Source organism: Pseudomonas sp. UBA2684, assembly GCA_002354655.1.
Classification (GTDB): domain Bacteria; phylum Pseudomonadota; class Gammaproteobacteria; order Pseudomonadales; family Pseudomonadaceae; genus Aquipseudomonas.
The window spans coordinates 345-56,410 of the sequence record DELY01000055.1 but is presented as its reverse complement, the minus strand read 5'-3'; the positions used below and the strand labels follow the sequence as shown (position 1 = coordinate 56,410).

Sequence of the window (56,066 nt, the reverse complement as noted above, 5' to 3'; positions counted from 1 at the left end):
GTCGACGGGCACAAGGTCGGCGATGTGCAGAAAGACGAAATTTTCGGCGCAATGGCCGTGTTCACCCGCGAGAAACGCAGCGCCACCGTACTGGCCAGCGAGCCCTGCACGGTGATGGTGATTCCCAAGGAACAATTCCTCAGCCTGATGCAGAGCAACCCACGGATCGCCCACAGCTTGATCGAGAGCATGGCCCGCCGCATTGACCTGCTCAACAAGGAAGTCACCCAGCTGCGCTTGCCAGCCACGGCGTAACGCCTCAGGTACCCTCGCCGAACCCAGCCACGCGCCGGGTTCGGTGTTTTTGGGCGCTGCGGCGGCGGCCATGAAAATAGTTTGAAAAGCGCGTTGACATATAAATGAGAATTGTTATTATTATCACAACTGGTCGCGAGATCAGCCGATAAGCTTAAGAGACCTTCAGTCGGACTCTTCAGATTATCTCCTCATCAGGCTAATCACGGTTATTGACCCGGCTCTTGCCGGGTCTTTTTTTGCCTGTACGCCAACGACGTATTGCAGGCGAAACCGCGCTGTTGTGGCGGTGGTCTTGACCGCGGGCTGTTCAGGCAGCGTGCTCACGGCAAGCCAAAGCACTCGCGGCCAAGCATAGCGCCTGAGTACGGGTTCAAACCTGCCGCTCTTTCGCGATTAAAGCCGCTGGTATGTTGTACCTGCCGGGGTGAAAAACTCAGGTCGCATCTGACGCGAGAGAAATCATCCCACCCTGCATCATCGCGCCGATAAGCAATCCATCGGCTTGAGTTCCGCTCAAGGCCGGCACTCACGCCAGCCCGCGAAGCTCTTCTGCTTAGAATTAGAGGCTGCGCACTAGGGGCGCAGTTTTGCGCAGTGATCCTGCTCGGGCAGCGCGGCGGTATACCAGACGAAGTCCGCTTCAGCGGCACTCACGGGCACGCCGACTTCCGCGAGGATCAACACGCGGAAGTCGGCTTTATCGCCCACATCGCGCAGGTGCAGCGGTATGCCCAGGTCACGGCGCACATGATAGGCGCCAGCGAACAACAGGCTGGGCTCGGGCGCGGCCAGCAGGGCTTCGGCCATGCGTCGGTCGCGCTGTTGTTGCACCGCAAGCATGGCTGGCAACTGGCTGGCCGGCAGCAGGTCGCAGTGCGACTCGCGGATGTGCGCCAGCAGGGTCGTGCGCACGCCCTCCGCCGTCGAGGCCGCCCCGCTCAGCACGGGCGCAGCGCGGTAGATGTCGAGCACTTGCGCGCGGTCCAGGTTGGCGGCCAGCAACGGGGACGGTTGAGCCAGCAGATGCCGCACGATCGGCCCATACAAGGCCCACTCCCAGCCCTTTTCCCACGCCAGTGCAGCCGGCAGATCGGCAACCTGTTGCCCGCTGGCCAGAGACGCCCGCAACGCATCGACCTTGCCTTGCTGAGCCGGCGTCAGCATTTCCAGCAACACGCTGCCCTGTTCGCGATGCGCCGCCAGCGCCCGCAGCAGCCAGAGCTGCAAGGCATGATGATCCGGGTTGTCGTGGCGTTCACCGACCAATAGCCGGGGCGCCATGGCCAGTTGCTCGACCAGTTGCGCCGGGGTCAATCGCGCGCCGCTACGCAGATCGTGAATCTGCCCCAACTCGGCATGCTCGCGACCTTGCGGACTTTGCCAGGCCGGCAGCGGCGGCAGGACGGCCTGACAGCCGCCCAGGAGTAACAACAGCGATAAAGCGATACGGCGCATGAGCGCTCCTCAGCGGGCAACGATCAGCGGATGACCACGCTCCGGATGCCGCTGCACCAGCACCTCCAGACCGAATACCGCCTGCAACGGCGCGACGCGCAACACCTCATCCGGGCTGCCGAGGGCATGCGGGCGACCGCGGTCGAGCAACAGCAGGCGGTCGCAGTAACGCGCCGCCAGGTTCAGATCATGCAGGATCACCATCACCGCCGCGCCTTGCTCGGCAAAGGCACGGGTGGCTTGCAGGGTGGTGTGCTGGTGTAACGGGTCGAGCATCGAGGTTGGCTCATCGAGCAACAGAATCTGCCCCTCGCCGCCCGGCCAGAGCTGCGCCAAGACCCGCGCCAAATGCACGCGCTGGCGCTCGCCACCGGATAACGCCAGATAGCTGCGGCCAGCCAGGTGCACGGCATCCGCCGCTTGCAACGCCTGCATGACGATCTGCGCATCGCGTAAACGGCCGCTGGCATGCGGTAGTCGCCCCATGGCCACCACGTCTTCGACCCGGAAGGCGAAACTCAGGGTCGAGGTTTGCGGCAATACCGCCAAGCGCCGCGCCCGCTCGCTGCCCTGCCAGTCCGCAAGGCGGCGCTGATCCAGGTAGACCTGCCCCTGCGCCGGCGACAACTCGCCACAGAGCGCAGCCAACAAGGTGCTTTTGCCGGCGCCATTGGGGCCGAGCACGCCCAGCACTTCGCCCGGCCGCAGCTCCAGGTCGATCTCCGCCAATACGGTGCAAGGGCCACGCCGCACCGCCAGGTTTTCCGCGCGCAGCATCAGGTGCGTCCCCGCAACAACAAATAGAGAAAGAACGGCGCACCGATCAAGGCGGTGACGATGCCGATGGGTAACTCCGCCGGTGCCAGCGCCAGCCGTGCGACAAGATCCGCCAGCAGCAACAGGCTCGCGCCGGCCAGTGCCGAAGCCGGCAACAGCACGCGGTGATCGGGGCCGACCAGCAAGCGCATCAAATGCGGCACCACCAGGCCGATAAAGCCGATCATCCCCGCAGCCGCCACCGCTGCGCCCACGCCCAGCGCGGTGCAGAACACCAGTTCGCGCTTGATCCGCTCGACGGCAAACCCCAGGTGGCGTGCCTCCGATTCGCCCAGTAACAAGGCATTCAGTGCCTTGGCCCGGCGCGGCAACCACAGCGCCACCGCCAGGGTCACCAGCAACAAGGGCCACAAACGCGCGTAGCTGGCGCCGTTGAGGCTGCCGAGGTTCCAGAACGTCAGGGTGCGCAGGGTGGCGTCGTCGGCCAGGTAGGTGAAGAGACCAATCGCCGCGCCGGCCAGCGCGGTCAGGGCGATCCCGGCGAGCAACATGGTCGCCACGCTGGTCTCGCCGTCGCGCCGGCCCAGGCGGTAGACCAGCGCGGTTACGCCCAGGCCGCCGAGAAAGGCGCAGAGCGACAGCAGGTACGGCGCGAAGACTTCGGGCAGGCCGCCCATGGCCGCGCCGCCAACAATCGCAACTGCCGCCCCGAGCGCCGCACCGCTGGAGACCCCGACCAGACCGGGATCGGCCAGCGGATTGCGGAACAACCCCTGCATCGCCACGCCACACAGCGCAAGCACCGCGCCGACCGTAAGGCCGAGCAAGGTGCGCGGCATACGAATCTGCCCAAGGATCAACTCCGCCTGTTGCACCTCGGCGCTGCCCACCGGCAGCCCCAGCAGGCGCAACACCGCCTGTAGGGTATCCGCCAACGGCAGGCTGACCGGGCCCAGGGCCAGCGACAACCAGAGCGCAAGCGCGAGCAGAACGCTCAGTGCGATAAACAGTGAGCGCGGCTGAATGACAGGATTCATGGCGTGGGCTGGGCTTCGGCGGTCAAAGGTTGGCTGGCAGGATAAAAGGCTGCGGACAAGGCCGCCAGTCCATCCGGTATACGCGGGCCGAGCCCGCCGACCAACAAGGTTGGATCGAGCGCCAGCAACCGATCATGGCGGGCCGCGCGGGTCGCCGCCAGCGCCGGGTTGTTTTGCAGCAGCGCCTGCTTGGCTGCAACGCCCGACAAGCTGCGATCGGCGAACACCACCACCTCTGGATCGAGCGCCAGCAGGGCTTCCGTGGATAACGCCCGGTAGCCCGTGTGGCGGGTCAGATTGCGCCCACCGGCCTGCTCGATCAGCCACGCCGCGACGGTGTCCTGCCCCGCCGCCATTGGGCTGCTGCCGGCATGCCCGAGCAACAGCAGCACAGCCGGCGCGGCGTGCTGGCGTTGCGCCTGGGCGACCCACTGCGCTTGCGCATGCAGGCGTTGCCGATAGGCGGCGAACACGTCAATGGCCTGCTGCGGCGCGCCGAGCAATGCGCCAATGCGCTGCAAGTTGCGCTGCACGGTTGGCAGATCAGCCTCGGCCGACAACTGCTCGATGCGCACACCGGCGGCCTGCAGTTGCGCCAGCACCGGCGGCGGGCCCATTTCTGCGCTGCCCAACAGCACGTCCGGGCGCAAGGCGAGAATCCCCTCCGCCGCCAACTGACGCTGATAACCGATGCTCGGCAACGCCCCCAGCGTCGCCGGGTGCTGGCTGGTGGTATCGACACCGACCAGCTTGCTTTCCCCGCCCAACACCACCACCCACTCGCTCAGTGCACCGCCGGCACTCACCCAGCGCTGCGGCAAGGGCTCGGCATCCGCCAGCAACGGCTGACACAACAGACTCGCGGCCATCAGGCACGCAGAACGCAAACGCTTCATGGGGCAGGCTCCAACAAGATTCGGCTGTCCTGAATGCCCTGCTGCTGCAACAGGGCCATCAGGTCGAGAAAGGCGGACAGTGGCGCCTGGCGATCCAGCGCCAGGTCCAGCCCGAGTGTCTGATCGGCGGCGAACGCCGCGTGCAAGGCGCCACGCAACGCGGCGAAATCCGCTTGCGGGGCACCGTTCAAGCGCCATTGCTCGCGGGCATCCAGTTGCACCTGCACGCGCTCGCCACTGGCAGCTGCCGCACTCAACGCCTCCTGGCTGTGTGGCAATTGCAGCGGCAGCTCCAGCAACGGGGTCTGCGCGGTGAGCAGGAAAAACACCAGCACGATAAAGATCACATCGAGCAATGGCGTCAGGTCCGGCAGCAGGCTGGTCTGCTGCTCGGCCGCGGCGGGCAGGCGGATCACCGCAACACCCACTGCGCCGCACCCGGGCTATTCGGCAGTTCCAACTCCAGACCGTCGATAGCCAGGTGGCAGCGGTTGAGCAGCGCCTGCACGCCCTCCAGATAACGCTCGGCCCACAGGGCAAAACCCTGCCCGGCGGCCAACGCCGGGATGGCGATGCACAACCCCCAGACCGTGGTGTACAGCGCCTGCCACAGGCCGTCGGCGAGCAGCGCCGGGGTCACCGGACGATCCTGTCCGGCGATGTTGGCGAACATCTCCAGCATGCCCAGCACCGTGCCGAGCAAGCCGAGCATCGGCGCCAGCACGCCGAGCAACTGCAACAGCCGTAGCTGGCGATTGAGCCGGCGGCGCTCTTCCAGTAGCCAGCAGCCAAGCAGCTCTTCACGCTGACTGGCCGGCAGGCCGCTGTGCCTGAGCAGCAGCGCCAAGCCAAAACGCCAGCCGCGCGATGCCCCCTGGCAGTGATCGCGCTCGCAGGTGCGGCAGGCTCCTAACGCCGCCTTGGCTGCGGCAGCGCCCATCGGCTGCAAACGCAGGAACAGGCCGAAGCGTTCGAGAATCAGCGCCAGCGCCAACAGCGAGCACAGTGCTAACGGCCAGCCCAACGGACCCATTGCTCCCCACCATGCCGGCATCTCAGACCTCCAGTGCCGGGATGCTTTCGGCCAGCGCACGCCAGTCCTCGCGCTCAGGCACACCGGGCTTGCGCGCACCGAACAGCTGCACGATCAGCTCGCCATCGCGGTCGAACGCCTCCCAACTGGTGATCACCCCGTCACTGCTCGGCTTGCGCACGCGCCAGAGCTCGGCCACCGCCGAGGCTTTCAGGTGCAGGTTGAATTCGTCATCGAGGACGTTGAACCAGTCGTCGAACCAGCGCAGGTTGCGCACCGGGCCACTGTGGATCTGGATGCAATGACGGTTACCGACGAACACCATCAGCGGCACCTCATGGGCGGCGGCCTGCTCCAACAGGCTCGGCAAGGCGCCAGGCGCCAACGGCTCGGCCCACTCGCGGCCGGCCAGGCGCAGCGCCTGGGTACGCGTGGTGCCGTGCTTTTTCAATAACGCGAAGAAGTGGTGGGTGTCCTTGAGCGTCGACCAGCCGACGCGCAGCGCATTCACGTCGATCACCGCATCGCCCTGCGCTTGCTCGCGCGGCGGCAGTGGCTGCACGTCGAGCGCGGTCACCTGAGCCTCGGCGCGGAAACGCTCGACCAGCGCCGCCCAGGCCTCCAGCTGGCTGGCGGCGGTGAGAAACACCTTATGCACCGCCACACCCTGGCGATCGAACACCTGAATGCTGCGCTGCAGCGCCTTGCCATTGTCCTCCTCGATGGCAAACACGCTGACCCAACCACCGAGGAACAGGCGCAGGTCGATATCGGCCGACACCACCAAGCCCATCTGCGCGTTTGCGCTGACCGTCACCTCGCGGTAGAAGCCCTTGCGCTCGTGCACGCAATGCGCGTTGCGGGTCAATGCCATCACATAACCCAACTCGCCGAGCGCTGGCAGCAAGGCGCCCCACTCGGCGCGCAAGCGCACGGTGTCGATGCCCAAGCGGCTGGCGACCAGCTCCGCCTCGCTGACCGCCAGGCGCTCGGCGGCATCCCGGGCGCGCAGACGCGGCTGCTCGCGGCGTAACACCTGCCACGCCAGATAAAGATCGTTGGCCGCTGGGCTGGCCTGGGATTGAGTGTGCATGGTCGAACTCCTTGCGGGTAATCAGCGGCTCGCCGACAGGGCGAACTGAATAGGGATTTGCACGCGGCTGGGCACACCACGCCCGCCCAGTGTTTCCGGGCGGAAGCGCCAGGCGGCCACGGCGTCGAGCGCCGCCCGGTCGAGGCTGTCGATACCGGAAGAGCGCAGCACATTCAGGCTGCGCAACTCGCCACGCGCATCCAGACGCACCTCCACCAGCACCGTGCCCTGCTGGTTGCGCCGCCGCGCCTGGCTCGGGTAATGCGGTGGCTTGGGGTGTTCGCGAAAACTCGGCTCGCGGCTGAACACCTCGGGCGGCGGTAGCGCCTCAGGCGCCACTGCCGACGCAGCCCGCACGGGCGCTGCCGTGGCCACCGCCGCAGCGAGGGCCGGCGGTGATGCGGCTGGCGCTGACGCCTTGGCGGTCTCACGCGGCTTGTCCGCTTTCACCAACGGTTTGCTGATGCGTTGCGGTTGCGGTTGCGGTTGCGGGGCAAGAGTTGCCGGTGCCAGCGACGGCCGCTGGAGCTGCACCTGTGGCATGTGCAACACCGACGCCGCGGCGCTCGGCGGGGCAACGTCAGGTGCCGCTGCAGACGCAGGCAGCAGCCGACTGGCGGCGATGTGCACGGCCAGCGACAACAGCAGAAACACTGGAAAACGCGGCATGGGAAAACCGGATCGACTCGAATTAAATCTATTTGATAATTATTTGCATCTGCATGTCAATGTCGTTTAGGTTTGCCGCCGATGCCCACCCGGTGGTCGCAGAAACCACCCGCACGATCTAGGAGTTGCCATGCTGAAACGTCCCCCATTTGCCCGCCGACCCTGGCTGGCGCTGCTTCTGCTCAGCCCATCGCTGGCCCTCGCCGCCGAGAAACCCGCCACCCAGTTCGACACGGTGACCGTCTCGGCCACGCGTACCGAACAGACCCTGGATCAGATCCCGAGCACAGTGTCGGTGCAGACCGAGCGCGATCTTGAGCAGAAGAACGTGAAGAACATCCGAGACCTGGTGCGCTACGAGCCCGGCGTATCGGTCAGCGGCACCGGCAGCCGCTTCGGCCTCGCCGGTTTCACCATTCGCGGCATCGGCGGCAACCGCGTGCTGACGCAGGTCGATGGCGTGGCGATGCCCGACGCCTTCACCTTCGGCCCGTTCCTCGATGCGCGGCGCAACTACGTCGACACCGACACCCTCAAGCAGGTGGAAATCATCCGTGGCCCAGCCAGCTCGCTGTACGGCAGCGATGCGATCGGCGGCGCGGTGAGCTTCCTGACCAAGGACGCCGCCGACTACCTGGAGGACGGCGACGACGCCTATGCCCGCTTCAAGACCGGCTACGACGGCAGCGACGACAGCTGGCAACGCAGCGCCACCTTCGCCGCCCGCCAGGGTGCGCTCGACGGCCTGCTGCACCTGGGCCGCCGCGATGGCCAGGCGCTGGACAGCCACAGCGGCCAGGGCGGGATCGGCAGCGCGCGCGAGCAGGCCAACCCGCAGGATTACCGCGCCGACAACCTGCTGGCCAAGCTCGGCTGGAACTACCGCGGCAGCGACCGCCTGCAACTGACCTACGAACGCTACGCCGACGACGCCGACACCCAGGTGCTCAGCGAATACAGCAGCAGCGCCACCGTGCGCACCTCGGACGCCCGCGACAGCACCGACCGCGAACGCATCAGCCTGCAACACCAGTTCGCGCTGGGCAGCCCGTTCGCCGACAGCGCCGAATGGCAGCTGAGCTACCAGGACAGCCAGATTCGTCAGCAAACGCAGCAAACCCGCTTCAGCGGCGGGCAACTGCGCAACCGCACGCGCGACTCCAACTATCAGGAACAACTCTGGGCGCTCAACGCCAAGCTCGATAAAGCCTTCAGCACTGGCGCGGCCGAGCATCGGCTGATCTACGGCATCGACCTCAAGCGCCTGGACAACAGCGACCTGCGCCGCGGCGCTGAAGTGTTCGCCGCCAGCGGTCTGCCCGTGCCGGCGATCCCTGGCGACGAACGCTTCCCGCTCAGCGATTTCCCCGACCCGCGCGCCAACGAATATGCGCTGTTCGCCCAGGACAGCATCGCCATCGGCCGCTGGACCCTGCTACCGGGCCTGCGCTACGACCACTACGAGCTGCAACCGGAGGTCACCCGCGAGTACCTCAACAGCCAACCGGTCAACGCCAACCCGACGGACTACAGCGACCAGGCGCTGTCGCCGAAATTCGGCCTGACCTACCAGCTCGACGACGCCCACAGCGTCTACGGCCAGTATGCCGCCGGTTTCCGCGCACCGAATGCGGTGGACATCTTCGGCGAGTTCGTCAACTTCGCCCGGGGCTACCAGACCATCGCCAACCCCAACCTGAAAGCCGAGACCAGCGACAGCTACGAACTCGGCCTGCGGGGCCAGTACGACGCCGGCAGCTTCGGCGTGGCGCTGTTCTACAACCGCTACGACGACTTCATCGAACAGGTCACCCTGGCCAATGACCCCACCGGCAACGGCCGCATGACCTTCCAGTACCAGAACCTCGACCGCGTCACCATTCGCGGCGCGGAAGCACGCGGCGAGCTGTTCCTCAGCAGCGTCGGCCTGCCGGACGGCACCCGCCTGCGCGGCGCCATCGCCTATGCCCGCGGCCAGGACGACGCCAGTGGCCAACCGCTGAACAGCGTCGACCCACTGAAAGCGGTGTTCGGCCTGGGCTACGACGCACCGAGCGGCCAGTTCGGCGGCGAACTGGCCTGGACCCTGGTAGCGGCCAAGAAGCGCGTCGACGAAACGCAGATCGCCGAGCAGTTCGAGCCCGCCGGCTACGGCACCCTCGACCTCAGCGGCTACTGGCAGGTCAGCGAGCAGGTGTCGCTCAACGCCGGCCTGTTCAACCTCGCCGACAAACAGTACTGGCAGTGGGGCGATGTGCGCAGCCTCAGCGAAAACAGCCCGAGCCTCGGCCGTTACACCCAGCCCGGGCGCCACGCGGCAGTCAATCTGGTCTGGGAAATCTGAACGGGGAAACCGCGGACAATGTGGCGCAGGGACGCGCCCGCCTATCGCATCGCCCTGCCCGTGCGGGATAATCCGCCGCACAGGCCGGGAGATGAGCATGATTCGTTTATGTGCGGTGGATGAACTGGCCGAGGGCCAGAGCCGCGGCTTCGAGATCGACAACGAGAAACTGTTTGCCGTGCGCAAGGACGGCCAGGTATACGCCTACCGCAACCGCTGCCCGCACCGCGGCATTGCCTTGGAGTGGCTGCCCGATCAGTTCCTCGACCACAGCGCCAGCCTGATCCAGTGCGCCACCCACGGTGCGCTGTTCCTCATCGACTCGGGCGAATGCGTCGCCGGCCCGTGTGCCGGAAAAACCCTCGATGCCCTACCCTGCGCAGAACCCCCCGACGGTATCTGGATCACCCCGTAACCGCACGCCGAGCCACCCGCGCGGGTGGACAAGGCTTCGCCATGTCCACCCTACAAGCCCGCATAAACACCACACACCGTAGGACATGCCGTACGCCGACTCACCCTACAGGCCCGCACAGGCACCGCACACCGTAGGGCGGACATGCCGCAGGCTTGTCCGCCGCCTGTATGAATCTGCCGGCCCAGCCTACAACTGCACCTCAAGTCGGCGCACCAGACGGACCTCTTCGGCGCTGATCTGCGCGCCATAGGCCAGCACCTCGACGCCAGCGCCGACCGCTTCGCGCAACGCCGCTGCATACAGCGGGTCGATTTCTTCGGCAGGGCGTACGGCGTCCACCTCGCTGAGGTTCACGCAATACAACTGCACCGCCCGCACGCCAGCGCGGGCCAGGCTGGCCAATTCGCGCAGGTGCTTGGCGCCGCGCTCGGTGCGCGCATCCGGAAAGGCCGCGACGCGGCTGTCGGCAAAGCCCAGGGTCACACTCTTGACCTCGACAAACGCCGCGCCGCCCGGGTAATCCAGGCGAAAATCGATACGGCTGCGCTCCTGGCCATAGGGCACCTCACGTTTGAGGTGGGTAAATCCGCTGAGCTCGGTAATCACCCCGGCCCGCAGCGCTTCTTCGACCAGGCCATTGGCCCGCCCGGTATTGATCACCGCCAGACGCCCCTGCGGCGTTTCACCGAGTTCCCAGGTGCCCGGCAGCTTGCGCTTGGGGTCATTGGAGCGGCTGAACCAGACCCGCGCGCCCTCGCTCATGCAATTGAGCATCGAGCCGGTGTTCGGGCAGTGGATGGTCAACAGCTCGCCTGCGCTGGTCTCGATGTCGGCGAGAAAGCGCTTGTAGCGGCGCAGCAAGCGGCCCTGCTGCAACGGCGGGTCAAAGCGCATCCGGCCTCCAGCTTTTCAGACCACGGGCGATGCGCTCGACCGCCTGTTGCAGGCGCGGCAGGTCCTGGGTGTAGGCGAAGCGCACATGTTGGCCGGCGTGGTGACGGCCGAAATCCAAGCCCGGGGTGATCGCCACGTGCTCGGTTTCCAGGAAGTGCTGGCAGAAGGCGAAGGCGTCGCCGCCGAAGGCGCTGATGTCGGCATATAGATAGAAGGCGCCTTCCGGCTCCACGGCAATTCTGAAGCCCAGCTCGCGCAGTGCCGGCAAAAGGAAGTCGCGGCGCCGGGCGAACTCATGCCGACGCTGTTCGAGAATCTCCAGCGTGTGCGGCTCGAAACAGGCCAGCGCCGCATGCTGGGCCATGCTCGGCGCACTGATGTAGAGGTTCTGCGCCAGCTTCTCCAGATCCGCCACGGCGGCGGGCGGCGCCACCAGCCAGCCCAGGCGCCAGCCGGTCATGCCGAAATACTTGGAGAAGCTATTGAGCACGAACGCTGCGTCGTCGACTTCCAGCACGCTGGCGGCGTCCACGCCGTAGGTCAGGCCGTGGTAGATCTCGTCGACCACCAGATGGCCACCGCGTGCTTTCAGGGCCTGCGACAGGCTGGCCAGTTCGTCGCTCGCCAGCAGGGTGCCGGTGGGGTTGGCCGGCGAGGCGACCAGAGCACCGACGCTGTGCTGATCCCAATGCCGCGCGACCAGCTCCGGGGTCAGTTGGTAGCGCACGTCAGGCCCGACAGGCACAAGCTGCGCGGCGCCTTCGACCAACCGCAGGAAGTGCCGGTTGCACGGGTAACCCGGGTCGGCCAACAGCCAGTGCTTGCCCGGGTCGACCAACAAACTGGCGGCCAACAACAATGCACCGGAGCCGCCCGGGGTAATCAAAATCCGCTCAGGGTCTATGCTCAACCGATAACGTTGCGCGTAGAACCCGGCAATCGCCTCGCGTAGCGCCGGAATCCCGCGCGCGGCGGTATAGCGGGTGTGGCCGGCAGCCAGTGCCGCCTGGCCGGCCGCGACAATCGGCGCGGCAGTGGTGAAATCCGGCTCACCGATTTCCAGGTGGATCACATCATGGCCGTCGGCTTGCAACTGGTTGGCACGGGCGAGCAAGGCCATGACATGGAAGGGTTCGATGGCGCGGCTGCGCGCACTGTAGGACTGGGCCATGGACCTGCCTTGATAGAGGTTGAGGCGCGGATTCTAACCAACGGCTCGGCGAAACGGCAGCAACCTCGACAACCGGGAGTGGCGCGGCTTGTGTTGTTCTGGTAAGTTCGCCCGCTTGCAGCCGCAGGGCCGGTTCTACTCGACGTAGGATCGGCAAGGGACACCGTCCTGCGCAGTGGATTAGAGAGAGTGAGAGGCGGTCATCCATGCCCACCAAAGCAAAAGCAAAAAGCAGCCAACTGACTCGTGGTTTCGAGCCCTACAAAGAAACAAAGGGCGAGGAGTACATGGGTGAGCCGATGCGCGCCCACTTCACCGGCATCCTCAACAAGTGGAAGCTGGAGTTGATGCAGGAAGTTGACCGGACTGTGCACCACATGCAGGACGAGGCAGCTAACTTCCCCGATCCAGCCGACCGTGCCAGCCAGGAAGAAGAGTTCAGCTTGGAACTGCGCGCCCGCGATCGCGAGCGTAAGTTGATCAAGAAGATCGACGAAACCCTGCAGCTGATCGAAGACAACGATTACGGCTGGTGCGACTCCTGTGGCGTCGAGATCGGCATCCGCCGTCTGGAAGCCCGTCCGACCGCGACCTTGTGCATCGATTGCAAGACGCTGGCGGAAATCAAAGAAAAACAGATCGGTTCCTGATCTGAATACGGGGCGCTTAGGCGCCCCGTGTTGTTTCTGCGCCGAGCAGCCTGCCCTGCTCTTGCGTGCGAAAACATTCATCCCCGCCGCACACGTCCTTGTATTCGCCCGTATGAACGCACCCGCTTATATCGGTCGCTTCGCCCCTACGCCCAGCGGTTACCTGCACTTCGGCTCTCTGGTCGCGGCGCTGGCGTCGTATCTCGACGCGCGCGCCGTGGGCGGGCGCTGGTTGCTGCGCATGGAAGACCTCGACCCGCCGCGTGAAGTGCCGGGCGCCCAGGACGCGATCCTCAAAACCCTGGAAAGCTACGGCTTCGAATGGGACGGCGCACTGGTGCGGCAAAGCGCGCGACATGCCGAGTACCAGGCTCTGGTCGAACGCCTGTTCAACCAGGGCCTGGCCTACGCCTGCACCTGCTCGCGCAAGCAACTCGACGGCTATCAAGGCATCTATCCTGGCTTGTGCCGCGATGCCGGGCACGCCACGCAAAACGCGGCGATTCGCCTGCGCGTACCCGAACTGAGCTACCACTTCAGCGACCGCGTGCAGGGTGAATACCGCCAGCACCTGGGCCGCGAAGTCGGCGACTTCGTCATTCGCCGTCGCGATGGTTTCTACGCCTACCAACTGGCCGTGGTTCTGGACGACGCCTGGCAAGGCATCACCGATGTGGTGCGCGGCGCCGACCTGCTCGACTCCACGCCGCGCCAGCTCTACCTGCAAGAGCTGCTCGGGCTGCCCCAGCCGCGCTACCTGCACGTGCCGCTGATCATCCAGCCGGACGGCCACAAGCTCGGCAAATCCTACCGCTCGCCGCCGCTGCCAGCCGATCAGGCCGCGCCGCTGCTGGTGCGCGCCTTGCGCGCGCTGGGCCAAACGGTGCCGCAGCCGCTCGACGGTGCGCGCCCCAGCGAGCTGCTGGCCTGGGCCATCGGCCACTGGGACGCCACGCTGATCCCGCGCCGCCCGAGCCTGGCCGAGGCGCAGTTGCGCTAGCGGCCATTCTGTTTCGAAATACTGCCAGGCGCGTCCGCTGGCGAAATCCGTTCTAAGGTCTTTAACGTCGTTCATTTCGCGGGAGACCCTCATGCGCAAATCACTCACGCTGGCGCTCGGCGCCCTCCTCGTCAGCCTATGCGCCAGCCTGGCACAGGCGCATCACGGCTGGAGCGCCTATGACGCCGAGCAGCTGCTGACCCTGGAAGTACCGCTGAAAACCGTCAACTACCGCAACCCGCATGCCGATGTGAGCATCGAACATGCGGGCAAGGCCTGGGCGGTAATCCTCGCCCCGATCAGCCGCCTGCAAGCCCGTGGCCTGCCGGAAGGCGACCTGACGGTGGGCAAGAGCGTGACCATCGTCGGCTACCCGCGCAAAGATGGCAGCGCGGAAATTCGTGCCGAGCGGATCATCGTCGACGGCCGCACCATCGAGCTGCGCTAACGCGTGGACAGCCTTATCGCCTGGGCCGGCTGGCTGGAAACCTCGGCCCTCGGCGAGCAGATGCGCGGCTCGGCGTTGCTTTACCCAGCGCTCAATCTGGCGCACCTGCTCGGTTTGGTACTGCTGCTCGGCAGCATGTTGCTGCTTGACCTGCGCCTGCTCGGTGCCGGCCGCGAGATCAGCCTAGCGGCCGCATCGCAGCGCCTGACAGCGCTGGCCGGCGGCGGCCTGCTGGTGCTCCTGGGCAGCGGCTTCTGCCTGTTCGCCGCCGACGCCACGCCGCTGCTCGGCAACCAACTGCTGCAACTCAAACTGCTGCTGATCGCCCTCGGTATCGGCAATGCCCTGCTGTTTCGCCGGTGCTGGAGCAACCGCCTGGCCGACTGGGATCGCCAACCACCGCTGCTCGGCCGCCTGCAAGCCGCCGCCTCGTTGCTGATCTGGCTACTGGTGATGAGCCTGGGTCGCCTGCTGGCGTATTTCTAGCAGGCCAGCCCGGCAAGGGCCTCGACGAGGCGACAAGCCGCAGCATGGCGATTATCCTGCGCGCCATTGCCCACCCGCACAGGACCTCACCGATGAAAGCCCAGCTCGAAGAATTGATCGGCAAAATTAGCTCGGGCTGCATGCCCCCGGAAGATATCGCGCGCATTGCCGATGAAGCGGCGCAGGCCTACGCCGACCCGCAGGCCTTTCTGCACGCCAACCCGGACATCAACTACGACGACAGCTTTCCCATCCCGCTGGGCGAATGGGTGGTGGTCGGCAGCCTGCCGGACACCGTGCTGTTCCAGGCCGACAGCTACGACGCGCTGTTCCAACAGGTGGTCGACTCCTTCGGCCCCGAGGTGAGCTTCGTGCTCAAGCCCAAGCAGCTGGTGAAAGTCGAGGCGCTCAAGGCGCTGAACCGCATCCAGGTACAGCTCGCCAGTCTCAGCCCGGAAACCGCTGGTTATGTGCTGGTGGACTTCAGCGAACCGCTGGATGACGACCTGCAAGCCGTGCTGGTCTATCGCAACGACCTGGAGCGCGTGCTGGCCCTGGCCGTGGAAATCGGCATCTACGCCGCGCCCGCCTATGAGGCGCTGAAAGCGGCCCAGGCAGAGGATTGAGTAAAGCCCCTCCCACAGAACCGCAGGCCGCAGGGCTGTTGTGGAGGGGCTTTAGCCGCGATCGGTTTCGCGGCCTCAGAGCTGCCCGCGCAGGGCTTTCTCGAACAGCGCGCTGTACTGCGCCGCGCTGAAAGCAATCGGGTTGGTGCCGGCCGAAGGGTCGACCTCGGCCATGCGCCCGACCTGCTCGATACGCCTGTCGTCGATACCAATCTCGGCCAGGCTGTGGGGGATGCCGACCTCGGCGCGTAGCGCGAGCACCCAGTCGAGCACGCCGTTGAAACCTGGCGTGGCCAGGCCCAGGTAGCGCGCCAGCTTGTCCATCTGCGCCGCGATGCTGGCCTTGTTGGCTTGCAACACGTAGGGCATCAGCACGGCATTGAGCAGCCCGTGGTGCGCGTCGTACAGCGCACCGAGCGGATGGGCCAGCGCGTGCATGGCGCCCAGGCCGCGCTGAAACGCGGTGGCGCCCATGCTCGAAGCCACCAGCATCTGCAAACGCGCCTCGACATCCGCGCCCTTGCTTACCGCCCGCGGCAGGTACTGCTGCACCAGGCGCATGCCCTCCAGGGCGATGCCTTCGGCCATCGGGTGAAACAGCGGCGAGCAGAACGCCTCCAGATTGTGCGACAGCGCATCCATGCCGGTGGCGGCGGTGATTTTCGCCGGTAGGCCGATGGTCAGCTCCGGGTCGAGAATCACCAGCGCCGGCAGCATGCGCGCGTGGAAGATGATGCGCTTGATCTGCGCCACGTCGTCGGTGATCACCGAGGCGCGGCCAACCTCCGAGCCGGTGCCGGCGGTGGTCGGCACCGCCACCACTGGCGCCATGCCGGCGACATTGACGCGGTCGCAGTTGTCGCCGATGTCCTCGAAGTCCCACAGCGGGCGATCCTGGCCGACCATCAGGGCGATGGCCTTGCCGGCATCCAGCGCCGAGCCGCCGCCGAAGGCGATCACCCCGTCATGCCCGCCGGCCTTGAACGCCGCCACGCCGTCCTGCACGTTCTGCCCGGTGGGATTGCCCTTGATCGCCGAGAACAGCGCCGCCTGGAGACCGTCGTCGCGGCAATGCAACAGCGCCTTGTCGATGATCGATAGCGCGGCCAGGCCGGGGTCGGTGACCAGCAACGGGGCACGCATGGCCAACTGGCGACAGGCCGCCGGCAGCTCGCCGATGCGCCCGGCACCCACGCGGATCGAGGTCGGGTAGTTCCAGTTCATGCGGTAGTGCTTCAGGTCCATGGCGCGCCTCACAACTGCGTCTTGAAGTGGAAGGATTTCGCTCGGGTCAGGTGCTCGTAGCCCACACCCGACAAGGTGCAGCCGCGCCCGGAGTGCTTCACCCCGGTCCAGGCCAGGGCCGGGTCGAGGTAATCACAGCGATTGAGAAACACCGTGCCGGCCTCGATGCGATCGGCCAGGGCCAGTGCAGACGCGACATCGCGACTGAAGAGCGCGGCGGTCAGGCCGAACTCGCTGTCGTTGATCAAAGCCAGGGCTTCTTCGTCATTGGCCACTTTCTGGATACCCACCAGCGGGCCGAAGGATTCCTCGGTCATCACCCGCATGCCGTGGTGCACCTTGGTCAGTACCTGTGGCGCCAGGTAGGCACTGCCGGGGCGGTCCAGGGCGAAGCTATCCGGATCGATATGCGCGATGGCGCCCTGAGCCACCGCCTCGGCGACCTGCTCGCGGACAAAATCGGCCGCCTCGCTGCGCACCAGCGGGCCGAGGGTGGTGGCCGGGTCATCGGAGCGGCCCAGCTGGTATTGCTTGACCAGGGCCACGGCCTGTTCGACGAAGGCGTCGTACAACGCCTCGTGTACGTAGATGCGCTCGATGCCGCAGCAGGATTGCCCGGAGTTAAAAAAAGCACCGTCGATGCTGGTCGCCACCGCGTGATCGAGGTCGGCGTCGGCGCGCACATAGGCCGGGTCCTTGCCGCCCAGCTCCAGCCCGGCGCTGATAAAGCGCCCCGCCGCCGCCCGTTCGACCATGGCGCCGCCCGCCACCGAGCCGGTGAAGGCAACATGGGCGATGGCCGGCGCCTTGATCAACTGTTCGGTATCGGCATGGCTCAGGTGCAGGTACTGGAACACCCCGTCCGGCAAGCCGGCCTCGGCGAAGGCCGCGACCATGCGCTCGGCGCATAGCGGGGTTTGCGCCGAATGTTTCAGCAGCACCGCGTTACCGGCCAGCAGCGCTGGCAGCACTGCATTCACCGCCGTCAGGTAGGGGTAGTTCCACGGCGCGATGACCAGCGCCACGCCCAACGGCTCACGGCGGATAAAGCGGATGAAACCGGGTTTGTCCGGCAGCTGGATATCGGCCAATGCCTGTTCGGCGATATCGACCATGTAACTGGCGCGCTCGACAAACCCACGGATTTCGCCGGCGGCGTAGCGAATCGGCCGGCCCATCATCCAGCACAGCTCTTCGGCCAGTTGCGCTTCCTTGGCGGCGAAGGCGGCGATGGCCCGGCGGCCGATGGCCACGCGCTCGGCCACTGGGGTGTTTTTCCAGGCTTTCTGCGCCTGCTCGGCCTTGGCCAGCGCGGCCCGAATCTCCGGGTTGGAAGCCAGATCGCGCTCGACATAGACCGAGCCGTCGATTGGCGATATGCACTGCAGCTTGCTCATAAGGTGCTCCGTAAATGCAGCCCCTCAGCCCATTCCACCGCGCGCCGACACTACGCAGAGCCAGTTCCCGTGGGCGAGGGCGAGGGCGAGGGCCAGGATGAGGGAAAAATTCAGATGATTTCGAAGTAGCGATCCAACTCCCAATCGCTGACGTGCCGCCGGTATTCACGTTCCTCCCATTCGCGGCTGGCGGCGAAATGCTCGACGAACGGATCGCCGAACAACTCACGCGCCGCCGTGGAGGCTTTCAAGCGCTGCGCCGCATCCCACAGGGTGCGTGGCAGCGCCAGCTCTTCGGGGTGTTTTTGCGCGTATGCGTTACCGACCACGGGAGCGGTCGGCTCCCACTGTTGCATCACCCCGTAGAGGCCCGAGCCGATGGCCACGGACAGGGCCAGGAACGGATTGCCGTCGGCCGCCCCGAGGCGATACTCCTGGCGCTGCGACTTGTCGCCGCCGGGGATCACGCGCAGCGCCGCGGTGCGATTTTCCACGCCCCAGGTGGCGTCGGTCGGCGCCCAGAAACCGGGAATCAGCCGGCGGTAGCTGTTCAGCGTCGGCGCCACCATGCACAAGAACTCCGGCATCAAACGCTGCTGCCCGGCGAGGAAATGCCGCTGCAATGTGCTCATGTTGTGCGCCTGAGTCGGGTCGTAAAACGCCGATTTGCCGCTCGCGCGGTCGCGCAGGGAAACGTGGATATGCCCGCTCTGCCCCGGGTACTTGCCCGACCACTTGGCCATGAAGGTGGCCATCAGCCCGCTGCGTTGGGCCAGCACTTTCATAAAGGTCTTGAACAACGCGCCCTTGTCGGCCGCCGCTTCGGCATGGTCGTAGGCGATGGCCGCCTCTAGCACGCCGGGGCCAGTCTCGGTGTGCAGGCCCTCGATGGGAAAATCCATCTGCTCGGCCATTTCGAGGATCTCGTGGTACAGCTCGGCGTGCACCGAGTTGCGAATCATCGAGTAGCCGAACCAGTCCGGAGTAAACGGCTTGAGGTTGCGAAAGCCCTTCTCGCGCGCCGACTCCGGGGTTTCCTCGAACATGAAGAACTCGTATTCCAGCGCCGCAAACGCGTCGAACCCCATGGCCTGGCAGCGCTGAATGACCTTGCGCAGCGTGCCACGCGGGCAGACTTGCTCGGCGGCCTCGGCAAACTCGCAGATAAACAACAGCATGCCGTTTTCGAAAGGCAGATCGCGGCAGGTGTGCGGCAACACGCGCACCGGCGCATCCGGGTAACCGGTGTGCCAGCCGGTGTACTGCACATTGTCGTAGAGCTGATCCTTGACGTCCCAGCCGAGCACCACATCGCAAAAGGCAAAGCCGCTGTCGAGGGCGGAGAAGAACTTGCTGCGGCTCAGGTACTTGCCGCGCATCACCCCGTCGTTGTCAAACACCCCCACTTTAACGTGACTGAGCCCGCGCTCTTCGACGATGCGCTTGGCCTCCTCGACGGTTTTCACATCCCGCGGATTGAGCATATACACCCCTGTATTTTGTTGTTATCGGCGACAGGTTCAGCCAACGGCGACAGCGCTTTTGCGGCTCGGCCAGGCAGGGCCAAGCACACCTGCGCCCAACGTAACGCCGCTAACGGCAGCCGTTTCAGGCCCTCTGAGTGTGGTACAGGATTGCCAGGCTGGCAGGCGCGCCAGGCAATAAATCTGCGCATAACGCCAAGGCAACCAGCGGCGGTGGGTGGTCCAGCCAGCCACGGGTTTAGTGCCCGCCAGAACACTCCCCGCTAGCTGCAACCAGGCCATGCCCACCAAAACAACCACGCCCGCACCTCGCGGCGCGGGCGTGTTGCCTATCGGCTCGTTCAATAGCGATAGGGCGGGCCGGCCTTGGCCATCAGCGCGTTGTATTTCTTGAAGATCTCCACGACCTTGGCGCAGCGCGGGCTGGTCTTGGCGATTTCGTCCCAGAACTTCTGCGCCTCGGCTTCGACCGTGGCCCATTCGGCGTCGGGAATGGTGGTGAGTTGCAGCTTGCCGCCCTCGACGCGCAGTTGCGCCTCGCCGCCCCAGTACCAGTGCTGGCGGTAGTAGTTGGAGCTGTCCATGCACAGCTTGAACAGGGTTTTCAGGTGCTCGGGTACCTCCGCCCATTTGTCCGAGTTGGCGAAGTAGGAGCCGCACCAGGCACCGGAGATGTTGTTGGTGAGGAAGTATTTGGTGACGTTGGCCCAGCCGACGGTGTAGTCCTCGGTGATGCCGGACCAGGCGATGCCGTCGAGTTCGCCGGTCTGGATAGCGACTTCCACGTCTTCCCAGGGCAGGGTCACCGGAACGATGCCGAACCGGGTGAGGAACTTGCCGGCGGTGGGAAAGGTGAAGATGCGTTTGCCCTTGAGGTCGGCCAGGCTGTTTACCGGCTCGACCGTGGCGAAGTGGCACGGGTCCCAGGCGCCGGCGCCGAGCCAGGTCACGCCTTTGACTTCGCCATAGGCCTCGGCCCAGATTTCATTGAGCCCGTACTGGTTGAACAGCACCGGGATGTCGAGGCTGTAGCGCGTGGCGAAGGGGAAGTAGCCACCGAATACGGAGATATCCACCGGAGCGGCGATCGAGTCGTCGTCGCTCTGTACCGCGTCGATGGTGCCGCGCTGCATGGCGCGGAACAGCTCGCCGGTGGGCACCAGTTGGTCGGCGTAGTAGAGCTGGATTTCCATCTGGCCGTTGGCCGCCTTGTTGAAGGCGTCGATGGACGGTTTGATCACGTGCTCGCCGAGGGCCGGGCCGGCGTAGGTTTGCAGGCGCCAGGTGATCTTTTTCGGCTCTTCGGCATAGATGTGCGCCGAGCCCAGGGCGCTGGCCCCGACTGCGCTGGTGGCCACCGCGGCATTTTTCAGAAAACTGCGTCTCGTAGTCATGCTGTGCGCTCCATAGTCGTCGATTCGGATGCATTACAAGCGCATGGCGCGCTGCGACCCGGGCAGGTCCGCACCATGTTTTCAGGTGGCTACATCAGCCTTCGTTGAGGGCTGCACCTTGTTTACCGCGGGTTGGGGAAACCCACCCTTGCCGCTCCTGAAACCGTGCGCTTAGCGCGCGTAATGCCACTCGGGCAGCCACAGCGCGATCTGCGGGAAGAGCATGACCAGCACCAAGGCAAGGATCATGATCAGCACGAAGGGCGTGACCGAGACGTAGATGTCGCGCAGGGTTACCTCGGGCGGGGCCATGGCGCGCATAAGGAACAGGTTGTAGCCGAATGGCGGGGTCATGTAGGCGATCTGGCAGGTGATGGTGTAGAGCACGCCGTACCACACCAGGTCGAAACCCAGCGCGCCAACCAGGGGGATATACAGCGGCGCGACGATCACCAGCATGGCGGTGTCGTCGAGGAACATGCCCATGAGGATGAACGACACCTGCATCATGATGAGGATTTCCCACGGGCCGAGGTTCATCCGGTCGACGAAGAAACTCTCGATGGCTTTGACCGCGCCGAGGCCGTCGAATACCGCGCCGAAACACAGGGCGGCGAGGATGATCCACATGAACATGCAGGTGATGCCGAGGGTTTTGCGCAGGGTTTCTTCCATCACCGTGCGGGTCAGACGGCCCTTGACCAGTGCGGTGAACATCGCTGCGGCGGCGCCCACCGCCGAACTTTCCACCAGGCTGGTGATGCCCATGAGGAACAGCCCGGTCATGCAGAAAAAGATGAACAGCGGCGCGATGCCGGCCTTGAGCAGCAGCAGTTTTTCGCGGCGGCTGACCTGCTGGCGCTCGGCCTCGGACAACGCCGGACCGAGGCTCGGTTGCAGGCGACAGCGGATGACGATGTAGAGCACGAACAGGCCGGCCATCATCAGGCCCGGGAAGACCCCGGCCAGCCACAGCTGGCCGACGGGCTGGCGGGCGATCATGCCGTAGAGCACCAGCACCACGCTGGGCGGAATCAGGATGCCGAGGGAGCTGCCGGCCTGGATCACCCCGGTGACCATGATCTTGTCGTAGCCCCGGCGCAGCAGTTCCGGCAGGGCGATACTGGCGCCGATGGCCATGCCGGCGACGCTCAATCCGTTCATCGCCGAGATCACCACCATCAAGCCGATGGTGCCGATGGCCAGGCCGCCGTGCAGCGGGCCCATCCACACGTGGAACATCTTGTAGAGGTCTTCGGCCAAGCCGGATTCGGAGAGCATGTAGCCCATGAACACGAACATCGGCAGGGTCAGCAGCGGGTACCACTTCATCAGTTTCATGGCGGCGCTGAAGGCCATTTCCGAACCGCCGTCGCCCCACAACAGCAAGGCGGCGATCACCGCGACGAAACCAATCGCACCGAATACCCGCTTACCGGTCAGCAGCAGCACCATCATGCTGGAGAACATCAGCAGTGCGATGAACTCATGGCCCATTAGAGCGTCTCCCCACGAATCGCCGCGATGTCCTTGAAGAAGGTGGCGAGGGTCTGCAAGAGCATCAGCGCCACACCGATGCACATGACGATCTTGATCGGCGCCATGCGCGGCGACCAGGCCGAGTAGCTGGTTTCGTTGTATTCCAGGGCGTAGTGGGTCGAGGAGATGCCGCCGTAGAGCAGGAACACCAGATAGAAGATCAGAAAGCCCACAGTGACGGCGTCCATGATCGCCGCAGTGCGCGGTTTCCAACGGCTGTAGAACAGGTCCATGCGCACGTGGGCGTCGAGCTGCATGGAGTAGCCGCCACCGAGCAGGAAGTAGGCGACCATCAAAAACTGCGCGACTTCCAGGGTCCAGATCGCCGGGTCGGCGAAGGTCTTGCTGACCGAGGAGTACAGCAGCACCGCGAGCATGACGAAGATCAGGTACATGGCGAAGCGGCCAATGACCCGGTTCAGTGCATCCACTGCGCGTACAAAGATCCGGATGGCCTTCGGCATGGGCACCAGCTCTGCGAAATAATCGACATGTCGTCAGACTAGTCGAAGATTCGACAATGCCAATTCGCCTGCATGCCGGCCGCCAGCGCCCTCGGCGCGTGGCTATTCGGCGAGGAAGGCGCGCACCACTGCCACAGTACGCGCCGGGTCTTCCTCGTGCGGTACGTGGCCGAGGTCGTCGAACAGCACCAGGCGGCTACCGGCGATATCGCGCTTGAAGCGCTCGGCGTTGTCCGCTGGAATCAAGCCGTCGCGCCCGCCCCAGAGGATCAAGGTCGGCACCTGCAGCTCGGCGATCCGCGCATGCCCAGCGCCCGCAGGCACCTGCGCGAAACGCTGGCGCAGCGCCTCGCGGTTGCCGGCGCGCAAGATCAGCTCGTAGTAACGGTCGATCAGTGCCGCGCTAACCTTGTCCGGCTCGCCATACACACTGCGCACACTGGCCGCGATCATCGCGCGCGGCAGCAGATTGGCCATCAGCGGGGCCAGCGCGGGTATCTGCGCCAGGCGAAAACCGATGGGAACCGAGGTGGCGTTGCGCGGGTAACCCGCCGCGTCGATCAGAACCAAACGCTCGACGCGCTGCGGATAATCCACGGCGAACTGCCACGCCAATTGGCCACCGAAGCTGTTGCCGGCCAACGTTACGCGCGGCACCTGCAACTGCTCGAGCAGCGCGGCGAGGAAGCGGCTGTAGTGCTCAATGCGGTAATCGCCGTCGGGGAACGGCCCGGTCAGACCGAAGCCCGGTAAATCCAGGCTGATCACCCGCCGCTCGCCTTTCAGCGCCGCCGCCCAGGCCTCCCAGGTGTGCAGGCTGGCCGAGGTGCCGTGCAGGAACACCAGCGGCGCCGGATCGTCACGCCGGCCTTGGTCGCGCAGGTGCACCAACATGCCTTGGCTGGCGACGAACTGCGAAGGTTGAGGCGCCCAGCGCGGCTTCAACTCGGCCAGCGAGCGGTCCGGCGCCCAACTCAGCGCGACAAACCCCGTGAGAGCGAGCAGCACCAGCAACACCAGGGCGAGCAGAACCTGGCCAAGACGCTTCATGTGTATGTCCTTGTTGGGCAGCGAAAGGCGTGACGGAAATAGACATGCATGGCCGCAGGCAAAACAAGCGCCGCGCGGCGCTGGTTCGGGCTTCAGCCTACGGCGTTGCGCCCAGCCTACAGCCCGGCAGCGTGCAAACGCTGGGCATGCTCGACGAACAGCTTGACCGGGTCGGCGCCCTTGCCGACCAGGCCGAAGGTCTGGTTGATGATGTCGAAGTGATCCAGCGGGAATTCGTCGCCAATCACGGAACCGAGGTGCGAGCTGTATCGCCCGACCATGCCGTCGCAGTGCCCATGCTCGCGACGGAAAGTGCGGGCGAACAGGCGACAAGCGACATTCGGCCCATCGAAGCGGTTGCCGCCACGCTCGGTGATGCCCGCCTGCAACGTGCCGGACCAAGAGTAATAGCGCACGCCGTTGACCTCGGCCGCGCCCTCGCCGCCCCAGGTGTCAGGCAGGCCCTGCGGGTATTGCGCGTTGAATGCGGCCACCCCTTCGGCAGTCAGCGAATGCTGCGCGGCGGCGACGTCCATGGGCAGCCGCGGGCCTTTGTCGCCCGTTTCCAGCCAGGCCATGCAGCGCGCCACGCCACGCAACAGTGCCGCCAGCACGCGCTCGCGCAGACTGCCGTGGGGCGCCTTGCGCTGCAGGAAGTCAGCCAGCTCCGAGCCATGGTTGGGCCCCGCCACCGAGGTTACCGAAGCCACCCATTGCGGCTTCAGCGCGGCGGCATAACGGGCAGTCAAGGCGCCCTGGCTGTGGCCGATCAGGTGCACTTTGTCGGCACCGGTTTGTTTGAGCACCAGGGCGATGCGTTCGAGCAACTGCTCGCCACGCACCTCGCTGGAGTGCACCGAGGACACCAGCACCGGAAACACCTTGGCGCCTTGGCGCCGCAAGGCCGAGACGATGCCGTACCAATAGGGGTAACCGAGCAAACGGACAAAACCGAGCAAGCCCGGCACCAGCACCAAGGGGTAACGCGGCGCAGTGGTATTCGACATGGCGAAGCATCCTTGTTCAACAAGCACATGACCCAGCCACGCCAGCAACAACGTCGACCAGTACGGAAGGTGTCACTTAGCCTAGCCGACTATTGATCCGGCCCTTTAATGTCTTGATTTGCGTAGGGTGAGTTAGGCCGCAGGGATGCCTGACGACATCCAGGGTGGGTTGCGCCGCTATGCGGCTAACCTGCGCGGCCCGCCCCATCCAAAGCCTTGATCTAGAGCTGGCCGCTCAATCATCACGCAGGTCGATGGCGACTATCGAAGCGCTCAACTTCTCATTCGCGGCCAAGTCCCTAGTATTGCCTCCCGTAGCCATTGCTTCCCTTCAGGAGGAACCAATCATGAAACACCCAATCGCCATCAGCCTACTACTGGGCCTGTTCGCCACGCCGGTCTTCGCACTGCCGAGCCAGGGCCCTATGCCGATCCTCGGCGAAGTGAAAGACAGCCAGCCGCGCGTGCTGCCGCAAGACCGGCATGTGGCCGAAGGTGGTGCCGAACGCACCCTGGAACAGCAACTGCGCACCGCGGAAAACGGTGCCGAGCGTACTCCCGGCCAACAACGCCTGCGCGTTGCCGAAGGCGGCGCCGAGCGCACCCTCGCACCGCGTATCGGCTGAGTGAGCAGCGCTGGTGAAAATATCGCGCGCGTTTTTTCACCAGCGCTCAAGCCACGGCAAGCATCCACAGCGGTAGCGTCAGCGCCGCCAGTACGGTAGACAGAAAGACCGCCGAGCTGACGCTGCGGGTGTCTTCCGGGGTTTTCGCAAACGCCAGGATGTTCACCCCGCTCGGGCAGGCCGCGAGTATCACCAGCACCGTACGCGCCGCCTCGTTTAGCCCCGGCAGTTGGCCGCTGAGCCACCAGACCATGGCCGGGAACAGTACCAGCTTGGCCAACGCCAGCCCCACCACGCCAGTGCTGGGGCGCAGGCGATAGCGCGAAAGGCTGACGCCCAGCACGATCAGCGCGCAAGGCAATGCCGCCTGGGCCAACCACTCGACCATCCGCCACAGCGTCGCGGGCACGTGCAGCCCCGAGGCATTGAGCAACGCGCCGAGCAACAAGCCGATGATCATCGGGTTGGCCAGGTTCTTCAGCAGCGCCTTGCCATCGACTTTGTCCTGCCCGCCAAACGCCGCGTAAAAACTGTGCAGGGAAAACAGCGTCAGGCTGTGAAACACCAGAATCGCGAAGACATACACCAACCCTTGCGGCCCCATCAAGGTGGTCACCAGCGGAATCCCCACCAGCACGTTATTCGAGAAGGCCGCCGTCAGGCCCAACGGCGTCGCCGTGCCGCGCTGTCGGTGCACGATCAGGTTGACCAGGCAGAACACCAGCAGCACCGGCAGGTAGTAGGCCAACAGCAGCATCGGCGACAGGCCGTCGGCCAACGACGCCTTGGCGATGCCGGCGAACAGCAAGGTCGGCATGAACAACTTGAAGGTGATGTTGGCCAGCCCGGCCGCCGACTCGCCACTCAACCACTCGCGCCAGCCCAGCAGGTAGCCCAGTACAATCAAACCAAAGATCGGCAAAATCGCCTGAACAGCTACCATAAATCGAGAGACTCCCGAACCACGCAACGAAACCCCGGCGCTCCTTGCAGAAGGCCGTTTTTGAAGGGTCGCCAGCATACGCGGGGCTCTGTCGAATTACGACTGGGCAGTCGCCTCGCGGCCGTTGCGGCAACGCCCTGCGGGCTTTTGCGGTTCCAACAGGCTGTAGCCCGGCCAGGCTCATCACAAGGAAACATGCCATGTACAAGCAAACGCTGGGCGCTGTCTGTGTGCTGACCACGCTCGCCGGCTGTGCCGGCAAGCCGGAGAACCCGGTCGACTACCTGACCTATCGCGACGAGCCGCTGGTGCAGCAGGTCGACCTCGACATGAACAAACAGCACGTACTGGAAATCGGCGGTCCGCCCTCCAGCCAGATGACCCGCACGGTCGAACCGGGCACCTGCCAGGACTACATCCTCAACAAGGACGGTCACCAGCAGGCCTACCATGTCAGCTTCAATTCCGCCGCGCGGGTCGATGGCAAAGGCTTCATGACCTGCAAACAGATGGAAAGCAACGAGCGCGCCCGCGCTAATAGAAATACGGGCGGCGGGGGCGGTTACTGAGAGCTTGTGAAAAAACTCTCGCGACGGCGTTCGATATTTTCACAACCTCTGAGGCTCAGAGCGCGGCCGGGCTGACGTTCGGCAGGCGATAGATCCAGATGCGCTTGAGCACGGTGGCGAACTGCGTGCTCAGGCGCCCGCTGTTGTAGACCTGACCATAACGCGCGGCAATCTCGCGCACCTCCACGGCCAAGGCCGCATAGCGGCGTGCCGGCAGATCGGGAAACAGGTGGTGCTCGATCTGGTGGCTGAGGTTGCCGGTGAGGATATGCAGCAGCGGGCCGCCGGCCAGGTTGCTCGAACCACGCAACTGGCGCAGGTACCAGTGACCGCGACTTTCGCCCTGGAGGCTCTGCGGCGTAAACACCGCCGCCTGCTCGGTGAAGTGGCCGCAGAAGATCACCGTGAAGGTCCACAGGTTGCGCATCAGGTTGGCCAGCATGTTACCGAGCAACACCGCCAGCCCATTGGCGCCGAGCAACAGCGCCAGCAGCGGAAACAGCAGGTAATCCTTGGCGGACTGGCGCAGCAGCTTGGCGTTGAACTGCTTGAGTAGCGGCGCCACCTCGGCGCGGCTGAGTTTGCCCTTGTAGAGCTTATCCAGGCGCAGGTGCTGGATCGCCACCGAATACTGAAACAGCACGGCCTGCAAGCTGACCCACAACGGCTGCCAGCGGTAGAACGGCTTCCAGCGCTGCTCGGGAAACAGGCGCACCACGCCATAGCCGACGTCGTCGTCCAGGCCCAGCACATTGGTGTAGGTATGGTGGATATGGTTGTGCGTGTGGCGCCAGAAATCGCTGGGCCCGGCGATGTCCCACTCGTAGGTGCGCCCGGCAAACTCCGGGTCGTTCATCCAGTCGTATTGGCCGTGCATGACGTTATGCCCGAGTTCCATGTTCTCGAGAATCTTGCCCAGCCCGAGCAACGCGCTGCCGAGCAGCCAGGTCGGTGGGAACCAGCCGAGCATCAGCAGCGCGCGCCCGCTCCAGCAACAAAACCGCACCGCGCCACGGATACGGCGGATATAACGCGCATCGGCCTCGCCCAGATCGGCCAGGGTGCGCAGGCGCAAGGCATCCAGTTCGGCGCCGAAGGCCGCCAACTCATCGGGGTTCAACTCACGGTCGTTACGCATGCTCACCTCGGCTGGCCCGGACCGACTCCGGGCAAAAGAAAGACGCTGGAGCGCGCCCTACAGATCAATCGCCACATCGCCGTGCGGCGCACTGATGCACAGCCGAATCGGCTGGCCCGGTTCGTCGAACAGCGCGCCACTGCGCAGGTCGCGCACCACACCGGCGAGCAGCACGCAGGTGCAACTGGCGCAGATGCCCTGACGACAGCCATGTGCCGGCCGCAGCCCCTGGCTTTCCGCCTGCTCCAGCAGGCTGCGCCGGGTGTCGCCGACTACGCTCTGCTGGCTGCGCACAAACCCCAGGCGCACCTCGCGCCGCGCCGCCGTGGCGAGCAGCCGCGGCGGGGTAAACGCCTCGACCTGCAATGCACTGCCCTGCCCCGCACTGCGCCACCACTGCTGCACCTGCTCGACGAACCCGGCGCTGCCGCACGCCAGCACCTGGCGCTGCGACAACTCGGCCACCTCGATCAGGTGCGCGGCGTTGAAGCGCCCCTGCAACTCAGCGGTCAGCGGCGCACCGGTCAGCACCCAGCGCACCTGAAGGTTGGCGTACTGCGCCTGCAACGCCTGCAACTCGGCGACAAACGCCCGCTGGCCTTGCTCGCGAACGTAATGCAGCACACTGATCGGCGCGCTGAAACCCTGTGCCAGCGCGCTACGCAGCAACCCCAGCAACGGCGTGATGCCGCTGCCGGCGGCCAACAACAAAACCCCAGGGCTGCGCGCGTCCCAGCGCAACTCGCCGAAGGCCGGCCCCAACTCCAGCACCTGCCCCACCGCCAACCAATCGAGCAGGTGCGGCGATACCCGGCCGCCAGGCTGCCGCTTGATGGCGATCTCCAGACGGCCGTCGGCGTGCAGCGCGGTCAGGCTGTAGCTGCGGCTCAAGCGCACGCCCGCCTGTTCGAGGTAGACCTGCACATGCTGACCTGGCTGCGCCCCACGCCAGTTGCCATTCGGCCGCAGGGTCAAGGCCAGCATGTCGTCCGCGACCCAGTGCCGCGCTTCGACACGGGCGAACACGCGATTGAGACGCCACGCCGGCTGCAACCGGGCGAGCAGCGCATCAACATCGCTTTCGCGCAGCCAATGGCGCGCCACCAGGGCACGCAACGGCCTTAGCAGCGGCGCCCAGGGAAGAGCAATCAACGCCATGAACAGACTTCCAGTGAACAATTGTTCACTAAACTGCCAGAAGCCCAACCATTCAGTCAACACTTGTGCACTGAATGGCGGTTCGACGCCCGCGAAGGCCATTTGTTAGAGTGCCTCGCCAATCCCTGGAAACCTGACTGCATGCAGCCGCGCGCCGAACAAAAACTGCAAACCCGCCACGCCCTGATGGACGCTGCACGCAGCTTGATGGACAGCGGGCGCGGCTTCGGCAGCCTGAGCCTGCGTGAAGTGACGCGCTGTGCCGGCATCGTGCCGACCGGCTTCTACCGGCATTTCCAGGACATGGACGAACTCGGCCTGGCGCTGGTCGCCGAGGTCGGCGAGACCTTCCGCGACACCATCCGCGTGGTGCGGCACAACGAGTTCGAGCTGGGCGGCATCATCGACGCCTCGGTGCATATCTTTCTCGAAGCGGTGACGGCCAACCGTTCACAGTTCCTGTTTCTCGCCCGCGAGCAATACGGCGGCTCGCAACCGGTGCGTCAGGCCCTCGGCACCCTGCGCGAACGCATCACCGCCGACCTGGTCGACGACCTGGCGCTGATGCCCAAACTGCAACACCTCGATCAGCAAGCCCAGAGCGTGCTCGCCGACCTGGTGGTAAAAACCGTGTTCGCCACTCTGCCGGAGCTGATCGACCCACCCTTACAAGCCTTGCCCGCGCACCTGACGCCGGAGGCGAAGATGATCGAGCAGCTGCGTTTTATCTTTATCGGCGCTAAACATTGGCAAGGGCTGGGGCTAGGAGCCTGAAGCCATGCCGCGCACCAAAAAAGCGCGCATAAGCCGCCAGCGCACCAAATAAACCTGACCAACGCCCCAACTATTGCCAGCCGCTGCCACCAAGCCGCACCAGCACGGCGCTGCGCAAGCTTGGCAAGCACCTTGCTCTACAACCGGCACTGACCTGCCGGAAACTGCCCCATGCTGGTGATCCACCACCGTATCGCGGCCCAGGAACACTGGGACGCCGAACTCGAACTGAGCTTCGAGGCCCGCAGCAAAAGCCGCCTGCGCTGTTTCAGCCGCAGCGGCGAAGACGTCGGCCTGTTCCTCGAACGCGGCCAACCCGCCCTGCACGACGGCGAATGCCTGCAAGCCGAAGACGGTCGCATCGTCCGCGTGCTCGCCCGCGCCGAGCCGCTGCTGCACGTGACCTGCGCCAACCCCTTCGAGCTGATGCGCGCCGCTTATCACCTGGGCAACCGCCATGTCGCCCTGCAACTCGGCGATGGCTGGCTGCGTCTGCCGGATGACTACGTGCTCAAGGCCATGCTCGAACAGCTGGGGGCCACGGTTGAACTGATCAACGCGCCCTACCAACCCGAGCAGGGTGCCTATGGCGGTGGCCATCACCACTCACATGCCGGCGATGCCGAATTCAGCTACGCGCCGCGCCTGCATCAATTCGGTGCGCGCAAGTGAGCGAAATGGCTCTGAACGCCAGCGAGCGCAGGCGAGGCAAGGCGCAAGGCGGCGAGGACGCGGAGTTTACAAATGTTAAATGAGCAGTCCGAGCCGCCTTGCAACGCAGCATCGGCAAGCGCAGCCAGTTCAGTGCCATTTCGTAGCGCCTGGCAGCTGCTGCGGCTCGCCAGCCCGCAGCTGCCGAATAGCCCGCCGGTTACAGCGCACTCGGCAACAGGGCCTATCAGTCCCGGCTTGGTACATTCCGATGAATAAGGCCTGGGCGCTACTGAGACTGGCGAGCCCGCAATTACCTATTGGTGGCTACAGCTATTCCCAGGGCCTGGAAATGGCCCTGGAACAGGGTCTGGTCGATAGCGCCGAGAGCGCCCAGCGCTGGATTGCCGACCAACTGCTGCTCAACCTCGCGCGCTTCGAAGCACCGCTGCTGCTCGCCCACTGCCAGGCCGCGGCGAGCGAGGACTGGGCGCAGCTGCGCCATCTGGCCGAGCAACAACGCGCCAGCCGTGAAACCCGCGAACTGCGCCTGGAAAGCCGGCAGATGGGTTATTCGCTGCAACAACTGCTGAGCGGCCTGCCGGAGTTGGATCAGCCGGCGCAGCAGCTGTTTAGCGAGCTGGACGAACCCGGCCTGGCCGTCGGCTGGGCCCTCGCCGCCCGCGCCTGGCAGATCGAACCGCAGGATGCCCTGGCCGCCTGGCTCTGGGGCTGGCTGGAAAACCAGCTGGCCGTGCTGATGAAGACCCTACCGCTCGGCCAGCAAGCCGCCCAGCGCCTGACCTCGCAGCTGCTGCCGCTGCTCGATCAGGCGCAGCGCCAGGCTAGCGAGTTAGAACCGCAACACTGGGGCAGCGCCGCCTTCGGCCTGGCCCTGGCGAGCATGGCGCACGAGCGCCAGTACAGCCGGCTATTCAGGTCGTAACAGATAAACCTGTAGGAACTAGGCGTCGCCCCCGCTCCTACATAAACCGACTCAGTCGCCCGCAGGCAATGTGCCTCGGTCGACACTCAAGTGAAGATGGGAGTGAGACAACGCTATGAACAGCCAACCCCTGCGCATTGGCATCGGTGGCCCGGTCGGCTCCGGCAAGACCGCCCTGACCCTGGCCCTGTGCCTGGCCCTGCGCGAGCGCTACAACCTGGCGGTGGTAACCAACGATATCTACACCCAGGAAGACGCGCAGTTTCTGGTGCGCAACGAGGCCCTGGCGCCGGAACGGATCATCGGCGTGGAAACCGGCGGCTGCCCGCACACGGCGATTCGCGAGGACGCCTCGATCAACCTGGAAGCGGTCGACCAGCTCAACCGGCGCTTTCCCGGGCTGGACCTGATCATCGTCGAATCCGGCGGCGACAACCTCTCGGCCACCTTCAGCCCCGAGCTGTCGGACCTGACCATCTACGTGATCGACGTATCGGCCGGCGACAAGCTGCCGCGCAAGGGCGGTCCGGGCATCTGCAAGTCCGACCTACTGGTGATCAACAAAGTCGACCTGGCCCCGCTGGTCGGCGCATCGCTGGAGGTGATGGAGCGCGACACCCTGAAGATGCGCGGCGACAAGCCGTTTGTCTTCAGCAACCAGAAGATCGGCCAGGGCTTGGAGCAGATCATCGCCTTTATCGAACGACACGGCATGCTCACGGCGGCCTGATTACGCCTCACATTCAGTCAAGGAGACACCCCATGAACCTGCGTAAAACCCTGTTCGCCCTCGCCCTGTTTCTCAGCCCAGCGGTGGCCTTCGCCCACGCCGGCCACGACCACGCAGGAGTGCTGGCTGGCCTGGCGCACCCGGTGTTCGGCCTCGATCACCTGCTGGCGATGCTCGCCGTTGGCCTGTGGGCCGCGCAGCAATCCGGCGCGGCGCGCTGGGCGCTGCCACTGACGTTTGTCGCCAGCATGCTGCTCGGCGGCCTGCTCGGCTTTGCCGGCGTACAGATCCCGCTGATGGAAACCGGGATCGCCGCCTCGGTGCTGGCCTTCGGCGTGTTGGTGGCCGTCGCGGTGCGCCTGCCGATGATCGTGTCGCTCGGCCTGACCGCGCTGTTCGCTCTAACTCACGGCGTCGCCCACGGCCTGGAGCTGCCCAGCCTGGCCAGCCCATGGGGTTACGCCGCCGGCTTCGTGGTCGCCACCGCCACGCTGCACGCCTGCGGTTACGCCCTGGTGCGTTGGCTGCCGCAGGCTGCCACACCACTGGTGCGCCTGGCCGGCGGCGCCGCCGCAGTGACCGGCGCCTGGCTGCTCGCCAGCTGATCGACCACGCACGCGTAGGGTGGACATGGCGACGCCTTGTCCACCGCTCGCCTGCAGGCTTTTCCCAGCTGTCGTCAATCGTCCATTGCCTGTCGCGATTCACCTCTCGCCCGACGCAGCGTCCTTTGTCATAGTCGGGGGCATTTACTGCGCCTCGTCCTTGAACCGTTGGAAAATCCCATGCTGCGCGTCGCCCGCTTTCTCCTCGTTCCCTCGCTGTTGATCGCCGTCGCGCTACTCGCGGTGGGTCTGACCAGCCGTCCGGCGCAACAGCCGGCGGTTCTCGCCGCCCTGGGCGAGCAACCCCTGGTCATTGCCCACCGCGGTGGCAAGGGCCTGTGGCCGGAGAACAGCCTGTTCGCCTTCGAGCGCGCCAGCGCCTTGGGCGTGGACATGCTGGAAATGGACCTGCAACTGTCCCGCGATGGCGAGCTGGTGGTGATTCACGACCGCACCCTGGAGCGCACCACCAACGGCCAGGGGCCAGTCGCAGCCTTGAACCTGGAACAACTGCAAGCGCTGGATGCCGGTTACCACTGGACCGCCGACGGCGGCCAGAGCTATCCGTACCGTGGCCAGGGCGTGCGCATTCCCACCTTCGGCGAAGTGCTCGACGGGTTTCCGGACAACGCCAAGGTGATCGAGATCAAGGTGCCGGATGTCGGCATGGAAGCGCTGCTGTGCGATGCGTTGGAAGCCAACGACCAGCGCGACCGGGTCATCGTCGGCAGCTTCTATGAGCGCAGCCTGCAACGCTTCCGCGAACAATGCCCCGGCGTTGCCACCTCTGCCGGCCCAGGCTCGGTACGCGTGCTGGTGGCACTCAATTGGCTGAGCCTCGGCAGCCTGCTCTCGCCGGCCTACCAGGCGCTGCAAATCCCCGAACGCCACAATGGCTTGCCGGTCGCCAGCGAGCGCTTGATGCGCACCGCCCAGGCGCGCGGCCTGAACGTGCAGCTGTGGACCATCAACGAACAACCGGCGATGCGCCGCCTGCTCGACCAAGGCGCCCACGGCCTGATCACCGACTACCCGGATCGCGCCCTGCAACTGCTCGGGCGCTCGACACACATCAGCGCCCTGCGCGAATAAGCCAACGCCACCGTGCAGGATTGAGCAAAAAACCAACAAGCGTGGCCAGGCCTAGGCCGGCGTGGCCTGGACGCAAGCGTACGCAGCTTATCCACAGCTCACTCCACAGGCATACTGGATAAGTCGCCCACAGGCTGTTCACCATCTTGAACAAACCGTTGAAATAACAGGATTATTCCTTGACTCAGAGACTCTCGACATGCGTCCGGAAGGCACTGAGAGGAATTGAACAAAAGCTGATCAACGGCCGCAAAAGCACTGCTGACAGGGGCTTCAGCAGGGTGCAGCAGAGTTACCCACAGCTCTACCCACAGTAGTAGTGGACAACTTTCGCGAGTTTTTCCCGACCCTGAAAAAATTGATTAAGCCACTGTTTTTTCAACAATTTACAGCTGATCAAAAAACACTCAAAAGGTCTTGGAAGCCGCCCGACTAGGGCTGCATGCCACTACACCCATGTTATCCACAGCTCGCTCCACAGCCTTTGTGGGCAACTTATTCACCCCGCGCCAAGCAGCCTGGCCAGCAGCCACTAGACTGCCTGTCACAGCGTTTATAACGAGTCGTGGTTATGGGTACCTGTCGCGCCCTGATACTCGCGTATCTGCTACTGGCTCCACTGGCATTTGCCAACCCGCCGGAGGCCCAGCAGACGGTCACCTGGGCACTGCAAAACTGGCCAGGGTTTATCAACAGTCAGAACGACCGCCCGGTTAGCGGGCGACTGCTCGACGATCTGCGCGTATTCACCGAACAGTTACCCGAATACCAGCACCGTTATACGCTGATGCCGATCAGCGCCGGCTTCGAGCAACTGCGCCGCGGCGGCACCCTCTGCGTGGTCGGCGCCTTTCGCCGCCAGGAGCGCGATCTGCTGGGCCACTATGTCGGCTTGTTCTTCACCCTCCCGCAGCAGTTGATCATCCGCAGCAACGATTACCAGCACATCGCGCTCGCCCAGCCCGAGGTTTCCCTGCAACAGCTGCTGCGCCGCAACGACCTGCGCGGCGCGCTGGTGCACGGGCGCAGCTATGGGCCATTGCTCGACCCGCTACTCAGCGCCCCGCAACACCGCGCCAACCTGACGCGGGTGCGCAGCACCAGCAGCGGCGCCAACCTGTTCGACATGCTGCAACACGGGCGCATCGACTACCTGCTGGAATACGCCGAGGTCTTCCACTACCTGAAACAGCAGGGCCAATTACAGCAAGCGCTCAGCCTGCTGCCGCTGAAAGAAACCGAAACCGCGCTGCTCTCCGGGATTTACTGCCAGCGCGACGCCGCCGGCGCGCAGCTGATCCGCCGCCTCGATCAACTGGCACGCCTGCCACAAACGCGCACGCAGCTGATCGCCAACCTGCACCGCTACCTGCCGGCCAGCACCCTGCTGCCCCGCCTGGACTGGGTGGAGCGCTACTTCGAGCAGCGCCAACAGCAAAGCCTGACCAACCTGCCGACTGCGCCTTGAAGCTATGACCATGATCGAGACAATCAACCAGCCTGCGCGAGCACACCGGCGTATGGTCTGCCTTGTTGCCACAGGAGAAGCGCCATGCACCTCAACGATTTGTTACGCAGCCTGCTCGCCGCCTACGCCGGTGGCGCCAGCGGCAGCAGCGTCGACTGACCCATGGGGCAGCGCCGGGCGCTGTTGCGCGCGGCAATGTTCAACAGCCGGCTTACTGGCTAACCTGCAGGTCTAATCAGGTCTCCAGGAGTCGAGCATGAGCCTACGCTCAATCTGCGTGTTCTGCGGCGCCAGCCCCGGCGCCCACCCCATCTACCGCCATGCGGCGGAAAACCTCGGCCGATACCTCGCCGAGCAAGGCCTGCGTCTGGTCTATGGCGGTGGGGCAGTGGGTCTGATGGGCGTGGTGGCCGACGCCGCGATGGCGGCCGGCGGTGAAGTCATCGGCATCATTCCGCAAAGTCTGGAGCGTGCCGAAATCGGCCATTTCGGCCTGACTCGCCTGGAAGTGGTCGACGGCATGCACGCGCGCAAAGCGCGCATGGCCGAACTCAGCGACGCCTTTATCGCCCTGCCCGGCGGCCTCGGCACCCTGGAAGAACTGTTCGAGGTCTGGACCTGGGGCCAGCTCGGTTACCACAGCAAGCCGCTCGGTCTGCTCGACGTCAACGGTTTCTATGGCAAGCTCGGCGAGTTCCTCGATCACCTGGTCGAAGAACGCTTCGTGCGCTCCCAGCACCGTGCCATGTTGCAACTCAGCGAGTCGCCGACGGAGTTGCTCCAGGCGCTGCGCAATTGGCAACCGAGCGCCGCGCCGAAATGGGTCGATCGCAAGCCCGACTGAGCGCGGCATGCGCCGATGCCCCAGCGCCCGGCCTACGCTGGCCGGGAACGACCGGCTCACGTATAAGTCTCAGCTGATGACCACGGCGATCACCCACCCCTCCTCCCCGCTGCAGAAAAGGAACCCCTTGCATGGCCGGCGCTAGCCTTTTGACCCTGCTCGATGACATCGCCGCCGTCCTCGACGATGTGGCGGTAATGACCAAAGTCGCGGCGAAGAAAACCGCCGGGGTGCTCGGCGACGACCTGGCCCTGAATGCGCAGCAGGTCAGCGGCGTGCGTGCCGAGCGCGAATTGCCGGTGGTCTGGGCAGTGGCCAAGGGCTCGATGAAGAACAAGCTGATCCTGGTACCGGCCGCCTTGCTGATCAGCGCATTCGCGCCCTGGGCGGTCACGCCGCTGCTGATGTTCGGCGGCGCCTTCCTCTGTTACGAAGGGTTCGAGAAGCTGGCGCACAAGTTCCTCCACGATAAAGCCGAGGATCAGGCACACCACGCCGAACGGCTCGACGCGGTGGCCGACCCGACGGTGGACATGCTGGCCTTCGAGAAAGACAAAATCAGTGGCGCGATTCGCACCGACTTCATTCTGTCCGCCGAAATTATCGCCATCACCCTGGGCACCGTGGCCCTGGCCAGCTTCGGCAAACAGGTGGCGGTGCTGTGCGGTATCGCGGCGCTGATGACGGTTGGGGTCTACGGCCTGGTCGCCGGCATCGTCAAACTGGACGACGGCGGGCTGTACCTCAGCCAACGCAGTGGCGCAGGCCTGGCGAGCCGCCTGCAACGCGGCTTCGGCCGCGGCATCCTGCTGACCGCGCCGTACCTGATGAAAAGCCTGTCGATTCTCGGTACCGCGGCGATGTTTATGGTCGGTGGCGGCATCCTCACCCACGGCATCCCCGCGGCGCAGGCCCTGATCGACCAGTGGACGCAGAACATCGCGGCCAGCAGCGGCCTGCTGGCGGCACTGACGCCAACCCTGCTGAATGCCGTGGCGGGCATCGTCGCCGGGGCCATCGCCTTGCTGCTGGTCAGCCTGGCGACACGCACCTGGAAAGCCCTGAAACCACCGCCCGCCTCCGCCTGAGAACGACATTAGCCTCGGAGTACCGACGCAGGCTCGCGGCCTGCTGCGGGCTCACCTTCTGCGCCGCCAACCTGCCCTCGCCCAGAGCCGCCTTGATCGCCCGAACAGCCGGCCGTTGAACAGTGCAGGCAAGGGCCGCCGGCTGGCCCGCCGGGCGTGCGCAGAGCGGCTCTAATCACGCCAGGTTTAACAACGTTTCGTACGCTGACTGGGCAGGAGAGCCTTGGCCGCGGCTTGAGCATGTTGCCTGAACAGCTTACGGTCACGACGGCTCATGCAACGCGCCATTGCGACAAGGCCAGTCGTATCGGCAACGTCGGTAGTTTTCCAGTGGCCTGTTGGTGTCGAAATATACCTGTCAGTGATGCTACCGGCGCACCGCCAACACTGGCGGGCTGCGCCCCCGATGTAGCGGCAGCCTTGGTCTGCGCACCGAAAACGCTAGCAATCGCCATCGAGGCTGGCGATCCAGCGCGTAAGCAATTCCACCCCTTCCCTGTGCGCCATGGAGCGACCCAGCTCCGGCATCATGATGCTCGGGTCGACACTTTCCAGGCGGAACACCAGCACCGACTGCGCCGGCCGTCCAGGGTGAATATCCACCAGGCGGTCGCCCGAACCCTTGCCCGCCGCCACCGGCTGTTTGCACAGGCCGAACGGGATGCCCATGGCAGTCGCGGTATCCAGCAGCAGCCCGGAGGTACGCGCCGGCCCCTGGGCGTTGTGGCAGTGGGCACAGTTGACGTCCAGGTAACTGCGCGCCTGTTGTTGCAGGCTTTCGCCGGCTCGCGCCTGCGGCCACAGGGCGTTTTGCGGCACACCGGCCATGTCCGGCAGGCCGCGCAACCAACCGCGCTGCTGCCAATCCTGCAATTGGTTGCGGACGCCATCGGCGTAGGCGAACGCTTTGTTCAGGTGCCGCGCCTTCGGACCTAGCGGAACCACGCCCTGACCGTCGCGCTCCTCGTGGCAACCGGCGCACTGGTTGGCATCCGGCACCTGATAGGTCAGCGCCTGGGCCTGGCCGGTGGCATCCCGCACATTCAACTCGACCCGCGCGCCGGCCCATTCCAGGTGCGCCTCCTGCTGCGCGGCGTCCCACACATAGGGCAGCGCGACCCAGCCGTCCTGCTGGCGCAGCAGAATGCGCGTCTCGATCAGTTGCACCCGCGCCAGCGCCAGCCCGCGCTGCGGGTCGCGCAACGCGGTCTGCTCAAATAACAACTGACCCTGGGCATCCTTGGGGTAATAGAAGGTCTTGCTCAGCACCGTGCCGAGCGGGTAGTCGAACTGCGCCTCGCCATACTGCGCGACGCTGCCAGGCGGCAACCAGAGGGTGCGCAGCTTGTGTGCGTAGTCGCTGAACAGCGGGGTATTGAGGTCGTAGGGCAAGACGGCGGCGGCCGGCTGCAGATAACCGGCGTGGCGTTGCAACATGCCCCACTCGCTGAGCGTCTGCGGGTAGGCCTCGCCCTCGGGCATATACAACGGCGCCACCGGTTGTTCACAGGCGCTCAGCAGCAGCGCCGCGAGTAGCAAGCCAAACACCTTCATCTGGCCTGCACCGGCAACTCGACGGCGGGCAGCGCCGGCAAACTGCAACGGTGATCGCGCATGTCGGTGCTGATGTTCTGGTAGTGGTTCGGCCCGTCGACATTGATCAGCCGCGCCGCGCCGTTATCCACGCAGATCGCCCGCGCCGCCGGCAGCTTGCCGTCGACCAGCACCGCCGGGTTGACGTAGCCGTCCCAGAGAATGTCGGGCAAACGGCCATTGAGGCCGAACTGGCTGATCTTCAGGGCTTGCAGCTCCAGATGATCCGGGCTGTCGCCAGCCGGGCCGAAACGGTTGCCGTGAATATGAATGCCTTCCGGATAGGGGTCGAAATGCTCGACGGTGGAAAGGTCGCTGTAACCGGTGCTGAAGTAGCTGCTGATAATGATGTTGGCGGTCTTGTGCTCACCGATATCGTTGTCGAACACCTCGACATCGTCGTTGGAGTTGATCACCACCCCCGAGCCCGCCGGCACGCTGGCCACCGGCGTGCCTTTGTGGCCGAAGTTCTTGTGGTTGTTACCTTCGATCTTGTTGCGGAACACCCGCGTGACCCGCCCGGCCTGCGGCAGGTTGGGCATGTTGAACACCAGAATGCCGCCGGTGTTACCGGTGGCGAGATTGTCATACACGTCGGCGCCGATGGTGTTTTCGATCTCGATGCCGGCGACGTTGCGCTCGGCGCGGCTGTTGCGCACCACCACATTGCGCGACTGGCCGACATAAATGCCGGCATCCGAGGCGCCGATGGCCACCACGCCGTCGATCAGGGTGTTCTCGGTCAGCACCGGATAAATGCCGTAGGCGCCGTTCTCGGTGGCCGGGCCGTTGGTCCACTCGGTGCGCACGCGGCGGATGACGATGTGCTTGCCGCCGACCACCTTCAACGCATCGCCCTTGCTGTCTTCAATGGCGAGGTCTTCGATGAGGAAGTCCGACGCGCTCACCAGTAGCCCTTCGGCACCGACCTGCTGCCCCTTGAAGCTGAGAATGGTCTGGTGCATGCCAGCGCCCCTGAGGGTCACGCCGTCGACCTTCAGGCTGAGGCCGCGATCCAGTTGGTAGGTGCCGGCCGGAATCTCGATAAGCGTACCGGGCTTGGCCTTGATCAGGCGCGTTTGCAGGTCTTTCTGGAAATCCAGGTCGGTGACTGGCGCCTGTTCCTCGCTGCAGGCGGCAAGCCATACGGACAGGGCAATCACGGACAATGGGGCGAGGCGCATGGCAGTCTCCGAGGGCTTTCTTATTTTATTGGCACTATAGTACCAATAAATCGAAACACCAAGCCTCCGCCAGCCACGCAACAGCCGATGCGTGCGCACACCGGCCAATATAGCGGCACCGCCAGCCTACGCAGGCCGTCGCGCTTCCGTTACCATCGCCGCACTGATGAGAAGAGACGCGGCATGTATATCTATCGATTGGTTCTGATCCTGGTGGTGGGGATCTACCTGTTCTCCCCGGCCATCATGGACTGGTGGATCGACCCCAACGGCGCGTGGTACCGACCCTACCTGCTGTGGCTGATCCTCATCGTGGTGACCTTTATCCTGCAGAGTCAGCGCGATGCCGATGAACTCTGACCTGCTGCGGCACATCCCGGTGACCGCCCTTTACCTTTTACTCGCAGAGCCAACGCAATGCCGATGAACCTTGAGCCACTGCGGCGCAACCCGGTGACCGCTCTTTACCTTTTACTCGCAGAGCCAACGTGATGCCGATGCGCTCTGATCTGCCCCGGAAAAACCCGGTGACCGTCCTTTATCTTTATTCGCAGAGCCAACGTGATGCTGACGAGCTTTAGCCTTAGCCAGCTGATCCTGATCAGCGCCGCCTACCTGCTGGTGCTGTTCGGCGTGGCCTGGGTCAGCGAACGCGGGCTGATTCCGCGCTGGGTGATTCGCCACCCGCTGACCTACACCCTGTCGCTCGGCGTGTATGCCAGCGCCTGGGCCTTCTATGGCACGGTAGGCTTGGCCTATCAGTATGGTTATGGCTTTCTCGCCAGCTACCTGGGCGTGTCCGGCGCCTTCCTGCTGGCGCCGGTGCTGCTCTACCCGATCCTGCGCATCACCCGCACCTATCAGTTGTCGTCGCTGGCCGACCTGTTCGCCTTCCGCTTTCGCAGCACCTGGGCCGGCGCGTTGAGCACCGTTTTCATGCTGATCGGCGTGCTGCCGCTGCTGGCCTTGCAGATCCAGGCGGTCGCCGACTCCATCGGCATCCTCACCCGCGAGCCGGTGCAGGAGCGCGTGGCCCTGGCCTTCTGCGGACTGATCATCCTCTTCACCATCCTCTTCGGCGCGCGGCACATCGCCACCCGCGAGAAGCACGAAGGCCTGGTGTTCGCCATCGCCTTCGAGTCGGTGGTCAAGCTGGTCGCCCTCGGCATCATTGGCCTGTACGCGCTGTACGGGGTATTCGACGGCCCGCAGGACCTGGAGCATTGGCTGGTGCAGAACCAGGCCGCGCTGACCAGCCTGCACACACCGCTACAGGAAGGCCCATGGCGCACCCTGTTGCTGGTGTTCTTCGCCTCGGCCATCGTCATGCCGCACATGTACCACATGACTTTCACCGAGAACCTCAACCCACGGGCCATGGTCAGCGCCAGCTGGGGCCTGCCGCTGTTCCTGCTGCTGATGAGCCTGGCGGTGCCGCTGATTCTCTGGGCCGGCTTGAAGCTCGGCGCCACCACCAACCCGGAATACTTCACCCTCGGCCTGGGCATCGCGGTGAACAGCCAGACCCTGGCGCTGATCGCCTACGTCGGCGGTCTCTCGGCGTCCAGCGGGCTGATCATCGTCACCACCCTGGCGCTGTCGGGCATGGTCCTCAACCATGTGGTGCTGCCGCTGTACCAGCCGCCCGCCGAGGGCAACATCTACCGCTGGCTGAAATGGACCCGGCGCGCGCTGATCGTCGCCATCATCATGGCCGGCTACGGCTTCTATCTATTGCTCGGCGCCGAGCAGGACCTGGCCAACCTGGGCATCGTCGCCTTCGTCGCCACCTTGCAGTTCCTGCCCGGCGTGCTCTCGGTGCTGTACTGGCCGACCGCCAACCGCCGCGGCTTCATTGCCGGCCTGCTGGCGGGTATCGGCGTATGGGTGGCGAGCATGCTGCTGCCGATGCTCGGCAACTTGCAGGGCCTGTACCTGCCGCTGTTCGATGTCATCTACGTGCTCGACGACAGCAGTTGGCACCTGGCGGCGATTGGCTCGCTGGCGGCCAACGTGCTGGTGTTCACCCTGGTGTCGCTGTTCAGCGAAGCCAGCCCCGAGGAAAAGAGCGCCGCCGAAGCCTGCGCCGTGGATAACGTGCGCCGTCCGCAACGCCGCGAGTTACTGGCGTTGTCGCCGCAGGAGTTCGCCACCCAACTGGCCAAACCGCTGGGCGCCAAGACCGCGCAACGCGAGGTCGAGCAGGCGTTGCGCGACCTGCACCTGCCCTTCGATGAAAGCCGCCCCTACGCCCTGCGCCGTTTGCGCGACCGCATTGAGGCCAACCTGTCGGGGTTGATGGGCCCAAGCGTGGCCCAGGACATCGTCGAGACCTTCCTGCCCTACAAGTCCGGCAGCGAAACCTACGTCACCGAAGACATCCACTTCATCGAGAGCCGCCTGGAGGATTACCACTCGCGCCTCACTGGCCTCGCCGCCGAACTCGATGCCCTGCGCCGCTACCACCGGCAGACCCTGCAAGAGCTGCCGATGGGCGTCTGCTCGCTGGCCAAGGATCAGGAAATCCTGATGTGGAACAAGGCCATGGAAGAACTCACCGAAATTCCCGCGCAACGCGTGGTCGGCTCGCGCCTGAACACCCTGGGCGAACCCTGGCGCAGCCTGTTGCAGCACTTTATCGAACTGCCGGACGAACACCTGCACAAGCAACGCCTGGCCCTCGACGGCCAGACCCGCTGGCTCAACCTGCACAAGGCGGCGATCGACGAACCGCTAGCGCCGGGCAACAGCGGCCTGGTGCTGCTGGTCGAAGACCTCACCGAAACCCAGTACCTGGAAGACAAGCTGGTGCATTCCGAGCGCCTGGCCAGCATCGGCCGCCTGGCGGCCGGTGTGGCCCACGAGATCGGCAACCCGATCACCGGCATCGCCTGCCTGGCGCAAAACCTGCGCGAGGAGCGCGAAGGCGACAGCGAACTGACCGAGATCAGTGGGCAAATTCTCGAACAAACCAAACGCGTGTCGCGCATCGTCCAGTCACTGATGAGCTTCGCCCACTCCGGTACGCACCAGCAGGCCGACGAGCCGGTGTGCCTGGCCCAAGTCGCGCAGGACGCCATCGGCCTGCTGGCGCTCAACCGGCGCAGTATCGAGGTGCAATTCTTCAACTTGTGCGATTCCGACCATTGGGCCTGCGGCGACCCGCAGCGTCTGGCCCAGGTGCTCATCAACCTGCTCTCCAACGCCCGCGACGCCTCGCCGCCGGGCGCGGCGATCCGGGTCAAGAGCGAGGCCTCCGAGCACACCGTCGACCTGATCGTCGAAGACGAAGGCAGCGGCATTCCCAAGGCGATCATGGATCGCCTGTTCGAACCGTTCTTCACCACCAAGGACCCGGGCAAAGGGACGGGGCTCGGCCTTGCGCTGGTCTATTCCATCGTGGAAGAGCATTATGGACAGATAACAATCGACAGCCCGGCCGACCCCGAGCAACAGCGTGGCACCCGTATCAGGGTGACCCTACCGCGGCATGTCGAGGCGACGTCCATAGCGACTTGAACCAGCGACCTGAGACTGTCGAGAGACCGAATTAATGCCTCATATTCTGATCGTCGAAGACGAAACCATTATCCGCTCTGCCCTGCGCCGCCTGTTGGAGCGCAATCAGTACCAGGTCAGCGAAGCCGGCTCGGTGCAGGAAGCGCAAGAACGCTTCAGCATCCCCAGCTTCGACCTGATCGTCAGCGACCTGCGCCTCCCCGGCGCACCGGGTACCGAGCTGATCAAACTCAGCCAGGGCGCCCCGGTGCTGATCATGACCAGCTACGCCAGCCTGCGCTCGGCCGTCGACTCGATGAAGATGGGCGCGGTCGATTACATCGCCAAACCCTTCGACCACGACGAAATGCTCCAGGCCGTGGCGCGCATCCTGCGTGATCGTCAAGCCGCCAAGAATGCACCGAGCACGCCCGCCAGCAGCAGTCGCGGCAATGGCGAGAAAGTCATCGACAACAGCAACGGCGAGATCGGCATCATCGGCTCCTGCGCGGCCATGCAGGAGCTGTACAGCAAGATCCGCAAGGTCGCGCCCACCGACTCCAACGTGTTGGTGCAAGGCGAATCCGGCACTGGCAAAGAGCTGGTCGCCCGCGCCCTGCACAACCTGTCCAGGCGCGCCAAGGCGCCGCTGATTTCGGTGAACTGTGCCGCAATCCCGGAAAGCCTGATCGAATCCGAACTGTTCGGCCATGAGAAAGGCGCGTTCACCGGCGCCAGCGCCGGCCGTGCCGGCCTGGTCGAAGCCGCCGATGGCGGCACCCTGTTCCTCGACGAAATCGGCGAGCTGCCGCTGGAGGCCCAGGCCCGTTTACTGCGCGTGCTACAGGAAGGCGAGATTCGCCGCGTCGGCTCGGTGCAATCGCAAAAGGTCGATGTACGCCTGATCGCCGCGACCCACCGCGACCTCAAGACCCTGTCGAAAATTGGCCAGTTCCGTGAAGACCTGTATTACCGCCTGCACGTTATCGCCCTGAAACTACCGCCGCTGCGCGAGCGCGGCAGCGACGTGATCGAAATCGCCCGCGCATTCCTCTTGCGCCAATGCACGCGCATGGGCCGTGGCGACCTGCAGTTCGCCGCAGACGCGGAACAGGCGATCCGCCATTACCCCTGGCCGGGCAACGTGCGTGAACTGGAAAACGCCATCGAGCGCGCGGTCATTCTCTGTGAAAGCACAGCCATCTCGGCCGAGCTGCTGGGCATCGATATCGAATTGGACGACCTCGAGGATGACGACTTCCTCGGCCTGCCAACGCAAACCAGCAGTAACAGCCACGAGCCGACGGAAGACCTGTCGCTGGAAGACTATTTCCAGCACTTCGTACTCGAGCACCAGGACCACATGACCGAAACCGAACTGGCGCGCAAACTGGGCATCAGCCGCAAGTGTCTGTGGGAACGTCGTCAGCGCCTGGGCATTCCACGGCGCAAGACCGGCGCGGCCACCGGCTGACGCCGCAGGTAGCGGTGACACGTGCGCGGCAGAGAGGTTCCGCACACTGTTACCGCTTCAACACTTCGTAACAAAAGCCGGGTCTTATGGTAACGAGAACCCGGCTTTTTTAGACCCTGCCTCCACCCACACTAATAGCTAAGCCCTTGTTTTATAAGGATTCACAAAAACTGGCACGGCTTCTGCTTTATCTCTGGCACAACAACAATAACAAGCATCGCACTAGACAATAAAAATAAGACGTATCGACTCCAGCACAATAAAAACAACACCGCGGAGGCGCAGCTAACTGATTCTTTTGGAGAGGAATTGCCTTTGGGGCTTGCCCCACAACCAGGCTGAGAACAACAAAACTGCCACGAGGCAGCTCCTGTACTGGTTGGGTCACGGAATGATCATGGCAGCGTCAGCATCCAAAGCAATCCGTTTGCTATTAACTCCCAGCTTGGGAGGTTTTCCTAAAGTCTTTGACTTGATGGAACGGGCAAACCAACAAAAACAACAAGCCCGCCATAATAATAAAAACAAAGCACGCACCTACTTGGGGGGGAGCTTAGGCTCCCCCAGTAGCTTTCGCCTAGAGCATTTCGACTCTCTCCCTCCGCGTCCTACACCATCCCCCGACTCAATGCTAGAATCCGCGCCACTCCTGCGGTCAGCATTTATTCTGGCCGGCCATTTCGTCAAACAGTGCATCCCATGCTGAAAAAGCTGTTCAAGTCTTTACGTTCCCCCCTGCGCCGCGCGCAACAGGCGCACAGCACTCCGCATGTGCTGAGCAATAGCCAGCACCCGATCAAGCGCGGAGAGATCAGCCGCTACGCCATCAGTGTCGTCGAACGCCTGCAACAAGCCGGCTACCAGGCCTATCTGGTCGGCGGCTGCGTGCGTGACCTGCTGCTCGACATCGACCCCAAGGATTTCGACGTCGCCACCAGCGCCACCCCTGAACAGGTACGCGCCGAATTCCGCAATGCCCGAGTGATCGGCCGACGGTTCAAACTGGTGCATGTGCACTTCGGCCGCGAAATCATCGAAGTGGCGACCTTCCGCGCCAATCATCCGCAGGGCGATGAAGAAGAAGACAGCAACCTGGCCTCGCGCAACGAAAGCGGCCGTATTTTGCGTGACAACGTCTACGGCAGCCTGGAAGACGACGCCCAGCGCCGCGACTTCACCATCAATGCCTTGTATTACGACCCGAGCAACGAGCGCATCCTCGATTACGCCAACGGCGTGCACGACATTCGCAACCACCTGATCCGCCTGATTGGCGATCCGACCCAGCGCTACCAGGAAGACCCGGTGCGCATGCTGCGGGCCGTGCGCTTTGCCGCCAAGCTGGATTTCGACATCGAGAAGCACAGCGCCGCACCGATCTACAAACTGGCGCCGATGCTCCGTGAAATCCCTTCGGCGCGCCTGTTCGACGAGGTACTCAAGCTGTTCCTCGCCGGTTACGCGGTCTACACCTACGAATTACTGGTCGATTACGGCCTGTTCGGCCAACTGTTCCCGGCCAGTGCCGCAGCCCTGAAAAAAGACCCCGACTACACCGACCAACTGTTCCGCACCGCGCTGGGCAACACCGACCTGCGAATCCAGCAGGGTAAAACCGTCACGCCGGCGTTCCTCTTCGCCGCCCTGCTCTGGCCGGCGCTGCCGGCACGCGTGCAGAAGCTGCAGGACCGCGGCATGCCGCCGATTCCAGCCATGCAGGAAGCCGCGCACGAGTTGATCAGCGAGCAGTGCCAACTGATTGCCGTGCCCAAGCGCTTCACCCTGCCGATCCGCGAAATCTGGGACATGCAGGAGCGCCTGCCACGGCGTAGCGGCAAACGTGCCGACATGCTCCTGGAGAACCCGCGCTTCCGCGCCGGCTACGACTTCCTCCTGCTGCGCGAAAGCGCCGGCGAGCCAACCGGTGGCCTGGGCGATTGGTGGACCGACTACCAGGACTGTAGCGACAGCGAGCGCCGCACCATGATTCGCGACCTCAGCAGCCAAGAGAGCAGCACCGACGGGCCGCGCAAACGCAAGCGCAGCAGCCGGCGCAAACGCGGACCGAGCGCCGATGGCGCCGCGAAACCCAGCGGCGAATAAATGGAACGCGCCTACATCGGGCTCGGCAGCAACCTAGCCGAGCCGCTGCAACAACTGCGCGGCGCCCTTGCCGCCCTGGCGAGCCTGCCGCAATCACGGCTGTTTGCCAGCTCGTCCTTTTATGCCAGCGACCCCCTCGGTCCCGCGGATCAACCGCGTTACGTCAACGCCGTCGCCGCGCTGGACACCGATCTCGCGCCTCTGGCGTTGCTCGATGCACTGCAAGCCATCGAACTGCAGCAGGGGCGCGAACGCAAAGCCGAACGCTGGGGACCGCGCACCCTTGACCTGGATATCCTGCTGTTTGGCCAACGCTGCCTGAACGAACCGCGCCTGACCGTGCCGCATTACCACATGCACGCACGGCCTTTCGTGCTCTACCCGCTGGCTGAACTGGCGCCCGGCCTGCACCTGCCTGACGGCCGCACACTCGACGAACTGCTTGCCGCCTGCCCATTCCAGGGCCTCGAACGCCTTTAAGCGCTTCTGGCTATGGCGGTAACGCCAGTAACAGGCCGGTAACACCTGCAATTGACTTCGCGCGTTGCCATCAGGACTATAGGCGTCCCGTTGCCCCGCACCGGTGCAAACCGAGGCCAATGCAGGCCAAATTGACGCAGCCGAACGGCTCGCTGAACGCCTGAGTGAGGACGATTACCATGCCTGACATAACCCTGACCACCCTGCAAAGCCTCAAGCAGAGCGGCGAGAAGATCGCCATGCTGACCTGCTATGACGCGACGTTCGCCCAGGCCGCCTGCCAGGCAGGCGTCGACGTGCTCTTGGTGGGCGACTCCCTCGGCATGGTCTTGCAAGGCCATGACAGCACCCTGCCGGTCAGCGTCGCCGACATGGCCTACCACACCGCCTGCGTCAAACGCGGCAACCAGGGCGCCCTGATCATCGCCGACCTGCCGTTCATGGCGTATGCCACCAACGAACAGACCCTGCTCAACAGCGCCGCCCTGATGCAGGCGGGCGCACACATGGTCAAGCTGGAGGGCGCGGCCTGGCTGGCCGAGCCGATTCGCCTGCTGGCCGAACGGGGCGTGCCGGTGTGTGCGCACCTCGGTTTGACCCCGCAAGCGGTGAACATCCTCGGCGGTTACAAAGTCCAGGGGCGCCAGGAAGCCCAGGCGCGGCAGATGCGTGCCGACGCCATGGCCCTGGAACAAGCCGGGGCGGCCATGCTCCTGCTCGAGTGCGTGCCCAGCGAATTGGCTGCGGAAATCAGCCAGGCCGTAAAAATCCCGGTAATCGGGATTGGTGCCGGCAGCGCCACCGACGGCCAGGTGCTGGTGTTGCACGACATGCTAGGCCTGTCCCTGACGGGCCGCACGCCCAAGTTCGTGAAGAATTTCATGGCCGGCCAGAGCAGCATCCAGCATGCCTTGAGCGCCTATGTAAAAGCGGTCAAAGACCAGAGTTTCCCAGCAGCCGAACACGGGTTTTCTGCATGAATACGGTTAAAAGCGTCCGCGAATTACGCGCCGCCATTGCCCAGGCCCGCGCCGACGGCAAACAGATCGGTTTTGTCCCGACCATGGGCAACCTGCACGCCGGGCATGCCGCCCTGGTGGAAAAAGCCGCCCAGCGCGCCGACTTCGTGGTCGCCAGCATCTTCGTCAACCCACTGCAGTTCGGCCCGCACGAAGACCTCGACAAATACCCACGCAGCCTCGCCGCCGACCAGAAAAAACTGATAGAAGCCGGTTGTCAGCTGCTGTTCAACCCGGAAGTCGCCGAGATGTACCCGCATGGCATGCAGGGACAAACCATCGTCAGCGTGCCCGACGTCTCACAAGGCTTGTGCGGCGGTAGCCGGCCTGGCCACTTCGATGGCGTCGCCACCGTGGTGACCAAACTGTTCAATATGGTGCAACCGGATTTGGCGGTCTTCGGCCAGAAAGACTTCCAGCAGTTGGCGGTGATCCGCGCGCTGGTGCGTGATTTGAACATCCCGGTGCAGATTATCGGCGAGCCGACCGTGCGCGCCGAGGATGGCCTGGCGCTGTCCTCGCGCAATGGTTACCTGAGTGCCGAGCAACGCGCCGCCGCCCCGGCGCTGTACCGCAGCCTGGAGCAGATCGCGCAGGCGCTGCGTGGCGGAGAACGCGACGTCGCCGGGTTGCTCGACACGGCGCGACAACAGCAAATCGCCGCCGGCTTTCGCCCGGATTACCTGGAGCTGCGCGAAGCCAACAGCCTGCGTCCGGCCAGCGCACAAGACCGCCAACTGGTGATTCTGGCGGCGGCCTTTATCGGTAACACCCGGCTGATCGATAACCTGGCGCTCGAGCTCGACGCCATCCACTGAGTTGGCGGTTGTGTGATCTTGCTCAAGGTTTTGCCTTCGGGCACACTCTGCCGCCACTTGTGGACCCGCTAAGGAAAACGCCATGCACGCCATCATGCTCAAGGCCAAACTGCACCGCGCCGAAGTCACTCACGCCGTGCTCGATTACGAAGGCTCCTGCGCCATCGACGGAGAATGGCTGGACCTGGCCGGTATCCACGAGTACGAACAGATTCAGATCTACAACGTCGACAACGGCGAGCGTTTCACCACCTACGCGATTCGCGGCGAAGCCGGTTCGCGGATGATTTCGGTAAACGGTGCGGCCGCGCATAAAGCCAAGGTCGGTGACCGGGTGATCATCTGCGCCTACGCCCAATACAGCGAGGCCGAGCTGGCGCAGTTCAAGCCACGCATGCTGTACATGGCGCCTGGCAATGAGCTGAGCCACACCAGCAACGCGATTCCATTGCAGGTTGCCTGACCCCGCACGTGGCCAGTTACACTGAAGCCCGGATTACCCGGGCTTTTTATTGCCTACGTTTTATTTCTCAAAGACTGCACAAGCAGAAGGAAGCCACCTCCCATGGCGTACTACCAGCACCCGCTCGATGTTACCGCCCTGCCCACCTGGCAGGCCCTGCAAACACATCGAGCCAGCTTGCAGAACTTCAGCATGCGCGAGGCGTTCAACTCCAACGCGGAGCGTTTTAACCAGCTCTCGCTAAGCAGCTGCGGCCTGTTCCTCGATTACTCGAAAAACCTGATCACCGACGAAACCCGCACCCTACTGGTCAGTCTGGCCAAGGAAACCGGCCTGGAGCAGTCGATCCGCGCGCTGTTCGATGGCGAGCCGATCAACGCTTCGGAATCGCGCCCGGCCCTGCACACGGCCCTGCGCCGCCCCTTGGGCGACCGCTTGCAGGTCAACGGAGTCAACGTGATGCCCGACGTGCACCGCGTACTCAACCAGATGACCGAGCTGGTCGGGCGTATCCATGACGGGTTGTGGCGCGGCTACACCGAAAAGCCGATCACCGATGTGGTGAATATCGGCATCGGCGGCTCCTTCCTCGGCCCGCAACTGGTGTCCGAAGCCTTGTTGCCGTTCGCCCAGAAAGGCGTGCGCTGCCACTACCTGGCGAATATCGACGGCAGCGAGTTTCACGAGCTGTCGGCCAAGCTGCGCGCGGAGACCACGCTGTTTATCGTCTCGTCGAAATCCTTCAACACCCTGGAAACCCTGAAGAACGCCCAGGCGGCACGCGGCTGGTACCTGGCCCAGGGCGGCTCCGAGGCCGAGCTATACCGGCACTTCATCGCCGTGTCGAGTAACACGCAAGCGGCAGTGGCGTTCGGCATTCGCGAGGAGAATATTTTCCCGATGTGGGATTGGGTCGGCGGGCGTTACTCGCTGTGGTCGGCCATTGGTCTGCCGATTGCCCTGGCCATCGGCATGTCCAACTTCAAGGAGTTGCTGTCCGGCGCCTACAGCATGGACCAGCATTTCCAGACCGCGCCCTTCGAACGCAACATGCCGGTGCTACTGGCCTTGCTCGGCATCTGGTACGGCAACTTCTGGGGCGCGCAGAGCCAGGCGATCCTGCCGTACGACCACTACCTGCGCAACATCACCAAGCACTTGCAGCAGCTGGACATGGAGTCCAACGGCAAGAGCGTGCGCCAGGACGGCAGTGCCGTGAACTGCGCGACCGGCCCGGTGATCTGGGGCGGTGTCGGCTGCAACGGCCAGCATGCCTATCACCAGTTGCTGCACCAGGGCACCCAACTGATCCCGGCGGACTTCATCGTCCCGGTGGTCAGCTACAATCCGGTCGCCGATCACCACCAGTGGCTGTACGCCAACTGCCTGTCGCAGAGCCAGGCACTGATGCTCGGCAAAACCCTCGACGAGGCCGAAGCCGAACTGCGCAGCCAGGGCCTGGCGGAAGAGGACGTGCACCATCTGGCCGCGCACAAGGTCATCCCCGGCAATCGCCCGAGCAACACCTTGGTACTCGAACGCATCAGCCCGCGTCGCCTGGGTGCATTGGTCGCGCTGTACGAACACAAGGTGTTCGCGCAAAGCGCCATCTGGGGCATCAATGCCTTCGACCAGTGGGGCGTGGAACTGGGCAAGGAGCTCGGTAAAGGGGTGTATCAGCGCCTGACCGGGAGCAACGAGCAGCCGGCGGAAGACCCTTCGACTCAAGGTCTGATCGATTACTTCCGCGGCCGTCATCGCGGCTGACAGCCCCCTCCAGCGACCCGGCTTATGCCGGGTCGCTGCTTGCTGCGCGGCGGTTTTCTCGCCGCGGCCCCGACACCTGGGATCAACCGGCGGTTAAACGGCCTCTCGCAGGGCGTGGACTGACGCGATGCTGGCGCCTTCGCGGCACCCTGCCAGCACTTGAACCAAGCATCTGCTTGGGTGCTACCCTTAGCGACATCGCGGCTACATAACAACCAAGGACCCGCCATGTTTGAGATCACTCGCCACCCTGTTGCCGATGCCGTGCGTCAACGCGCGCACCTGAACAACGCCGATTACCAGCGCCTGTACCAGCAATCCATCGAACAGCCGGAAACTTTCTGGGCCGAACAGGCCAAGGCCTTCCTTGACTGGTCCACGCCATGGCACAGCGTATACCAGGGCGACTTGCGCAAAGGCCAGGCGAGCTGGTTCAAGGGCGGCCAGTTGAACGTCAGCTACAACTGCATCGACCGGCATCTGGAAAAACGTGGCGAGCAGATCGCCCTGATCTGGGAAGGCGACAACCCCGCCGAATCCGCCAACATCACCTACCGCAAGCTGCACCACCATGTCTGCCGCCTGGCCAATGTGCTGAAAAGCCGTGGCGTGAAGAAAGGCGACCGGGTGTGCATCTACATGCCAATGATCCCCGAAGCCACCTACGCCATGCTCGCCTGTACGCGCATCGGTGCGGTGCATTCGGTGGTGTTCGGCGGCTTCTCCCCCGACGCCCTGCGCGACCGCATTCTGGATGCCGATTGCCGCACCGTGATCACCGCCGACGAAGGTGTGCGCGGCGGCAAGTACGTGCCGCTCAAGGCCAATGTCGACAAAGCCCTGCAGAGCTGCCCTGCGGTGTCCACCGTGGTGGTGGTCGAGCGCACCCAGGGCGAGATCGACTGGGTCGAAGGCCGCGACCTCTGGTACCACGAGGCCCTGCACGTTGCGGCCAGCGACTGCCCCGCCGAGCCGATGGACGCCGAAGACCCGCTGTTTATCCTCTACACCTCAGGCAGCACCGGCAAACCCAAAGGCGTGCTGCACAGCACCGGCGGCTACCTGCTGATGGCCGCCATGACCCACAAGTACGTGTTCGACTACCACGAAGGCGATGTCTACTGGTGCACCGCCGATGTCGGCTGGGTCACCGGGCACAGCTACATCGTCTACGGCCCGCTGGCCAACGGTGCCACCAGCCTGGTGTTCGAGGGCGTGCCCAACTACCCGACGGCCTCGCGCTTCTGGCAGGTGATCGACAAGCATCAGGTGAATATCTTCTACACCGCGCCCACCGCCTTGCGCGCGCTGATGCGCGAAGGCGAAGGCCCAGTGAAAAGCACTTCACGCAGCAGCCTGCGCCTGCTCGGCAGCGTCGGCGAACCGATCAACCCGGAAGCCTGGGAGTGGTATTTCAACGTGGTCGGCGAGCGCCGCTGCCCGATCGTCGACACCTGGTGGCAGACCGAAACCGGCGCCATCCTGATCACCCCGCTGCCCGGCGCCACCGACCTCAAGCCCGGCTCGGCAACGCGCCCGTTCTTTGGCGTGCAACCGGTGCTGCTGGATGAGCAGGGCAAGGAAATCGACGGCGCCGGCTCAGGCGTACTGGCGATCAAGGCCAGTTGGCCGAGCCAGATCCGCAGCGTCTACGGCGACCACCAGCGGATGATCGACACCTACTTCGCCGCCTACCCGGGTTACTACTTCAGCGGCGACGGTGCGCGCCGCGACGAGGACGGTTACTACTGGATCACCGGCCGGGTGGATGACGTGATCAACGTCTCCGGCCACCGCATCGGCACCGCCGAAGTGGAGAGCGCGCTGGTATTGCACGACGCGGTCGCCGAGGCCGCCGTGGTCGGCTACCCGCACGACCTCAAGGGCCAGGGCATCTACGCCTTCGTCACGCCGATGAACGGCGTGGAAGTCAACGATGCGCTGAAGAAGGAACTGCTCACCCTGGTCAGCAAGGAAATCGGCGGCTTCGCCAGGCCCGAGCTGATCCAATGGGCACCGGGGCTGCCGAAGACCCGCTCAGGCAAGATCATGCGGCGCATCCTGCGCAAGATCGCCTGCAACGAACTGGACAACCTCGGTGACACCTCGACCCTGGCCGATCCCTCTGTGGTTGACGGGCTGATCGAGCAGCGCCTCAACCAATAACCGCAATCTCGGATGTAGGGTGGATGACGCTCTGCTCATCCACCATTGGCCCCGCGCGGTGGATCGTCACCCGGTGGATCGTCACCCGGTGGATCGGTGAAGCGCGATCCACCCTACACCAGCAAGCGAACAACCTGTCCCATGGAATTCCTTCGTCGTCGTATCGAAAGCCAAGTCCTCAGCCTGAGTGGTATCGCACTGGGCCAGATCGACTTCGAAAAACCCCAGGGCGACCCCGGCCTGTTCGGCCCGGACTCGATAAGCTGGCAGGTACACGGCGACTTCACCAGCATGCTCATCGGCGGCATCAGCGCCCTGCTCCTACAAGCCTTGCACCCGCTGGCCCTGGCCGGCGTGTGGGACCACTCGAACTTTCGCGAGGACCTGCTCGGCCGCCTGCGCCGCACTGGGCAGTTTATCTCCGGCACCACCTACGGTTCGCGCGCCGATGCCGACTGGCTGATCGACAAGGTGAAAACCATTCACCTCAAGGTCACGGGCACCGCCCCAGACGGCCGCACCTATGCCGCCAGCGACCCGGCATTGCTGACCTGGGTACACGTGGCCGAGGTGCACAGCTTTCTCCAATCCCACCTGCGCTACCGCAACCCGCAACTGTCCGCCGCCGATCAGGACCGTTACTACACGGAAGTCGCGCTGATCGCCGAGCGCCTCGGGGCGCTTGACGTGCCGCGCTCGCGCGGCGAAATCGCCGCCTACCTGACGGCTGTGCGCCCCGAGCTGCGCTGCGACGAGCGCTCCCTGGAAATTCTGCGCATCCTGCTCGGCGCACCTGCCCCCAGCGCCCTCGCCGCGCCGGCGGCCAAGCTGCTGATGCAGGCCGGTATCGACCTGCTGCCAGCCTGGGCGCAGGAGATGCTCGGCCAGCAGATCAGCCCAGCGCGTAGCCGTGTGATCCAGAGCGGCGTGCATAGCCTGGCCCCGGTGCTGCGCTGGGCGGTACGCGGTGGCGCAATTCACCGCGCCCGCCGGCGCTTGCAACTTCCGCCTAGGGGCTGACCGGTCAGTTCGCGCGCTGGCCGTGAGCAAAGCCGCTGTGCCACCATAGCGGCCTCTCGCGGCCCGCCGCGCCAGTTACTTGTGAGGATCGCGTTATGCAAGACGTCGTCATCGTCGCCGCCACCCGCACCGCTATCGGCAGCTTTCAGGGCGCGCTGGCTGGTATTGCCGCGCCCGAGTTGGGCGCTGCGGTGATCCGCCGCCTGCTGGAGCAAACCGGCCTGAACGGCGCCGAAGTCGATGAAGTGATTCTCGGCCAAGTGCTCACCGCAGGCTCCGGGCAGAACCCGGCGCGCCAGGCGGCGATCCTCGCCGGTCTGCCGCATGCGGTGCCGGCGCTGACCCTCAACAAGGTCTGCGGCTCGGGCCTGAAAGCCCTGCACCTGGGCGCCCAGGCGATCCGCTGCGGCGATGCCGAGGTGATCATCGCCGGCGGCATGGAAAACATGAGCCTGGCGCCCTACGTCATGCCCGGCGCGCGCACCGGCCTGCGCATGGGCCACGCCCAACTGGTCGACACGATGATCACCGACGGCCTGTGGGACGCCTTCAACGACTACCACATGGGCATCACCGCCGAGAATCTGGTCGACAAGTACGATATCAGCCGCGAAGCGCAGGACGCCTTCGCCGCCGCCTCGCAGCAAAAAGCCGTGGCTGCTATCGAGGCCGGGCGCTTTGTCAATGAAATCACCCCGATCATGATTCCCCAGCGCAAAGGCGACCCGGTGGCCTTCGCCACCGACGAACAACCGCGCGCCGGCACCACCGCAGAATCCCTGGGCAAGCTCAAGCCGGCGTTCAAGAAGGACGGCAGCGTCACCGCCGGCAACGCCTCCAGCCTCAACGACGGCGCTTCCGCCGTGCTGCTGATGAGCGCCGCCAAGGCCAAGGCCCTCGGCCTGCCGGTGCTGGCGAAGATCGCCAGCTACGCCAATGCCGGCGTCGACCCGGCGATCATGGGCATCGGCCCGGTCTCGGCGACCAAGCGCTGCCTGGAGAAGGCCGGCTGGA

54 protein-coding genes (1 of these 54 only partly in view) are annotated in these 56,066 nt (G+C 64.6%); 31 read left to right on the top strand and 23 right to left on the bottom strand.

Going from position 1 to position 56,066, the window contains the following annotated elements; genetic code table 11:
* Positions 1-255 carry the end of a Crp/Fnr family transcriptional regulator gene (locus tag B3M58_RS21215; RefSeq protein WP_296222253.1) on the top strand. The gene continues 543 nt to the left of window position 1, outside the view, so the window shows 255 of its 798 coding nt (coding positions 544-798); the start codon falls outside the window, past its left edge; its stop codon occupies positions 253-255.
* Positions 256-831: 576 nt separating this feature from the next.
* Here B3M58_RS21215 and B3M58_RS21210 read toward each other — a convergent pair.
* From B3M58_RS21210 to B3M58_RS21175, 8 genes are read right to left on the bottom strand one after another with little or no spacing between them, the layout of a single operon-like run.
* The gene (locus B3M58_RS21210) at positions 832-1,713 is read right to left on the bottom strand and encodes a ChaN family lipoprotein (protein ID WP_296222251.1); all 882 of its coding nucleotides are present in this window, start codon (positions 1,711-1,713) and stop codon (positions 832-834) included.
* A gap of 9 nt (positions 1,714-1,722) precedes the next feature.
* On the bottom strand, positions 1,723-2,490 hold the full coding sequence (locus tag B3M58_RS21205) for a heme ABC transporter ATP-binding protein (RefSeq protein WP_296222250.1): 768 nt from the start codon (positions 2,488-2,490) through the stop codon (positions 1,723-1,725).
* On the bottom strand, positions 2,490-3,527 hold the full coding sequence (locus B3M58_RS21200) for a FecCD family ABC transporter permease (RefSeq protein ID WP_296222248.1): 1,038 nt from the start codon (positions 3,525-3,527) through the stop codon (positions 2,490-2,492). Before B3M58_RS21200 ends, B3M58_RS21205 begins: the two co-directional genes overlap by 1 nt.
* Positions 3,524-4,423, bottom strand: coding sequence for a heme/hemin ABC transporter substrate-binding protein (locus B3M58_RS21195; protein WP_414704118.1), 900 nt, complete (start codon positions 4,421-4,423; stop codon positions 3,524-3,526). Before B3M58_RS21195 ends, B3M58_RS21200 begins: the two co-directional genes overlap by 4 nt.
* On the bottom strand, positions 4,420-4,851 hold the full coding sequence (locus B3M58_RS21190; RefSeq protein WP_296222247.1) for an ExbD/TolR family protein: 432 nt from the start codon (positions 4,849-4,851) through the stop codon (positions 4,420-4,422). Before B3M58_RS21190 ends, B3M58_RS21195 begins: the two co-directional genes overlap by 4 nt.
* The gene (locus B3M58_RS21185; protein WP_296222245.1) at positions 4,836-5,456 is read right to left on the bottom strand and encodes a MotA/TolQ/ExbB proton channel family protein; all 621 of its coding nucleotides are present in this window, start codon (positions 5,454-5,456) and stop codon (positions 4,836-4,838) included. Before B3M58_RS21185 ends, B3M58_RS21190 begins: the two co-directional genes overlap by 16 nt.
* 22 nt (positions 5,457-5,478) lie before the next feature.
* The gene (locus tag B3M58_RS21180; protein WP_296222243.1) at positions 5,479-6,549 is read right to left on the bottom strand and encodes a hemin-degrading factor; all 1,071 of its coding nucleotides are present in this window, start codon (positions 6,547-6,549) and stop codon (positions 5,479-5,481) included.
* 21 nt (positions 6,550-6,570) lie between these two features.
* Positions 6,571-7,218 carry an energy transducer TonB gene (locus tag B3M58_RS21175; RefSeq protein ID WP_296222242.1) on the bottom strand — a complete coding sequence of 216 codons (648 nt, stop codon included), beginning with the start codon at positions 7,216-7,218 and terminating at the stop codon, positions 6,571-6,573.
* 130 nt (positions 7,219-7,348) lie between these two features.
* Here B3M58_RS21175 and B3M58_RS21170 point away from each other — a divergent pair, with 130 nt between their 5' ends.
* Positions 7,349-9,562 carry a TonB-dependent hemoglobin/transferrin/lactoferrin family receptor gene (locus tag B3M58_RS21170; protein WP_296222241.1) on the top strand — a complete coding sequence of 738 codons (2,214 nt, stop codon included), beginning with the start codon at positions 7,349-7,351 and terminating at the stop codon, positions 9,560-9,562.
* Positions 9,563-9,659: 97 nt separating this feature from the next.
* Complete coding sequence (locus B3M58_RS21165) at positions 9,660-9,977, top strand: Rieske (2Fe-2S) protein (protein ID WP_296222240.1); 318 nt, start codon at positions 9,660-9,662, stop codon at positions 9,975-9,977.
* Between the two features lie 189 nt (positions 9,978-10,166).
* On the opposite strand, the gene sfsA is transcribed toward B3M58_RS21165, so the two are convergent.
* Positions 10,167-10,874, bottom strand: a complete 708-nt coding sequence (gene sfsA / locus B3M58_RS21160; RefSeq protein WP_296222238.1) for a DNA/RNA nuclease SfsA — start codon at positions 10,872-10,874, stop codon at positions 10,167-10,169.
* Positions 10,864-12,045: a pyridoxal phosphate-dependent aminotransferase gene (locus B3M58_RS21155; protein WP_296222237.1), complete on the bottom strand. Its 1,182-nt coding sequence runs from the start codon at positions 12,043-12,045 to the stop codon at positions 10,864-10,866. Before B3M58_RS21155 ends, sfsA begins: the two co-directional genes overlap by 11 nt.
* Positions 12,046-12,251: 206 nt before the next feature.
* Between B3M58_RS21155 and dksA the strand changes: the two genes are divergently transcribed.
* The 5 genes from dksA to B3M58_RS21130 all read left to right on the top strand — a co-directional run bounded on the left by dksA (position 12,252) and on the right by B3M58_RS21130 (position 15,255).
* Positions 12,252-12,695 (top strand): RNA polymerase-binding protein DksA, encoded by a 444-nt coding sequence (dksA, locus tag B3M58_RS21150; RefSeq protein ID WP_090251641.1) that lies wholly within the window; start codon positions 12,252-12,254, stop codon positions 12,693-12,695.
* A 112-nt stretch (positions 12,696-12,807) separates the two neighbouring features.
* Positions 12,808-13,695: a tRNA glutamyl-Q(34) synthetase GluQRS gene (gene gluQRS / locus B3M58_RS21145; protein ID WP_296222235.1), complete on the top strand. Its 888-nt coding sequence runs from the start codon at positions 12,808-12,810 to the stop codon at positions 13,693-13,695.
* A 91-nt stretch (positions 13,696-13,786) separates the two neighbouring features.
* Positions 13,787-14,143 (top strand): DUF6152 family protein, encoded by a 357-nt coding sequence (locus tag B3M58_RS21140; protein WP_296222232.1) that lies wholly within the window; start codon positions 13,787-13,789, stop codon positions 14,141-14,143.
* Positions 14,144-14,146: 3 nt separating this feature from the next.
* The gene (locus B3M58_RS21135; protein ID WP_296222231.1) at positions 14,147-14,629 is read left to right on the top strand and encodes a DUF6644 family protein; all 483 of its coding nucleotides are present in this window, start codon (positions 14,147-14,149) and stop codon (positions 14,627-14,629) included.
* Positions 14,630-14,721: 92 nt separating this feature from the next.
* A complete protein-coding gene (locus B3M58_RS21130) occupies positions 14,722-15,255 on the top strand; it encodes a hypothetical protein (protein ID WP_296222228.1) in 534 nt (177 codons plus the stop codon).
* A 75-nt stretch (positions 15,256-15,330) separates the two neighbouring features.
* On the opposite strand, the gene B3M58_RS21125 is transcribed toward B3M58_RS21130, so the two are convergent.
* The 8 genes from B3M58_RS21125 to B3M58_RS21090 all read right to left on the bottom strand — a co-directional run bounded on the left by B3M58_RS21125 (position 15,331) and on the right by B3M58_RS21090 (position 24,835).
* Positions 15,331-16,500: an iron-containing alcohol dehydrogenase gene (locus tag B3M58_RS21125; protein WP_296222226.1), complete on the bottom strand. Its 1,170-nt coding sequence runs from the start codon at positions 16,498-16,500 to the stop codon at positions 15,331-15,333.
* Between the two features lie 8 nt (positions 16,501-16,508).
* Complete coding sequence (locus tag B3M58_RS21120) at positions 16,509-17,897, bottom strand: aldehyde dehydrogenase family protein (RefSeq protein ID WP_296222224.1); 1,389 nt, start codon at positions 17,895-17,897, stop codon at positions 16,509-16,511.
* Between the two features lie 110 nt (positions 17,898-18,007).
* Positions 18,008-19,381, bottom strand: a complete 1,374-nt coding sequence (locus B3M58_RS21115) for a glutamine synthetase family protein (RefSeq protein ID WP_296222222.1) — start codon at positions 19,379-19,381, stop codon at positions 18,008-18,010.
* 341 nt (positions 19,382-19,722) lie between these two features.
* Positions 19,723-20,775: a TRAP transporter substrate-binding protein gene (locus tag B3M58_RS21110; RefSeq protein ID WP_296222221.1), complete on the bottom strand. Its 1,053-nt coding sequence runs from the start codon at positions 20,773-20,775 to the stop codon at positions 19,723-19,725.
* Positions 20,776-20,946: 171 nt separating this feature from the next.
* Positions 20,947-22,272: a TRAP transporter large permease gene (locus B3M58_RS21105; RefSeq protein ID WP_296222219.1), complete on the bottom strand. Its 1,326-nt coding sequence runs from the start codon at positions 22,270-22,272 to the stop codon at positions 20,947-20,949.
* Positions 22,272-22,778, bottom strand: coding sequence for a TRAP transporter small permease subunit (locus B3M58_RS21100; RefSeq protein WP_296222217.1), 507 nt, complete (start codon positions 22,776-22,778; stop codon positions 22,272-22,274). Before B3M58_RS21100 ends, B3M58_RS21105 begins: the two co-directional genes overlap by 1 nt.
* A 102-nt stretch (positions 22,779-22,880) precedes the next feature.
* A complete protein-coding gene (locus tag B3M58_RS21095) occupies positions 22,881-23,828 on the bottom strand; it encodes an alpha/beta fold hydrolase (protein ID WP_296222215.1) in 948 nt (315 codons plus the stop codon).
* 116 nt (positions 23,829-23,944) lie between these two features.
* Positions 23,945-24,835: an esterase/lipase family protein gene (locus tag B3M58_RS21090; protein WP_296222213.1), complete on the bottom strand. Its 891-nt coding sequence runs from the start codon at positions 24,833-24,835 to the stop codon at positions 23,945-23,947.
* 347 nt (positions 24,836-25,182) lie between these two features.
* Here B3M58_RS21090 and B3M58_RS21085 point away from each other — a divergent pair, with 347 nt between their 5' ends.
* Positions 25,183-25,461 carry a hypothetical protein gene (locus B3M58_RS21085; RefSeq protein ID WP_296222212.1) on the top strand — a complete coding sequence of 93 codons (279 nt, stop codon included), beginning with the start codon at positions 25,183-25,185 and terminating at the stop codon, positions 25,459-25,461.
* Between the two features lie 46 nt (positions 25,462-25,507).
* Here the strand turns inward: B3M58_RS21085 and B3M58_RS21080 are convergent, their stop codons facing one another.
* Complete coding sequence (locus B3M58_RS21080; protein ID WP_296222210.1) at positions 25,508-26,404, bottom strand: AEC family transporter; 897 nt, start codon at positions 26,402-26,404, stop codon at positions 25,508-25,510.
* Between the two features lie 200 nt (positions 26,405-26,604).
* Between B3M58_RS21080 and osmE the strand changes: the two genes are divergently transcribed.
* Complete coding sequence (gene osmE, locus B3M58_RS21075) at positions 26,605-26,973, top strand: osmotically-inducible lipoprotein OsmE (RefSeq protein ID WP_296222208.1); 369 nt, start codon at positions 26,605-26,607, stop codon at positions 26,971-26,973.
* A gap of 55 nt (positions 26,974-27,028) precedes the next feature.
* Here the strand turns inward: osmE and B3M58_RS21070 are convergent, their stop codons facing one another.
* Both B3M58_RS21070 and B3M58_RS21065 read right to left on the bottom strand, forming a co-directional pair.
* Positions 27,029-28,111, bottom strand: a complete 1,083-nt coding sequence (locus tag B3M58_RS21070; protein ID WP_296222206.1) for a fatty acid desaturase family protein — start codon at positions 28,109-28,111, stop codon at positions 27,029-27,031.
* 57 nt (positions 28,112-28,168) lie between these two features.
* The gene (locus B3M58_RS21065; protein ID WP_296222205.1) at positions 28,169-29,269 is read right to left on the bottom strand and encodes a ferredoxin reductase; all 1,101 of its coding nucleotides are present in this window, start codon (positions 29,267-29,269) and stop codon (positions 28,169-28,171) included.
* A 141-nt stretch (positions 29,270-29,410) separates the two neighbouring features.
* Between B3M58_RS21065 and B3M58_RS21060 the strand changes: the two genes are divergently transcribed.
* The 9 genes from B3M58_RS21060 to B3M58_RS21020 all read left to right on the top strand — a co-directional run bounded on the left by B3M58_RS21060 (position 29,411) and on the right by B3M58_RS21020 (position 37,467).
* Complete coding sequence (locus B3M58_RS21060; protein WP_296222203.1) at positions 29,411-30,043, top strand: TetR family transcriptional regulator; 633 nt, start codon at positions 29,411-29,413, stop codon at positions 30,041-30,043.
* Between the two features lie 171 nt (positions 30,044-30,214).
* Entirely contained in the window at positions 30,215-30,715 is a 501-nt protein-coding gene (ureE, locus tag B3M58_RS21055; protein WP_296222201.1) for an urease accessory protein UreE, read from the top strand.
* A gap of 250 nt (positions 30,716-30,965) precedes the next feature.
* Positions 30,966-31,640: an urease accessory protein UreF gene (locus B3M58_RS21050; protein ID WP_296222199.1), complete on the top strand. Its 675-nt coding sequence runs from the start codon at positions 30,966-30,968 to the stop codon at positions 31,638-31,640.
* A gap of 115 nt (positions 31,641-31,755) precedes the next feature.
* Positions 31,756-32,370 (top strand): urease accessory protein UreG, encoded by a 615-nt coding sequence (ureG, locus tag B3M58_RS21045; protein WP_296222197.1) that lies wholly within the window; start codon positions 31,756-31,758, stop codon positions 32,368-32,370.
* 32 nt (positions 32,371-32,402) lie between these two features.
* Entirely contained in the window at positions 32,403-32,975 is a 573-nt protein-coding gene (locus tag B3M58_RS21040) for a HupE/UreJ family protein (protein WP_296222196.1), read from the top strand.
* A 180-nt stretch (positions 32,976-33,155) separates the two neighbouring features.
* Complete coding sequence (locus B3M58_RS21035; protein WP_296222194.1) at positions 33,156-34,067, top strand: glycerophosphodiester phosphodiesterase; 912 nt, start codon at positions 33,156-33,158, stop codon at positions 34,065-34,067.
* 571 nt (positions 34,068-34,638) lie between these two features.
* Entirely contained in the window at positions 34,639-35,535 is an 897-nt protein-coding gene (locus tag B3M58_RS21030; RefSeq protein WP_296222193.1) for a hypothetical protein, read from the top strand.
* 256 nt (positions 35,536-35,791) lie between these two features.
* On the top strand, positions 35,792-36,379 hold the full coding sequence (locus tag B3M58_RS21025) for a TIGR00730 family Rossman fold protein (protein ID WP_296222191.1): 588 nt from the start codon (positions 35,792-35,794) through the stop codon (positions 36,377-36,379).
* A gap of 131 nt (positions 36,380-36,510) precedes the next feature.
* Entirely contained in the window at positions 36,511-37,467 is a 957-nt protein-coding gene (locus tag B3M58_RS21020; RefSeq protein WP_296222189.1) for a DUF808 domain-containing protein, read from the top strand.
* A 441-nt stretch (positions 37,468-37,908) separates the two neighbouring features.
* Here B3M58_RS21020 and B3M58_RS21015 read toward each other — a convergent pair whose 3' ends face one another.
* Together B3M58_RS21015 and B3M58_RS21010 are read right to left on the bottom strand one after the other, a co-directional pair.
* On the bottom strand, positions 37,909-39,021 hold the full coding sequence (locus tag B3M58_RS21015; protein WP_296222187.1) for an SO2930 family diheme c-type cytochrome: 1,113 nt from the start codon (positions 39,019-39,021) through the stop codon (positions 37,909-37,911).
* Entirely contained in the window at positions 39,018-40,244 is a 1,227-nt protein-coding gene (locus B3M58_RS21010; RefSeq protein WP_296222186.1) for a parallel beta-helix domain-containing protein, read from the bottom strand. The genes B3M58_RS21015 and B3M58_RS21010 overlap by 4 nt, the downstream gene beginning before the upstream one ends.
* 183 nt (positions 40,245-40,427) lie before the next feature.
* Here B3M58_RS21010 and B3M58_RS21005 point away from each other — a divergent pair, with 183 nt between their 5' ends.
* From B3M58_RS21005 to B3M58_RS20950, 12 genes are all read left to right on the top strand, one after another.
* Entirely contained in the window at positions 40,428-40,604 is a 177-nt protein-coding gene (locus tag B3M58_RS21005) for a hypothetical protein (protein ID WP_003244646.1), read from the top strand.
* A gap of 204 nt (positions 40,605-40,808) precedes the next feature.
* Positions 40,809-43,763, top strand: a complete 2,955-nt coding sequence (locus B3M58_RS21000; RefSeq protein WP_296222185.1) for a sensor histidine kinase — start codon at positions 40,809-40,811, stop codon at positions 43,761-43,763.
* 34 nt (positions 43,764-43,797) lie between these two features.
* Positions 43,798-45,216: a sigma-54-dependent transcriptional regulator gene (locus B3M58_RS20995; protein ID WP_296222184.1), complete on the top strand. Its 1,419-nt coding sequence runs from the start codon at positions 43,798-43,800 to the stop codon at positions 45,214-45,216.
* A gap of 699 nt (positions 45,217-45,915) precedes the next feature.
* Positions 45,916-47,319 (top strand): polynucleotide adenylyltransferase PcnB, encoded by a 1,404-nt coding sequence (locus tag B3M58_RS20990; protein WP_296222182.1) that lies wholly within the window; start codon positions 45,916-45,918, stop codon positions 47,317-47,319.
* Positions 47,320-47,799 (top strand): 2-amino-4-hydroxy-6-hydroxymethyldihydropteridine diphosphokinase, encoded by a 480-nt coding sequence (folK, locus tag B3M58_RS20985; protein WP_296222181.1) that lies wholly within the window; start codon positions 47,320-47,322, stop codon positions 47,797-47,799. It begins immediately after the preceding gene.
* Positions 47,800-47,978: 179 nt separating this feature from the next.
* Positions 47,979-48,779 (top strand): 3-methyl-2-oxobutanoate hydroxymethyltransferase, encoded by an 801-nt coding sequence (panB, locus tag B3M58_RS20980; RefSeq protein WP_296222179.1) that lies wholly within the window; start codon positions 47,979-47,981, stop codon positions 48,777-48,779.
* Positions 48,776-49,636, top strand: a complete 861-nt coding sequence (gene panC / locus B3M58_RS20975) for a pantoate--beta-alanine ligase (RefSeq protein ID WP_296222178.1) — start codon at positions 48,776-48,778, stop codon at positions 49,634-49,636. The genes panB and panC overlap by 4 nt, the downstream gene beginning before the upstream one ends.
* A gap of 82 nt (positions 49,637-49,718) precedes the next feature.
* The gene (gene panD / locus B3M58_RS20970; RefSeq protein ID WP_296222176.1) at positions 49,719-50,099 is read left to right on the top strand and encodes an aspartate 1-decarboxylase; all 381 of its coding nucleotides are present in this window, start codon (positions 49,719-49,721) and stop codon (positions 50,097-50,099) included.
* Positions 50,100-50,201: 102 nt separating this feature from the next.
* On the top strand, positions 50,202-51,866 hold the full coding sequence (gene pgi, locus B3M58_RS20965; protein ID WP_296222175.1) for a glucose-6-phosphate isomerase: 1,665 nt from the start codon (positions 50,202-50,204) through the stop codon (positions 51,864-51,866).
* A 228-nt stretch (positions 51,867-52,094) separates the two neighbouring features.
* Entirely contained in the window at positions 52,095-54,032 is a 1,938-nt protein-coding gene (gene acs / locus B3M58_RS20960; RefSeq protein ID WP_296222172.1) for an acetate--CoA ligase, read from the top strand.
* A gap of 141 nt (positions 54,033-54,173) precedes the next feature.
* A complete protein-coding gene (locus B3M58_RS20955) occupies positions 54,174-55,052 on the top strand; it encodes an oxygenase MpaB family protein (RefSeq protein WP_296222171.1) in 879 nt (292 codons plus the stop codon).
* Between the two features lie 95 nt (positions 55,053-55,147).
* Positions 55,148-56,066 (top strand): acetyl-CoA C-acyltransferase (locus B3M58_RS20950; RefSeq protein WP_296222169.1); only part of this gene is annotated, 919 nt, incomplete at its 3' end.

Coding starts and splice junctions, on each gene's coding strand:
- B3M58_RS21025 (WP_296222191.1), top strand. CDS start 35,792: ATGAGCCTACGCTCAATCTGCGTGTTCTGCGGCGCCAGCCCCGGCGCC.
- B3M58_RS21030 (WP_296222193.1), top strand. CDS start 34,639: ATGGGTACCTGTCGCGCCCTGATACTCGCGTATCTGCTACTGGCTCCA.
- B3M58_RS21155 (WP_296222237.1), bottom strand. CDS start 12,045: ATGGCCCAGTCCTACAGTGCGCGCAGCCGCGCCATCGAACCCTTCCAT.
- B3M58_RS21070 (WP_296222206.1), bottom strand. CDS start 28,111: ATGCGTAACGACCGTGAGTTGAACCCCGATGAGTTGGCGGCCTTCGGC.
- panB (WP_296222179.1), top strand. CDS start 47,979: ATGCCTGACATAACCCTGACCACCCTGCAAAGCCTCAAGCAGAGCGGC.
- B3M58_RS21095 (WP_296222215.1), bottom strand. CDS start 23,828: ATGAAGCGTCTTGGCCAGGTTCTGCTCGCCCTGGTGTTGCTGGTGCTG.
- acs (WP_296222172.1), top strand. CDS start 52,095: ATGTTTGAGATCACTCGCCACCCTGTTGCCGATGCCGTGCGTCAACGC.
- B3M58_RS20955 (WP_296222171.1), top strand. CDS start 54,174: ATGGAATTCCTTCGTCGTCGTATCGAAAGCCAAGTCCTCAGCCTGAGT.
- B3M58_RS21080 (WP_296222210.1), bottom strand. CDS start 26,404: ATGGTAGCTGTTCAGGCGATTTTGCCGATCTTTGGTTTGATTGTACTG.
- panC (WP_296222178.1), top strand. CDS start 48,776: ATGAATACGGTTAAAAGCGTCCGCGAATTACGCGCCGCCATTGCCCAG.
- B3M58_RS21210 (WP_296222251.1), bottom strand. CDS start 1,713: ATGCGCCGTATCGCTTTATCGCTGTTGTTACTCCTGGGCGGCTGTCAG.
- B3M58_RS21120 (WP_296222224.1), bottom strand. CDS start 17,897: ATGAGCAAGCTGCAGTGCATATCGCCAATCGACGGCTCGGTCTATGTC.
- osmE (WP_296222208.1), top strand. CDS start 26,605: ATGTACAAGCAAACGCTGGGCGCTGTCTGTGTGCTGACCACGCTCGCC.
- B3M58_RS21000 (WP_296222185.1), top strand. CDS start 40,809: ATGCTGACGAGCTTTAGCCTTAGCCAGCTGATCCTGATCAGCGCCGCC.
- B3M58_RS21040 (WP_296222196.1), top strand. CDS start 32,403: ATGAACCTGCGTAAAACCCTGTTCGCCCTCGCCCTGTTTCTCAGCCCA.
- folK (WP_296222181.1), top strand. CDS start 47,320: ATGGAACGCGCCTACATCGGGCTCGGCAGCAACCTAGCCGAGCCGCTG.
- B3M58_RS21065 (WP_296222205.1), bottom strand. CDS start 29,269: ATGGCGTTGATTGCTCTTCCCTGGGCGCCGCTGCTAAGGCCGTTGCGT.
- B3M58_RS21015 (WP_296222187.1), bottom strand. CDS start 39,021: ATGAAGGTGTTTGGCTTGCTACTCGCGGCGCTGCTGCTGAGCGCCTGT.
- B3M58_RS21185 (WP_296222245.1), bottom strand. CDS start 5,456: ATGGGTCCGTTGGGCTGGCCGTTAGCACTGTGCTCGCTGTTGGCGCTG.
- B3M58_RS21130 (WP_296222228.1), top strand. CDS start 14,722: ATGAAAGCCCAGCTCGAAGAATTGATCGGCAAAATTAGCTCGGGCTGC.
- B3M58_RS21020 (WP_296222189.1), top strand. CDS start 36,511: ATGGCCGGCGCTAGCCTTTTGACCCTGCTCGATGACATCGCCGCCGTC.
- B3M58_RS21090 (WP_296222213.1), bottom strand. CDS start 24,835: ATGTCGAATACCACTGCGCCGCGTTACCCCTTGGTGCTGGTGCCGGGC.
- pgi (WP_296222175.1), top strand. CDS start 50,202: ATGGCGTACTACCAGCACCCGCTCGATGTTACCGCCCTGCCCACCTGG.
- B3M58_RS21060 (WP_296222203.1), top strand. CDS start 29,411: ATGCAGCCGCGCGCCGAACAAAAACTGCAAACCCGCCACGCCCTGATG.
- B3M58_RS21205 (WP_296222250.1), bottom strand. CDS start 2,490: ATGCTGCGCGCGGAAAACCTGGCGGTGCGGCGTGGCCCTTGCACCGTA.
- B3M58_RS21005 (WP_003244646.1), top strand. CDS start 40,428: ATGTATATCTATCGATTGGTTCTGATCCTGGTGGTGGGGATCTACCTG.
- B3M58_RS21200 (WP_296222248.1), bottom strand. CDS start 3,527: ATGAATCCTGTCATTCAGCCGCGCTCACTGTTTATCGCACTGAGCGTT.
- dksA (WP_090251641.1), top strand. CDS start 12,252: ATGCCCACCAAAGCAAAAGCAAAAAGCAGCCAACTGACTCGTGGTTTC.
- B3M58_RS21170 (WP_296222241.1), top strand. CDS start 7,349: ATGCTGAAACGTCCCCCATTTGCCCGCCGACCCTGGCTGGCGCTGCTT.
- B3M58_RS21085 (WP_296222212.1), top strand. CDS start 25,183: ATGAAACACCCAATCGCCATCAGCCTACTACTGGGCCTGTTCGCCACG.
- B3M58_RS21105 (WP_296222219.1), bottom strand. CDS start 22,272: ATGGGCCATGAGTTCATCGCACTGCTGATGTTCTCCAGCATGATGGTG.
- gluQRS (WP_296222235.1), top strand. CDS start 12,808: ATGAACGCACCCGCTTATATCGGTCGCTTCGCCCCTACGCCCAGCGGT.
- B3M58_RS21180 (WP_296222243.1), bottom strand. CDS start 6,549: ATGCACACTCAATCCCAGGCCAGCCCAGCGGCCAACGATCTTTATCTG.
- B3M58_RS20990 (WP_296222182.1), top strand. CDS start 45,916: ATGCTGAAAAAGCTGTTCAAGTCTTTACGTTCCCCCCTGCGCCGCGCG.
- ureE (WP_296222201.1), top strand. CDS start 30,215: ATGCTGGTGATCCACCACCGTATCGCGGCCCAGGAACACTGGGACGCC.
- B3M58_RS21165 (WP_296222240.1), top strand. CDS start 9,660: ATGATTCGTTTATGTGCGGTGGATGAACTGGCCGAGGGCCAGAGCCGC.
- B3M58_RS21050 (WP_296222199.1), top strand. CDS start 30,966: ATGAATAAGGCCTGGGCGCTACTGAGACTGGCGAGCCCGCAATTACCT.
- panD (WP_296222176.1), top strand. CDS start 49,719: ATGCACGCCATCATGCTCAAGGCCAAACTGCACCGCGCCGAAGTCACT.
- B3M58_RS21100 (WP_296222217.1), bottom strand. CDS start 22,778: ATGCCGAAGGCCATCCGGATCTTTGTACGCGCAGTGGATGCACTGAAC.
- sfsA (WP_296222238.1), bottom strand. CDS start 10,874: ATGCGCTTTGACCCGCCGTTGCAGCAGGGCCGCTTGCTGCGCCGCTAC.
- B3M58_RS21110 (WP_296222221.1), bottom strand. CDS start 20,775: ATGACTACGAGACGCAGTTTTCTGAAAAATGCCGCGGTGGCCACCAGC.
- B3M58_RS20995 (WP_296222184.1), top strand. CDS start 43,798: ATGCCTCATATTCTGATCGTCGAAGACGAAACCATTATCCGCTCTGCC.
- B3M58_RS21175 (WP_296222242.1), bottom strand. CDS start 7,218: ATGCCGCGTTTTCCAGTGTTTCTGCTGTTGTCGCTGGCCGTGCACATC.
- B3M58_RS21010 (WP_296222186.1), bottom strand. CDS start 40,244: ATGCGCCTCGCCCCATTGTCCGTGATTGCCCTGTCCGTATGGCTTGCC.
- B3M58_RS21125 (WP_296222226.1), bottom strand. CDS start 16,500: ATGGACCTGAAGCACTACCGCATGAACTGGAACTACCCGACCTCGATC.
- B3M58_RS21115 (WP_296222222.1), bottom strand. CDS start 19,381: ATGCTCAATCCGCGGGATGTGAAAACCGTCGAGGAGGCCAAGCGCATC.
- B3M58_RS21195 (WP_414704118.1), bottom strand. CDS start 4,423: ATGAAGCGTTTGCGTTCTGCGTGCCTGATGGCCGCGAGTCTGTTGTGT.
- ureG (WP_296222197.1), top strand. CDS start 31,756: ATGAACAGCCAACCCCTGCGCATTGGCATCGGTGGCCCGGTCGGCTCC.
- B3M58_RS21035 (WP_296222194.1), top strand. CDS start 33,156: ATGCTGCGCGTCGCCCGCTTTCTCCTCGTTCCCTCGCTGTTGATCGCC.
- B3M58_RS21140 (WP_296222232.1), top strand. CDS start 13,787: ATGCGCAAATCACTCACGCTGGCGCTCGGCGCCCTCCTCGTCAGCCTA.